Here is a 57,393-nt window from a genome sequence, read left to right on the forward strand (position 1 = left end):
ATCACGCTGGCGCTCGCGCAACTGATGTACTTCATCTTCCTGCGCGCGCCCTTCACCGGCGGCGAGAACGGCCTGCAGGGGGTGCCGCGCGGCACCCTGTTCGGTCTCGACCTGGCCGACGACTACACCCTGTACTACGTCTTCGCCGCACTGTTCGCCGCCGCCTTCTGGCTGATCCGGCGCACCATCCATTCGCCCTTCGGCCAGACCCTGAAGGCGATCCGCGAGAACGAGGCGCGCGCCGTGTCGCTGGGCTACGACGTGGACCGCTACAAGCTGCTCGCCTTCGTGCTCTCGGCCGGTCTGGCGGGGCTGGCCGGCGCGCTGAAGACCCTGCTGTTCGGCTTCGCCACGCTTACCGACGTGCATTGGCACACCTCGGGCGAGGTGGTGCTGATGACCCTGCTCGGCGGCATGGGCACGGTGTTCGGCCCGGTGGTCGGCGCCTCGGTGGTGGTGTTGCTGCAGACCGAACTGGCGGACAAGGCCGGTTCGATGGTGACCGTGATCATGGGGCTGCTGTTCGTCTTCTGCGTGCTGGCCTTCCGCCGCGGCATCGTCGGCGAGGGCATGGCCCTGTACCGCCGCATGATCGGCGTGAAGACGCGCTGAACCGCCATGAACCCGGAAAAAGGACAACACGCATGAGCGCCATCGAGGGTTTTTCCGACGCCGACATCGTCGGCCGGATCATCGCCGGGCGGCGTTCCATCCGCGCCTTCCTGCCGCGCGCGGTGGACGAGTGCGAGCTGGACGCCATCCTGGCAATGGCCGCGCGCGCGCCGTCGGGCAACAACATCCAGCCGTGGCGCGTGCATGTGCTGCGCGGCGACACGCTGCGGCGGCTGACGGCGGCGGTGTGCGCCGCCTTCGACGCCGCCGACGGCAGCCACCGGCCGGAATACGACTACTACCCGGCCGAATTCTTCGAACCCTACCTGGGCCGCCGCCGCAAGGTGGGCTGGGATCTGTACCGCCTGCTCGGCATCGAGCGCGGCGACACGGCGCGCATGCGGGCGCAGGTGCGGCGCAACTTCACCTTCTTCGGCGCGCCGGTGGGCCTGATGTTCACCATCGACCGCCGGCTGGCGCAGGGAAGCTGGCTGGACTACGGCATGTTCCTGCAGACCCTGATGCTGGCCGCCGAGGCGCGCGGGCTGGCGACCTGCGCCCAGGCGGCGTGGATCGACTACCACCGCGTCATCGAAGAGACGCTCGCGCTGCCGCCCCACGAGCAGGTGGTGTGCGGCATCGCGCTGGGCCATGCGGACCCGGCTGCGCCGGAGAACACCCTGGTCAGCGAACGCGCGGCGCTGGCCGAATTCGTGGTGAAACACTCATAAAACCAGCGGAGACGCAGACATGAAGATACTGGTGCCCGTCAAACGGGTGATCGACTACAACGTGAAGGCCCGCGTGAAGGCGGACGGCAGCGGGGTCGACCTGGCGAACGTGAAGATGTCGATGAATCCGTTCGACGAGATTGCGCTGGAAGAAGCGGTGCGGCTGAAGGAAGCCGGCGCGGCCACCGAGGTGGTGGCGGTGAGCTGCGGCGTGGGGGCCTGCCAGGAAACCCTGCGCGCGGCGCTGGCCATCGGCGCCGACCGCGGCATCCTGGTGGAGACCGATGCCGACCTGCAGCCCCTGGCCGTGGCCAAGCTGCTCAAGGCGCTGTGCGAGCGCGAGGCGCCGCAGGTGGTGATCTGCGGCAAGCAGGCGATCGACGACGATGCCAACCAGACCGGCCAGATGCTGGCCGCCCTGCTGGGCTGGCCGCAGGCGACCTTCGCATCCAAGGTGGCGCTGGCGGATGGCAAGGCCGCGGTGACCCGGGAAATCGACGGCGGCCTGGAAACCCTGGAGCTGCGCCTGCCGGCGGTGATCAGCACCGACCTGCGCCTGAACGAGCCGCGCTACGCGACCCTGCCCAACATCATGAAGGCCAAGAAGAAGCCGCTCGACACCGTCAAGCCGGACGAACTCGGCGTGGATGTCGCCCCCCGCCTGGCCACCGTCAAGGTCGAGGAGCCGCCCAAGCGCAGCGCCGGCGTGCGCGTGCCGGACGTGGCGCAACTGGTGGACAAGCTCAAGAACGAAGCAAAGGTGATCTGAGATGGCAACTCTGGTTATTGCTGAACACGACAACGCCAGCCTGAAGGCGGCCACCCTCAACACCGTCACGGCCGCTGCCGCGCTGGGTGGGGAGGTCCATGTACTGGTCGCCGGCAACGGCAACGAGGCCGCCGCCGCGGCCGCCGCGAAACTGGTGGGTGTGGCCAAGGTGCTGAGCGTTTCCGCTCCCCACTACGAAGCCCAACTGGCCGAAAACCTGGCCGCCCTGGTGGTGGCAATTGTGGCAAATGAGGCAGGCGGCTACAGCCACATCCTGGCGCCGGCCACTTCCTTCGGCAAGAACGTCGCGCCGCGCGTGGCCGCGCTGCTGGACGTGGCGCAGATCTCCGACATCGTCGCGGTGGAGTCGGCCGATACCTTCGTGCGCCCGATCTACGCCGGCAACGCGCTGGCCACGGTGAAGAGCGCCGATGCGGTGAAGGTGATCACGGTGCGCACCACGGCCTTCGAGGCGGCCGGCGAGGGCGGGGCCGCCCCGGTCGAAACCCTGGCCCCGGCGGCCGACCTGGGGCTGACGAAGCTGGTCGGGCGCGAGCTGACCAGGTCCGAGCGCCCGGAGCTGGGCGCGGCCAAGGTCATCGTCTCCGGCGGCCGTGGCCTGGGCAACGGCGAGCAATACCACGCCCTGCTCGAACCGCTGGCCGACAGGCTCGGCGCGGCGCTGGGCGCCAGCCGCGCGGCGGTGGATGCCGGCTATGTGCCCAACGATTATCAGGTCGGCCAGACCGGCAAGATCGTCGCGCCGCAGCTCTACATCGCGGTGGGCATCTCCGGGGCCATCCAGCATCTGGCCGGCATGAAGGACTCCAAGGTGATCGTGGCGATCAACAAGGATCCGGAAGCGCCGATCTTCCAGGTGGCCGACTACGGCCTGGTCGGCGATCTGTTCGAGGTGGTGCCGGCGCTGACCGGCGCACTCGGCGGATGAGAGGTTCCGCCAGCCGGGCCGCGGCCCGGTTGCGTGTGATCCCGGCGATGGCTTTCTCCCTGCTCTCCTCTTGGTTGTCGCCGGAGCTTTCCCGGCGCGATGCGCAAGCATTGCGCCGGTCTTTTCAGTAGGGGAACCGCAATGCAGGAAGTCATCATCGAACGCCCGACCCCGCACGTGGCGGTGGTCCGGCTCAACCGCCCGGAGGCGCGCAACGCGCTCGGGCAGGCGCTGCGCGCGCAGCTCGCGGCGCATTTTCTCGCGCTGGGTCAGGACGACGGGGTGCGCTGCATCGTGCTGACCGGTGGGGAGCAGGTCTTCGCCGCTGGCGCGGATCTGCGCGCGCTGGCCGACAGCGGGCCGATCGAGGTTCTGCTGCTCAACAACCAGCGCATGTGGCAGGCCATCGCCGCCTGCCCCAAGCCGGTGATCGCCGCGGTCAACGGCCATGCGCTGGGCGGCGGCTGCGAACTCGCCATGCACGCGGACATCATCGTTGCCGGCGAAGGCGCGAAGTTCGGCCAGCCGGAAATCCGCGTGGGCATCATGCCCGGCGCCGGCGGCACCCAGCGCCTGGTGCGCGCGGTGGGCAAGTTCAAGGCCATGCGGATGCTGCTCACCGGCCAGCCGGTGAGCGGACGGGAAGCCTTCGACATGGGGCTGGCCAGCGAGGTGGTGGCCGACGAGCGGGTGCAGGCGCGCGCGCTGGAACTGGCCGCCGAGATCGCCGCCATGCCGCCGCTGGCCGCGGCGCAGATCAAGGAAGTGCTGCTCGCCGGCCAGGATGCGCCGCTGGAGGCCGCGCTGATGCTGGAACGCAAGGCCTTCCAGTTGCTGCTGGCGAGCGAGGACAAGCAGGAAGGCATGCGGGCTTTCCTCGACAAGCGCGCAGCGGTCTTCAAGGGAGCCTGAACATGCCGGACATGAATCGTGGCGACCTGGTGATGGGCATCGTCGGCGCCGGGCTGATGGGGCGCGGCATCGCCCAGGTGGCGATCCTGGGCGGACTGCGGGTGCGCCTGTGCGACGCGCGCCCCGGCGCCGCCGCCGAGGCCGGCGCGGAGATCGGCGCCACGCTGTCGATGCTGGTGGGCAAGGGCCGTCTGGCGCGCGAGGCAGCGGATGCCGCGCTGGCGCGTCTTGCTGCGGTGGAGGGGCTGGCGCAACTGGCGGGCTGCCACGTGGTGGTCGAGGCCATCGTGGAGAACCTGGAGGCCAAGCGCGCGCTGTTCGAACGGCTCGAAGCGGTGGTGGGCGACGGCTGCCTGCTCGCCACCAACACCTCGTCGCTGCCGGTCACCGCCATCGCCGCCGCCTGCCGCGTGCCGCAGCGGGTGGCGGGTCTGCACTTCTTCAGCCCGGTGCCGCTGATGAAAGTGGTCGAAGTCATCGACGGCGCGCTCACCGACCCCGCCGTGGGGGATGCGCTGGCGGCGCTGGCGCGGCGCCTCGGCCACACCCCGGTGCGCGCGCAGGATACCCCGGGCTTCATCGTCAACCACGCCGGGCGGGGCTATCTCACCGAGGCGCTGCGCGTGCTCGGCGAGGGTATCGCGGAGCCTGCGCAGATCGACCGCATCCTGCGCGCGTCGGCGAGTTTTCGCCTCGGCCCCTTCGAACTGCTCGACCTCACCGGGCTGGACGTGTCCTGCCCGGTGATGGAAACCATCTACCACCAGTATTACGAAGAACCGCGCTACCGGCCGTCGCCGCTGCTGCGCCAGCGCCTGGCCGCCGGCCTGCTCGGGCGCAAGAGCGGGCGCGGCTTCTATGCCTACGCCGATGGCCGCGCGCAGCTTCCCGAGGCGCCGCCGGTGCCGCCGGCCAGCCCGCTGCCGCTGTGGGTCGGCTCGCCGGAATGCGGTGCGCGCGAGAATCTGCTGCGCCGCCTGCAGGCCGGCGGTGCGCATCTGGATAGCGGGGCGCGGCCGTCGCCCGAATCGGTATGCATCGTGCTGCCCATCGGCCGCGATGCGAGCAGCACGGCCGTCGACGAGGGGCTCGATCCCGCGCGCACGGTGGCGGTCGACCCGCTGTTCCTCGACCTGCACGCCACGCTGATGTGCACGCCGCTGACCGCCCCGGCGGCACGCGACGCGGTCTGGGCCGCACTGGCGGCGGATGGTACGGCGGTCAGCGCGATCCGCGACAGCGCCGGCTTCGTCGCCCAGCGCGTGGTGGCGATGATCGTCAACATCGGCTGCGACATCGCCCAGCAGCGCATCGCCACGCCGCAGGACATCGACCGCGCGGTGACGCTGGGCCTGGGCTATCCGCTCGGGCCGCTGGCGCTGGGCGACGCGCTGGGCGGCGCCACCGTGCTGGCCATCCTCGACGCGCTGCAGGCGTTCTACCGCGACCCGCGCTACCGCCCCAGCCCCTGGCTGACCCGCCGCGCCCGCCTGGGCGTGTCGCTGCTGACCCCCGAGCCCTGAGCGGGCCGGATCACTGATTGGAGACCCTTACATCATGTTGGACGCCTATATCTACGCCGGCCTGCGCACGCCCTTCGGCCGCCACGGCGGCGCCCTCGCCGGGGTGCGCCCCGATGATCTGGCTGCGGCGGTGATCCGCGAACTGGTGAGCCGTTCGGGTTTCGACGCCGGGCAGGTCGAGGACGTGATCCTCGGCTGCGCGTCCCAATCCGGCGAGGACAGCCGCAACGTCGGGCGCCACGCGGCCCTGCTCGCTGGCCTGCCTCCCACCGTACCGGGGCAGACGGTCAATCGCTTGTGCGGTAGCGGGCTGGCGGCGGTGCTCGACAGCGCCCGTGCGATCAGCGCGGGAGAAGGTGAACTCTACGTCGCGGGCGGGGTCGAGAGCATGACGCGGGCGCCCTTCGTCGTCGGCAAGTCGGACGCGGCCTGGGGGCGCGACTTCAAGGCGTTCGACGCCACGATAGGCGTGCGCTTCCCCAATCCCCGCCTGATCGAACGCTACGGCAACGACTCGATGCCGGAGACCGCCGACAACGTGGCGGCCGAACTGGGCATCAGCCGGGAAGAGGCGGATCGCTACGCGGCGGCTTCCCAGGCGCGCTACGCGGCCGCACGCGCGACGGCGTCCTTCGAGGGCGAAATCCTGCCGATCGAGGTGTCCTCCGGCCGCAAGGCGCCACCACGCCTCATCTCCGAGGACGAGCATCCCCGTCCGGAAACGACCTATGAATCGCTCGCGGCACTGAAGCCGCTGTTCGGCGGCGTGGTGACTGCGGGCAATGCCTCAGGCATCAACGATGGCGCGGCAGCGGTCATCGTCGGCAGCGCCGCCGCCGGACGGCGAGCCGGCGCCGAACCGCTCGTCCGCATCCTTGCCGGTGCGGTGTCCGGGGTCGAGCCGCGCATCATGGGGATCGGCCCCGCGCGGGCCATCCCGAAGGCACTGGAGCGTGCCGGGTTGACGTTGGCGCAGATGGACGTGGTCGAAATCAACGAGGCGTTTGCGTCCCAGGTGCTGGGCTGCCTCAAGCTGTTGGAACTGGACGCCCGTGACGAACGGGTGAACCCGAATGGCGGTGCGATCGCCCTCGGCCATCCGCTGGGCGCTTCCGGTGCCCGCCTGGCCCTGAGTGCAACGCGCGAGCTGCAGCGCCGCAACGGGCGCTACGCGGTGGTCAGCCTGTGCGTCGGCGTGGGGCAGGGCATTGCGCTGGTCATCGAACGCTGCTGAACGTTGGTCGAACACATTTCTTAAGGGCGACGGAGTATGGAGCGCGAGTCGATGGAATTCGACGTGCTGATCGTCGGCGGCGGCCCCGCAGGGCTCGCGGCAGCGATCCGCTTGAAGCAGGTGGCCGAGGCCAAGGGTCAGGACATCTCGGTATGCCTGATTGAGAAAGGCGCCGAGATCGGTGCCCACATCCTGTCGGGCGCGGTGATGGACCCGTGCGCGCTCACCGAGCTCTTCCCCGACTGGAGGGAGCGCGGCGCGCCGCTCAACACCGCGGTGACCGAAGACCGGGTGATCTTCCTCGACGAGACCGGCGGCCGCCAGATCCCCAACGGCCTCCTGCCCGACTGCTTCCTCAACCACGGCAACTACATCGTCCGCCTGGGCAACGTCGCCAAGTGGCTGGGCGAACAGGCCGAGGCGCTCGGCGTCGAAGTCTATCCGGGCTTCGCCGGTGCCGAAATCCTCTTCGACGAGGCGGGCGCGGTAAAGGGCGTGGCCACCGGCGACATGGGCCTGCTGCGCGACGGCACGCCTGGCCCCAACCACCAGCCGGGCATGGCGCTGCATGCCAAGTACACCCTCTTCGCCGAAGGCTGCCGCGGCCATCTCGGCAAGCAGTTCGAAGCGAAGTACCAGTTGCGCGACGGCGTCGATCCCCAGACCTACGGCATCGGCCTCAAGGAGCTGTGGGAAGTGCCGGTGGAACGCCACCGCCCCGGCCTGGTGGTGCATACCGCCGGCTGGCCGCTGCCGGCCGATACCTACGGCGGCGGCTTCGTCTATCACCTCGAGGACAACCTGGTCGCGGTCGGCTACGTGGTCGGGCTCAACTACGCCAACCCGCACCTGTCGCCGTTCGAGGAATTCCAGCGCTACAAGACGCATCCGAAAATCCGCAAGTACCTCGAAGGCGGCAAGCGGCTGGCCTACGGCGCGCGGGCGATCGCGGCCGGCGGCCTGCAGAGCCAGCCGCGGCTGGTGTTCCCGGGTGGCGCGCTGATCGGCGACGACGCCGGCTTCCTCAACGCCGCGCGCATCAAGGGCAGCCATGCGGCGATCAAGAGCGGCATGCTGGCAGCCGAAGCCGCGTTCGAGGCGCTGGCACAGCAGCGTCAGCGCGATACGCTGACCGCCTACCCGGCGGCCTTCCGCGAGTCCTGGCTGTACGCCGAACTGCACAAGACGCGCAACTTCAAGCCCTACATGAAGAAGGGCCTGTGGCTGGGCTCCTGCCTGTTCGGCGCGGAACAGAAGCTGTTCAAGGGCAAGGTGCCGTGGACGCTGCACAACAGCGCCGACCACACCGCGCTCAAGCCCGCGTCCCAGTGCCCGAAGATCGACTATCCCAAGCCGGATGGCAAGCTCAGCTTCGACCGCCTGTCCTCGGTGTTCCTGTCGAACACCAACCATGAGGAAGACCAGCCCTGTCACCTGCAGTTGAAGGACGCCGGCGTGACGATCACGGTGAATCTGGCGATATACGACGCGCCCGAGCAGCGCTACTGCCCGGCAGGTGTCTATGAAATCGTCGGGGATGGAGAAAACAACGCCCCGCGGCTGCAGATCAACGCGCAGAACTGCGTGCACTGCAAGACCTGCGACATCAAGGACCCCACCCAGAACATCAACTGGGTGGTGCCCCAGGGCAGCGAAGGACCGATCTACCAGGGCATGTGAGCGATGCATGCCTGGAAATCGCTGATTTACAAGGGGATGTCATAAGCGTCAAGGGTGTCTTTTCGTCTCCCTCTCCTCCTTCCCTTTACGTGACATCCCCTTTTTTCTGCAACCTCGTCAGTGCAAGGCTGAACCGTGCCACTCTCGATTGGTATCACAAACGCAACAACCCCAGAGGAACGGCGGCTGCCGGTGGTGCCTGCTGGCGGCCTACTGGGTAAGACGATGGGCAATGCAAGTCCGGAAACTTGTGTTGGTGGACGCTGCGGTACCTGATGGACATGCAGGATGGAACTGCGCCATCTACGCTGCTTCGTTGCAGTTGCTGAGGAGCTGCATTTCACACGAGCAGCCGAACGTCTGCACATTGAGCAATCGCCTCTTTCCCGCACCATCAAGGAACTGGAGGACGATTTGGGTGCCTTGCTCTTCGAAAGAAACCGTCGAGGAACCCGTCTCACTCAGGCGGGAGTTGTCTTCCTGGAGGGCGTGCGGCGGCTGCTCACGATGCTGGAGCAGGCCCGCGAGAACGTAAAGGCCATCTCCGCAGGCTATCGAGGCAGCTTGCGCATTGCGGTATCCGATGGTGCCGTAGATCCCCGGCTATCCTCCTTTCTTGCCCGCTGCCGCGAAGAAGAGCCTGAAGTCGAAATTCGTCTGACCGAAGTCCCGCTCGCCGAGCAACTGCGCGGACTGCGAACGGGCATCTTCGAGATCGGCTTTGCACACACAGCCGATCTCGGCGAAGACATCATTGCCGAACCCGTCTGGCAGGATCCGATCGTTCTGGCCATACCAACGCACCATCCTCTGCTTGCTCTCAAGGAAGTTCCGCTTGAAGAACTGGCCCGCTATCCGTTGGTCATGTGCGATCCGCAGGTGTGCGAGGGCTACTGCCGGGAGCTGACCCGGCTGCTGCGCACACTGGAACGGGAGCCGACCATCGTGGAGCATGTCGCCTCGGCGGACATGATGTTGACGCTTGTCGGGGCGGGCTATGGCATCGGATTCACCAGCGCAGCGAGGGTGGCAATATGCCACCACCCCGACGTGGTGGTCCGCCCGCTGGCCATCGCCGATGCGGTACTGACGACTTACTTGCTGCGATTGGACAACACGAGTCCTTCGATGTCCTTGGATCGCTTCACTGCACGCTTGCATGCCCATCCAGCAGAGTAGGCAGGTGGAACGCCCGTTGGCTACTCCTTGAGGCCCGAACGCTGATTGACTTCTGCCGCGGCCATCGGGTCGGCAGAGCTTCGGGGCAAGGCAACCGCGATCCTGAGAATCAATGCCAGCGTAGGCATGTGCTCGCTGCACATGGTGATGGACGTGGGCTCTTCCCCTGGATGAGGGCTTGGGATCAATGTGCGGGCCGATTCTTGGTGGAAGCCTGTTCGAGGCGTACGTAGGCATTGACGCGCTGGGCGAATGCCTCGGACTGAGCCGGGGTCAGTCCGGTTTTCAGCGCATCAAGGTAGTCCGCATACCACTGCATCATGACTCTGCGCTGCGGCAGGTAGATTGCGTGGTTGTAGTCGCCTGCAGTCCCTTTCTCCTTGTGGGATAGTTGGGCATCCACAAACTGCTTGTCCCAATCATGTTCCCGGAGCAGCGTGCTGGCGGTGTGGCGGCTGCCGTGGCCCACCATGCGGCCTTTGTAGCCGATGAGCTGGAACACCTTATTGATGGTGTTCTCGCTGATCATCGGATTCTTGGTACCAATCCCGGGAAAGAGGTATTGGTGCTGGCCGGTGATCTCGTGGAGCACTTTGAGCTGGGCGACCAACTGGGTTGGCAGTGGTGTGACGTGCTGGCGGCGCATCTTCATCTTCTCTGCCGAGACGGTCCAGGTTCCGTGAGCCAAGTCGATCTCCGACCACTCCGCAAAGCGAATCATGCCCGGCCGGCAGGCGGTCCAGATCTCCATCCAGGCCGCGATGCGGTTGATCGGGCGACTGGTCGACGCATCCAGCGCCCGCAGAAAATCCGGAAGCTCAGGTTCGAGCAGATGAGGGTAGCTCTTGGCCTTGGGGGTGGGTTCGGCAATGTAGCTCAGCTCGGAAGCCGGGTTGTGCTCGCACCGTTCTTTTGCGATCGCCCGGCTGAAGATCTCCCGCAGCCAGCCTCGTACCTTTTTGGAAACGTTCAGGGCGCCACGCTTCTCGATGCGGGTCTGTACGGCGGTGCAGTCCGTCCGTGATACACTTGGCAGGTACTTATCACCGAGTACCGGGAGAATGTCCTTGTCAAGATAGGTCCGCATCTTGTTCAGGGTTTCCTCTGAACGGCCGGCCTTGATCTTGCCCTGATACCAGTCCTCGGCAGCAACCTTGAACAGGTTGGTCTGTGTCTCCACGGTTTCGCGTTTTTCTGCCTTGCGCTGCTGCCCGGGGTCGATGCCGCGCGCAACGAGCGCGCGTGCCTCGGCGGCCTTCTCACGAGCCAACTGAAGGGAGACGGTGGGGTAACCCCCGAGCGAGATGCGAGGCTGCTTGTCGTTGAGGCGGTAGCGGAAGTGCCAGTACTTCTGCTCCAACGGCGTGATCCAGAGGGTCAGGCCGCCGCCATCAGCGAGGCCATAAGGCTTGTCCTTGGCCTTTGCGGCCTGGACTTCTCGTGCGGTGAGGAGCATGGTGAGTACACTTTTGATCTCGAACTTTCAATGTACTCAAAAATGTACTCGTTTGCATGTCGCTTCCCGCAGAACACGCTGGTATCCGCTGGAATGAAAAAGCCCGCTTTCGCGGGCCTTTTCAACAACTTAGAGACTTCAGTAGATGTCTCTGGAACTTAAGATGGTGCCCAGAAGAGGACTCGAACCTCCACGCCTCGCAGCGCTAGTACCTGAAACTAGTGCGTCTACCAATTCCGCCATCTGGGCAGGGAGGCGCATAATAGCAAAGGCTTCGGCATTTGCAAAGGTTTTCCCCCATTTTTCTTTTTTCCGCAAGCTGTCGCCGAAGGGCATCCGCTCGAAAGGAAAGCAGAAGAATACGCGGCAGAAAAACAAAAAAGCCGCTCCGAAGAGCGGCTTTCCTGTGAAACTGGTGCCCAGAAGAGGACTCGAACCTCCACGCCTCGCGGCGCTAGTACCTGAAACTAGTGCGTCTACCAATTCCGCCATCTGGGCAAGAAGACGCGCATTATAAGCACTCGAAGAAAACTGTCAATGACTCGCAGAACAAAAAACACCACAAGAAACACTCAAGCACGCGCGACGGCCCCGGCAGGCTCGCGCTCCCGCAACACTTCAGCCCAGGGACCGGCGACCGCCAGGCCGCAAGCGGGCGGCCATGCTGCCGCACCGACGGCCGGCCGCAGCCGTGCCGCGCGCAAGAGCGCAGCCCGGCAGAACGCTGCCCGGCAGAGCCCCATCCGCCTGGCCGATCCTTTCCATGAGCGCGAAGCGCAGAAATACGAACAGCCGCTGCCCAGCCGCGAATACGTGCTGCAGGTACTGGCCGAGCGCGGCGTACCGATGCCTTTCGACGAACTGGCGACGGCGCTCGACATCCAGGCTTTCGAGCGCGAGCACTTCGACCGCCGCCTGCGTGCGATGGAGCGCGAGGGCCAGGTCGTGCGCAATCGCCGCGACGCCTATCTGCTGCCCGACAAGGCCGAACTGATCAAGGGCCGCGTCGAAGGCCACCCCGATGGCTTCGGCTTCCTGCGCCGCGACGACGGCGGGCCGGACGTCTTCCTCGGCCCGAAGGAAATGCGCGAACTGCTGCACGGCGACCGCATCCTGGCGCGCATCGCCGGCCAGGATCGCCGCGGCCGCCCCGAAGGCCGGCTGGTCGAAGTGCTGGAGCGCGCCAACAGCCGCGTCGTCGGCCGCATCATCAACGAGCATGGCGTGATGATCGTGGTGCCCGAGAACCGCCGCCTGGCGCAGGACATCCTGATCGCACCCGGCGGGCGCAAGAAGCCGGAGCCCGGCCAGATCGTCACCGTCGAACTGGTCGAGCAGCCGACCAAGTTCGCCCAGCCGATCGGCCGCATCGTCGAAGTGCTCGGCAACTACGCCGACCCCGGCATGGAGATCGAGATCGCGCTGCGCAAGCACGACCTGCCGTTCGAGTTCTCCGCCGAAGCCAAGGCGGAGACGCGCAAGCTGCCGGCCGTCGTGCGCAAGAAAGACTGGGCGGGCCGCGAGGACCTGACCAGGCTGCCGCTGGTGACGATCGACGGCGAGACCGCCAAGGACTTCGACGACGCGGTGTATTGCGAGCGCCAGGGCAAGGGCTATCGCCTGATCGTGGCGATCGCCGACGTGTCGCACTACGTCGAGGCCGGCAACGGGCTGGACAAGGATGCCTACGATCGCGGCAACTCGGTCTATTTCCCGCGTCGGGTGATCCCGATGCTGCCGGAGAAGCTCTCCAACGGCCTGTGCTCGCTGAATCCGGAAGTCGAGCGCCTGGCGATGGTGGCGGACATGAACATCTCCGCCACCGGCGAGATCAAGACCTACCGCTTCTATCCGGCGGTGATCTGGTCGCATGCGCGCCTGACCTACACCCGGGTGGCGGCGACGCTGTACGAGCAGGATGCCGCGGAGCGCAAGGCGCTCGGCAAGCTGCTGCCGCATCTCGAGAACCTCGACGAACTCTTCCGCGTGCTGCTGAAAGCGCGTGCCAAGCGCGGCGCGATCGACTTCGAGACCACCGAGACGCGCATGATCTTCGACGACAACGGCAAGATCGCGCAGATCGTGCCCGAGGTGCGCAACGACGCCCACCGCCTGATCGAGGAGTGCATGCTGGCGGCCAACGTCTGCGCATCGGATTTCCTCGCCAAGCACGAACATCCGACGCTGTACCGCGTGCATGACTCGCCGTCCGAGGAGAAGCTGGCCAAGCTGCGCGAGTTCCTGAAAGAGTTCGGCCTGGGCATCGGCGGCGGCGACGAGCCGCGCGCCGGCGATTACGCGGCGCTGCTCGCACAGGTCAAGGACCGCCCGGACGCCCAGTTGCTGCAGACCGTGATGTTGCGCTCGCTGAAGCAGGCGATGTACAGCCCCGACAACGTCGGCCACTTCGGCCTGGCCTACGAAAGCTATACCCACTTCACGTCGCCGATCCGGCGCTACCCCGATCTGCTGGTCCACCGCGCGATCAAGGCGGTGCTGGCGGGCGCGCAGTACAAGCCGGGCGACTGGGAGCAGATCGGCCTGCACTGCTCGGCGACCGAGCGTCGTGCCGACGAGGCCACGCGCGACGTCGTCGCCTTCCTGAAGTGCTACTTCATGCAGGATCGCGTCGGCGAAACCTTCATCGGCAGCGTATCGGCGGTCGTGCCTTTCGGCCTGTTCGTCGCCCTCGACGACATCTTCATCGAAGGCCTGCTGCATGTCTCGGAGCTCGGCACCGACTACTTCCATTACGACGAGACCCGCCATGCAATGCTCGGCGAGCGCAGCGGCAAGCAGTTCCGCCTGTCCGACCGGGTCAAGGTGCAACTGGTGCGCGTCGACATGGCGACCAACAAGATCGATTTCCGTCTGATCGAAGGCCCGCTGCCCGTCGAAAAACCCCAGCCTGCTGCCGTCGTTGCACCTGCCGAGGCCGTCGTGGCGGCTCTGGTTGCCGAGCCGGCGGCAGCCGACGCTGCGGTGGACGAAGTCGCGGCACCTCCGGAGAAGGTGAGACGCACCCGCACGCGCAAGGCGAAGCCCGTGGCCGAAGCTGCGGCAGCCGGCGCTGCCGAGCCGGCCGTTGCCGAGGCATCGCAGGCAGCCGAAACCTCCGCTGTGGCTGAAGTCGCTGCTGCGCCCGAACTGAAGCCTGCTGCTGCACCGAAGCGGCGTTCCCGCACCAGCGCTTCCGCTACCCCGAAAACAGCGACGCTTCCTGCAGCCGAGGAGGGTGCCCGCCCGGCGCCGGCCAAGGCCACCCGCGCCGGCGCCAGCGTGCTCGACGACATCTGGCAGAAGGCGGTCGACCAGGAGGCCGCGGCGATCAAGTTGGCTGCCGAAGAGGCTGCGGCCACCAAGGCGCGCAAGACTGCCGCCGGCAAGGGTGGCAAGGCGGAGAAGAAGGAGAAGGCCGGCAAGAAGGACAAGGATGCTGCGGACAAGGGCAAGAAAGCCAAGACCGTGAAGGCGAAGACCAAGGCCGGCAAGGCCAAATCGACCGAGAAGGCAGAGAAGAAGGCGAAGAAGACCGGCAAGAAGGACAAGGCGGAAAAGGCCGGAAAAGCGAAATCGGCCAAGCCAGCGAAGACCGCCAAAGCCGCGGTTGCTGCCGAGCCGGTAGAATCGCGCGCCTCGAAACCGGCCGCGCGTTCTGGCGGCAAGACCTCCGCGAAGGAAAAACGCCGTGCCTAAGACGACCGCAAACACGAACACCAGCGCCGCCAGCCGGCTGATCTACGGTTTCCATGCCGTGTCCGCCAAGCTGCGGCATGCGCCGGACTCGGTGCTGGAAGTCCATCTGTCGGCCGACCGCAAGGACGCGCGGGTGAAGAAGTTCGTCGCCCAGGCCGAGGCGTCCGGCGTCCGCATGCTGTATTGCGAAGGCGACAAGCTCGATGCCATGGTCGGCACCCGCCGGCACCAGGGCGTGGTGGCGAAGGTCGATGCGACGCGGCGCGACATCAAGCTCGCCGACGTGCTCGACAGCCTGGAGGAGAACGCGCTGATCCTGGTGCTGGACGGCGTGCAGGACCCGCACAACCTCGGCGCCTGCCTGCGCGTCGCCGATGCGGCCGGCGCGCACGCGGTGGTCGCGCCCAGGGACCGCGCCGTCGGCCTCAACGCCACCGCGGTCAAGGTCGCCAGCGGTGCGGCCGACACCGTGCCCTACATCACCGTCACCAATCTGGCGCGCGCGCTGCGCGAGATGCAGGAGGCCGGCGTGTGGGTGGTCGGTGCCGCCGGCGAGGCGGAGAAGTCGCTGTACGACATCGACCAGAAAGGACCCGTGGCCTGGGTGCTGGGCGCCGAGGGCGACGGCTTGCGCCGCCTGACGCGCGAGACCTGCGACGAACTGGCGCGCATTCCGATGCACGGCAGCGTCGACAGCCTGAACGTGTCGGTGGCGAGCGGCATCTGCCTGTTCGAGGCGCGCCGCCAGCGCGGATGAGCGGTGGCGGCCGAGGGAGTCTGCGCTGCGGGAAGGTGGAACGGGCTGCGCGGAGCCGAGGGCGAAACTCATCACCCCCGGCGTGTGCCGCCGTCGATGGGTTTCGCCACCTTCCACATCCGGCTCGCCGAGCGGTGGCGGCGTACCTTGCCGGCCGCAGCTTGCCAGCCGCAGCGCGATTCAATACGCTTCACGTCTTTCGAGCTTCGGGGTGCCCGCGCCTGCGCGGGAGAATCGGGAAAGCGGTGCAAATCCGCTGCGTGCCCAGCGCCGTGAAGGGGACTGTCCGGGCAAGGTTTGCCCAGCCACTGGCCTGCAAGGGCCGGGAAGGCGCCCGGACGGGATGATCCTCAGCCGGAAGACCGGCCCCGAAGCGTCCAAGCAGCCGTCTGGTCGGCGGCTGCCCACTGCTTCACGCCAAGGGGACGACTCCGTGAGCAGCCATGCACAAACCATCCAGACCGATTCATCCTTCAGCGTCGCCGAGCGCGCCGCCGTTTACCGCGCGATCCATACCCGGCGCGACGTGCGCGGGCAGTTCCTGCCCGATCCCATTGCCGACGAGGTACTGGCGCGCGTCCTGATCGCCGCCCACCACGCGCCCTCGGTCGGCTTCATGCAGCCCTGGGACTTCGTCATCGTGCGTTCGCGCGAGGTGCGCGAGCGGATCCACCGCGATTTCCTCGCCGCCCATGCCGAAGCCGAACAGATGTTCGAGACCGGCAAGCGGGGCACGTATCGCAAGCTGAAGCTCGAGGGCATCCTGGAAGCGCCGCTCAACCTCTGCATCACCTGCGATCGCAGCCGCAACGGCCCGGTGGTGGTCGGCCGCACCCACATGCCGGAGATGGACATCTACAGCGCGGTCTGCGCGGTGCAGAACCTGTGGCTGGCGGCGCGTGCCGAAGGGCTGGGCGTGGGCTGGGTCAGCATCCTGCACCCGCAGGCGCTGCGCGAGACGCTCGGCATTCCCGACGGGATCGTGCCGATCGCCTACCTCTGCATCGGCCATGTCAGCCATTTCCATGAGCGCCCGGAGCTGGAATCGGCCGGCTGGCTCAAGCGCATGCCGCTGACCGAGCTGCTGCACTTCGATCGCTGGCAGGGCGAGGCGGACGAAGCGGGCGAGCGTTTCGCCGACGCCGTCTCCCGCGCCATGCCGACATAGCCGGGCCACCATTCCGCTTCTTCGGCCTTCGCGCAGCCGCCGCCCGGTATGGCGTGCACAGGCTTGCACGGCAATTGCTTGTCGTTGTCGCCATGGCCATTCCGGCTGCGGCGACGGCAACGAGGATTGCGGAGAGAGGATGAAGACGGCGCTCGCATTTCTGCTCGCAGCGCGCCGCTGCGAAATCGACGATCTCGAACGGCTTGCGCTCAGCTGCGAACTGGTGCAGGCGGTCAGTGAACTCGTCCACCAGCTCCAGCGGGAACGCGGCGCTTCCAACGTCTTTCTCGGCTCGGAAGGCGCCCGTTTCGGCCCCCAGCGCGAAGCGCAACTGCTTGCCAGCCGGGCTGCGGAGGCCGGGGTCCGGAGTTGGCTCAAGCGCCCGGAACTGGGCGGCGAGAAGTCGGGCGGCGCGGTGCATGGCGGTGCGCGCCTGCTGACGCGCATCGCGCTTGCACTGCATGCGCTGGATGGCTTGCCCGGGCTGCGCGGCGACATCGCCGCCCGGCGCTGCCGGCCCGATGCGTCGACCGCGCGCTACGGCGAGATCATCGCGGCCTTGCTCGCGCTGGTGTTCGAGGCCGCCGACGTGGCGGTCGATCCCGGGGTTTCGCGGCTGCTGGTGGCGCTGTTCAACCTGATGCAGGGCAAGGAGTTCGCCGGCCAGGAGCGCGCCCTGGGCGCGGCGCTGTTCGCTGCGGGCCATCCGGCGCCCGAGCGCGTGCAGGCCATCCTGCACCTGATCGATGCGCAGGCGCAGTGCTTTCGGCGCTTCGAAGGTTTCTGCGGCGACGAGGTGCTGCGTCAGTGGCGGGCGCTGCAGTCCGTCATGCCGCTGGCCGAACACGAGCGCCTGCGCCGGATGCTGCTGGCGTCGACGCTGGGTTCGGCGCTCGATCCCGCGCTGGCCGAGGCCTGGTTCGACTGCTGCTCGCAGCGCCTCGACCAGATGCACGAAGCCGAAGTGGCGCTCGCCCGCGGGTTGGGCGAATCCTGTGCGCGGCGGATCGCCTCGGCACGGACCGAGGCGCAGGACCAGGCTGCTTTGCTGGAGGCCTTGTCCACCGCAGCGGAGATCCGGGCGCCGCTCGACATGCTGATCGGTACCGAGATGGCCGGGGAGGGCGCGCCGGCAGAGCCTGCCCAGGGCGATGGGCCCTTCGGTCCGCAACTGCGGCGTTCGATCGTCGATCTGCTCCATGCCCAGTCGCAGCGCCTGCAGGCGATGAGCGACGAACTCGACGCGGCGCGTGCGGCGCTGGACGAGCGCAAGCTGATCGAGCGCGCGAAAGGCCTGCTGATGGCCTGCCGCGGCTTGTCCGAGGACGAGGCCTATCGCCTGCTGCGCCAGACCGCGATGAGCCAGGGGCGGCGCCTGGCCGAGGTCGCCGCGGCGACGCTGGCGCTGGCTCCGGTGCTGGGCAGGCACTAGGCGGGACGGCGCACCAGGGATGTGCAGGCAACTGTCGATGCTGCACTGCAGCAGTGCATCCGGCCTCGCCGCGTCGCCATGCAGCCAGCTGGCAAACCGATGAAATGCAAGGGAAACGAATCGATCCTGAAAACTGGCACGCTTGCTGCATAGGCTAGGGCAAGACTGGGCCAACGGCGGCCCTGCATTCGATCTTCCGACTCGAACACAGGACAACGGCGTCCATTCCCCTTCGCGCTGCGCGAAGCGGGGGATGGGCGCCTTTTCGTTTTTTCCATGCTTTCCAAGGAGCACATCATGAAGACGCTCAAGACCGGAACCACGGTGCTGTCGCGCCGCGGCTTCATCAAGGCGGGGGCCGCGGCCGGCACGGCCGCGCTGCTGCCGGGCCTGTTTCCCGGCGGCGCCTGGGCCGCCGGTTCGGATGCGCCGGAAAAGAAGGAGATCAGGGTCGGCTTCATCCCGCTGACCGACTGTGCCTCGGTAGTGATGGCGGCGGTGAAGAAGTTCGACGAGAAGTACGGCATCAGGGTCGTGCCGAGCAAGGAAGCGAACTGGGCCTCGGTGCGCGACAAGCTGCTGTCGGGCGAGTTGGATGCCGCGCACGTGCTGTACGGCCTCGTCTATGGCGTGCATATGGGCGTCGGCGGGCCGAAGCGGGACATGGCGGTGCTGATGACGCTGAACAACAACGGCCAGGCCATCACGCTCGCATCCCAGTTGAAGGAGAAGGGCGTGGCCGATGGCGCGTCGCTGAAGAAGCTGGTGGCGGCGAACGAACCGGGCAGCTACACCTTCGCCCAGACCTTCCCGACCGGCACCCATGCGATGTGGCTGTACTACTGGCTGGCGGCGCACGACATTCATCCGTTCAAGGACGTCAAGAGCATCGTCGTGCCGCCGCCGCAGATGGTGGCCAACGCCCGCGTCGGCAACATGCACGGCTACTGCGTCGGCGAGCCCTGGAACCAGCGCGCGGTCATCGACGGCATCGGTTTCACCGCGGTCACCACCCAGGACATCTGGACCGACCATCCGGAGAAGGTGCTCGGCACGAGCGCCGCCTGGGTCGACAAGCATCCCAACGCGGCGCGGGCACTGACCGCCGCGGTGCTCGACGCCTCGCGCTGGATCGACGCCTCGGAGGCCAACCGCAAGGAGACGGCCAAGGTCATCGCCGCGCGCTCCTACGTCAATACCGACGTCGACGTCATCGAAGGCCGGGTCCTCGGCCACTACGACAACGGCCTCGGCCGCAAGTGGCAGGACGCCAACGCGATGAAGTTCTTCCGCGACGGCGCCGCGACCTTCCCCTGGCTCTCCGACGGCATGTGGTTCCTGACCCAGCACCGGCGCTGGGGCCTGCTCGACAGGGACGTCGATTACCTGGCGACCGCCCGCGCGATCAATCGCCTCGACATCTACCGCCAGGCGGCGACCGCGGCCGGCGTCGCCCTGCCCGCGGGCGAGATGCGCAGCAGCACGCTGATCGACGGCGTGGTGTGGGACGGCACGGAGCCGGCGAAGTATGCCGGCAGCTTCAAGCTCAAGGCCTGAACCGGAGGACGGAAACATGACTGCAGCAATGATCGCGGCGCGGCCGGGAAACATGACCGGAACCGACGCCACCGAAGCCGATGCCGGCAGGACGGCGGTGCCGATCGACGAGACAGGGAATGAGCTGCCGGCGACGGCGAGCGCAGCCAAGGTGGAAGGCGGTGTGAAAGAAAAGGCGGGAAAAAGCGTCAGCCCGCCAACCGAACCGCTGGCCGGCCGGATCGGCGAGTGGGCCAGGGCCGCACTGCGCACGGTGCTGCCGCCGCTGGCCGGGCTGGCGCTGCTGATCGGCATCTGGCATCTCGCCACCTTCGGCGGTGGCGGCATTCCCGGCCCGGGCCAGACCTGGGATGCGGCGGTGGCGCTGTTCTCCGATCCTTTCTACATCGACGGGCCGAACGACCAGGGCATCGGCTGGAACGTGCTCGCCTCGCTCGAACGGGTCGGCATCGGCTTCGGCATCGCCGCATTGGTCGGCATTCCGGCGGGCTTCCTGCTTGGCCGCTTCGCGCTGCTGTCGCAGATGCTGAACCCGATCATCAGCCTGCTGCGGCCGGTGTCGCCGCTGGCCTGGCTGCCGATCGGCCTGCTGGTGTTCCAGCGTGCCGATCCGGCGGCGACCTGGACCATCTTCATCTGCTCGATCTGGCCGATGATCCTCAACACCGCCCAGGGTGTCACCCGCGTGCCGCAGGACTATCTCAACGTCGCCCGCGTGCTGAACCTGTCGGAGTGGAAGGTCTTCACCAGGATCCTGTTCCCGGCGGTGCTGCCCTACATGCTGACCGGCATCCGCCTGTCGATCGGCACAGCCTGGCTGGTCATCGTCGCCGCGGAGATGCTCACCGGTGGCGTCGGCATCGGCTTCTGGGTGTGGGACGAATGGAACAACCTCAAGGTCGAGCACATCATCATCGCGATCTTCGTCATCGGCATCGTCGGCCTGATCCTCGAGCAGATGCTGATGCTGGTCGCCCGCCGTTTCAGTTACGAGAACCGTTGAGGAGACCCATCATGACGAAGAAGATCGTCCAGATCGAGAATGTCGGCCAGAGTTTCGACACCAAGAAGGGCAGGTTCGTCGCCCTGCGCGACATCGATCTCGACATCCACGAAGGCGAGAGCATCGCGCTGATCGGCCATTCCGGCTGCGGCAAGTCGACGCTGCTGAACCTGATCGCCGGGCTGACCCGGCCGAGCAGCGGCGTGATGCTGTGCGGCGGGCGCGAGATCGCCGGCCCGGGGCCGGAACGCGCGGTGGTGTTCCAGAACCACTCGCTGCTGCCCTGGCTGACCTGCTTCGACAACGTCTATCTCGCCGTCGAGCGCGTGTTCGCGGCCAAGGAGGGCAAGGCCAGCCTGAAGCGGCGCACCCACGAGGCGCTCGAACTGGTCGGCCTGGCCCATGCCGAGACCAAGTTCCCGCACGAGATCTCGGGTGGCATGAAGCAGCGCGTCGGCATCGCCCGGGCGTTGTCGATGCAGCCGCGCATCCTGCTGATGGACGAGCCTTTCGGCGCCCTCGACGCGCTGACCCGGGCCAACCTGCAGGACGAGCTGATGAAGATCCTCGCCGCGACCAAGGCGACGATGGTGATGGTCACCCACGACGTCGACGAGGCGGTGCTGCTGTCGGATCGCGTGGTGATGCTGACCAACGGCCCGGCGGCAACCATCGGCGAGATCCTCGAGGTCGGCATCGAGCGGCCGCGCGACCGGCTGGCCCTGGCGCATGACGCCCATTTCGGCGAATGCCGCGCGGCGATCATGGAATTCCTCTACCACAAGCAGTTGAAGCGCGCCGCCTAGGCGCCGCAGACAGCCACGGCTTGCACGGCTGCCGCGACGCGGCAGGCTGCTGCATCGCCGTGCCCATGGCCTGAAGGAGAACCTCATGCATCAGCAAAGACTCGTGGTGGTCGGCAACGGCATGGTCGGCCACCGCTTCGTGCAGGAACTGCTCGCACTGCACCCCGACCTGCCGGCCGCCGGCCTGGCCGTCACCGTGCTCGGCGAGGAGCCGCGCCCGGCCTACGACCGCGTGCATCTGTCCAGCTTCTTTTCCGGCACCCGCGCCGAGGAACTGTCGCTGGTCGAGCCCGGCTTCTATGAGCGGCCGGGACTGACGCTACGCCTGGACGCGCGCGTCGCCAGCATCGAACGGCGTAACAACACCTTGCAACTGGCCGACGGCGAAGTGCTGGCCTACGACAAGCTGGTGCTGGCCACCGGTTCCTACCCCTTCGTGCCGCCGGTGCCGGGCCGCGACCGCGACGCCTGCCACGTCTATCGCACCATCGAGGACCTGGAAGCGATGCAGGCCAGCGGTGCCCGTTCCAGCAGCGGCGTGGTAGTCGGCGGCGGCCTGCTCGGGCTGGAATGCGCCAAGGCGCTGCGCGACATGGGACTGCGCACGCACGTGGTCGAATTCGCCCCACGGCTGATGGTGGTGCAGGTCGACGACGGCGGCGGGCGCGTCCTGCGCAGCCGGATCGAGGATCTGGGCGTGCAGGTGCATACCGAGCGCAACACGGTGGAGATCATCGACGGTCGCCAGGCGCGCCACCGCATGGTGTTCGCCGACGGCAGCTGGCTGGAGACCGACATGATCGTGTTCTCCGCCGGCATCCGTGCCCGTGACGAACTGGCGCGTCAGTGCCTGCTCGCGGTCGGTCCGCGCGGCGGCGTGGTGATCGACGACCACTGCCGCAGCAGCGATCCGGACATCTACGCGATCGGCGAGTGCGCGTCGTGGAACGAGCAGGTCTTTGGCCTGGTCGCGCCCGGCTACGACATGGCGCGGGTGGCGGCCCGGCACCTCGGCGGCGTGGCCGATGCCGTCTTCGCCGGCGCCGACATGAGTACCAAGCTCAAGCTCATGGGCGTGGATGTCGCCAGCATCGGCGATGCCCAGGGCAGGACGCGGGGCGCGCTGTCCTGCGTGTTCACCGACGAGCTCAAGCAGATCTACAAGAAGCTGGTGGTCAGCGCCGACCGCAAGCGGCTGCTGGGCGCGGTACTGGTGGGCGACGCGGCCGAATACGGCACGCTGCTGCAGATGATGCTCAACGGCATTGCCCTGCCCGAAGCGCCCGAGCAGATGATCCTGCCCGCCGCCGACGGCACGGCCAAAGCCGGCCTTGGCGTGGATGCGCTGCCCGAGGGTGCGGTGCTGTGCTCGTGCAACGGCGTCACCAAGGGCCAGCTGTGCGCGGCGGTGGCCGACGGCGCGCACAGCATCGGTGAACTGAAGTCCGCGACCCGCGCCGGCACCTCCTGCGGCGGCTGCGTGCCGCTGGTGACCCAGGTGCTCAACGCCGAGCTGAAGCGCCAGGGCGTGGAAGTCAGCAAGCACCTGTGCGAGCACTTCGCCTGGTCGCGCCAGGAGCTGTACCACCTGGTGCGCGTGGGCGGGATCCGTAGTTTCGCCGAACTGCTGCAGCGCCACGGCAAGGGCCGCGGCTGCGACATCTGCAAGCCGGTCGCGGCCAGCATCCTGGCAAGCTGCTGGAACGACTTCATCCTGAACCGGGACCAGGCACGGCTGCAGGATTCGAACGACTACTTCCTCGGCAACATCCAGAAGGACGGCAGCTACTCCGTGGTGCCGCGCGTGGCCGCCGGCGAGATCACGCCGGAGCAGTTGATCGCGATCGGCCGCATCGCCAGCAAGTACGGGCTGTACACCAAGATCACCGGCGGCCAGCGCATCGACATGTTCGGCGCGCAGGTGCACGAGCTGCCGCTGATCTGGCGCGAACTGGTCGATGCCGGCTTCGAGAGCGGCCATGCCTACGGCAAGTCGCTGCGCACGGTGAAGAGCTGTGTCGGCTCGACCTGGTGCCGCTACGGCGTGCAGGATTCGGTGGGCATGGCGATCCGGCTCGAGAACCGCTACAAGGGCTTGCGCGCGCCGCACAAGATCAAGTTCGGCGTCTCCGGCTGCACCCGCGAATGCGCCGAGGCGCAGGGCAAGGACGTCGGCGTGATCGCCACCGAGCGCGGCTGGAACCTCTACGTCTGCGGCAACGGCGGCATGAAGCCGCGCCACGCCGAGCTGATCGCCAGCGACCTCGACGAGGCCACGCTGGTGCGCATGATCGACCGCTTCCTGATGTTCTACATCCGCACTGCCGACCGCCTGCAGCGCACCAGCACCTGGCGCGACAACCTCGAAGGCGGGCTGGACTACCTCAAGGCGGTGATCCTCGAGGACAGCCTCGGGCTGGCTGCCGAACTGGAAGCCGAAATGGCCCAGGTGGTCGGCAGCTACGCCTGCGAATGGAAGAAGGCCATCGAGGACCCGGCGGTGCTGCGGCGCATGCGCACTTTCGTCAACAGCGACGCGGCCGACGACAACATCGTCTTCGTGCGCGAACGCGGCCAGATCCGTCCGGCCACCGAGGCCGAGAAGCGCGAGCGCTTCAAGGGCATTCCGGTCGTCGCCGAAACCGTCTGAAGGAGCCTGCCATGACCGTCATGACCGCCCCCGCCGCCGCCGTGGCGGCACACGTTCCCGCGGCAGCGCCTGCCGTTGCCGCCACCGCCGGACCGGTGTGGCAGCCGGTCTGCGCGCTGGACGACATCTGGCCCGACACCGGCGTGTGCGCGCTGCTGGGCGGCCGCCAGATCGCCATCTTCCGCCTCGCCGACGACAGCCTCTACGCCATCGACAACCACGACCCCAACAGCGGTGCCAACGTGCTGTGGCGCGGCATCGTCGGAGACCTCGGCGGCGAGCCGGTGGTGGCTTCGCCGATCTACAAGCAGCACTACCGGCTGCGCGACGGCGGCTGCATCGAGAATCCGGACACGCCGCTCGCCACCTGGGCCGTCGAACTGCGCGGCGGCACGGTATGGGTCGAAGCCTGAGGTTGCTGCGATGACGACGGCGGCCAGCGTGGTGAAATCCGTCTGCCCCTACTGCGGCGTCGGCTGCGGCCTGCGCATGGAGGTGGCGGACGGCAAGGTGGTGAAGGTCAGCGGCGACAAGTCGCACCCGAGCAACTTCGGCCGCCTGTGCACCAAGGGCAGCACCTGCGCCCAGCCGATCGGCGATCCGGGGCGGCTGACCCACGCCTACCTGCGCAGCCGGCGCGAGCAGGACCCGGTGCCGGCCGCGATCGACCAGGCCATCGCCGAAACCGCCGGCCGCCTGCGCCGCATCCTGGAGCGCGACGGGCCGGACGCCATCGCGCTCTACGTCTCCGGCCAGATGTCGCTGGAAGCGCAGTACCTCGCCAACAAGCTCGCCAAGGGCTGGATCGGCACCCGCAACATCGAGTCGAACTCGCGCCTGTGCATGGCCGGCGCCGGCAGCGGCTACAAGCTCTCGCTGGGTTCGGACGGTCCGCCCGGCTCCTACCAGGACTTCGACCGCGCCGAGCTGTTCTTCGTCATCGGCGCCAACATGGCCGACTGCCATCCGATCCTGTTCCTGCGCATGATGGACAGGGTCAAGGCCGGTGCGCGGCTGATCGTCGTCGATCCGCGGCGCAGTACCACGGCGGAGAAGGCCGACCTGTTCCTGCAGATCCGGCCGGGCACCGACCTGGCCCTGCTCAACGGCCTGCTGCACCTGCTGGTTGGCAACGGCCGCATCGACGAAGCCTTCATCGCCGAATTCACCGAGGGCTGGGAGGCGATGCCCGGCTTCCTCGCAGACTATCCGCCGGCGACCGTCGCCCGCATCACTGGGCTTGCCGAGGACGACATCCGCAAGGCCGCCGACTGGATCGGTCAGACGCCCGAGTGGATGAGCTGCTGGACCATGGGCCTGAACCAGAGCACGCGCGGCACCTGGCACACCAATGCCCTCTGCAACCTGCACCTGGCCACCGGCGCGATCTGCCGCCCGGGCAGCGGACCGTTCTCGCTGACCGGCCAGCCCAATGCGATGGGCGGGCGCGAGATGGGCTACATGGGGCCGGGCCTGCCGGGCCAGCGCTCGGCGCTGTCGGCGCCCGACCGCGCTTTCGTCGAGCAGGCGTGGGGTTTGCCGGCCGGCGCGCTGCGCGCGGAAGCGGGCGGCGGCACGGTGGCGATGTTCGAGGACATGGCTGTCGGCCGGATCAAGGCTTGCTGGATCATCTGCACCAACCCGGTGGCCACCGTGCCCGACCGCGGCAAGGTGATCGCCGGCCTGCAGGCGGCCGAACTGGTGATCACCCAGGACGCCTTCCTCGACACCGAGACCAACCGCTACGCCGACATCCTGCTGCCGGGCGCGCTGTGGGCCGAAGCCGACGGCGTGATGATCAACTCCGAACGCAACATGACGCTGGCGCAGCAGGCCGTGGCGCCGCCAGGCGAAGCCCTGCCGGACTGGCAGATCATCGCCCGCGTGGCCTGTGCGATGGGCTACGGCGACGGCTTCGACTACGCCTCGGCAGCCGAAGTGTTCGAGGAGATCAAAGGCTTCTGGAACCCCAAGACGGGCTACGACATCCGCGGCGCCAGCCACGAGCGCCTGCGCCGGGGCCCGCTGCAATGGCCTTGCCCGCCGGACGGCGAACGGGACCGCCAGCCGCTGCGCTACCTCAACGACGGTGTGAGCCAGGCGCTGAGGCAGGCGCCGGATGGCCGGCGGCCGCGGCTGGCCTTCGCCACCGACAGCGGCAGGGGCGTCTTCTTCGCCCGGCCGTGGCTGCCACCTGCCGAACTCCCGGACGAGGATTTTCCCTTCGTGCTCAATACTGGCCGCCTGCAGCACCAGTGGCACACGCTGACCAAGACCGGCAGGATCGCCACGCTGAACAAGCTCAATCCCGGCCCCTTCATCGAGCTTCATCCCGAAGACGCGAAGCGGCTCGGCATCGCGGCCGGAGACCGGGTGGAAGTGCGTTCGCGCCGCGGGCGCGCGGTGCTGCCGGCCAGCATCTCCGACCGGGTGCGTGCGGGCAACTGCTTCGCTCCCTTCCACTGGAACGACGTGTTCGGAGAGAACCTGGCGATCAACGCGGTCACCAGCGATGCGGTGGATGAGGCATCGCTGCAGCCCGAATTGAAGTTCTGCGCCGTCACGTTGATGCGAGTGATGGGGGAAGCGGTGGCTGCGCCGGAAGCAGGCGCTGCCGGCAGCCGGCGCGAGGCCCGGGCCATGCCGCATGCGGCGGCAACTGCAACTGTGCTTGCAGGCATGGACGCGCAGGGCCAAGACATCGAGGAACTGGACATGCAGCACATCGACGCCCTGGCCGGCTTGCTCGGTCTCGACGACACGCCGCCGCTCACGCTGGACGCCCATGAGCGCCTGTATCTGCAAGGCTATCTCGCTGCGCTGCGCACCGAGGCTGCGCGCAGCGGCGGCGGTGTGCCGGTACTGCCGCCCAGCGCTCCTCTTGAGACGTCGAAACGCCTGTTTCTCGACGGCATGCTGGCTGGGCTCTTCGCCCGCAGCCGGATCGGCGAAGCCTTGCCGGCGGCCGCGGGCAGCGGTGCCGGCGATATTGCTGCACGCCAGCCGGTGCTGGTCCTGTGGGCATCGCAGACCGGCAATGCCGAGGCCTGGGCAGCGCGCTGCGCCGGGCGTCTGGAGCAGGCAGGCCACGCCGTCACCGTGCTGGGCATGGACGCTGCCAGCCCGGACCGGTTGGCTGCGGCGCCGCGTGTGCTGCTGCTGGCCAGCACCTTCGGCGACGGCGATCCGCCCGACAACGGCAGCAGCTTGTGGGAGAAGCTGCAGACCGATGCCGTACCCCGGCTCGATGGCACCGCCTTCGCCGTGCTCGCATTCGGCGACTCTAGCTACGACCAGTTCTGCGGCTTCGGCCGCAAGCTCGATGCCCGCCTGGAGGCGCTCGGCGCGCGCCGGCTGCTGCCGCGCGTCGACTGCGAGCCGGACGACGAGGACAAGGCAAGGGCATGGCTGGAAGCTGTCGTCGAGGCCTGGGCCGAGGCGGCTGAGCCGGTAGCCGAACCTGCCGCTGCATTCGCCGGAGCGGCGGATGCCGGCGAGTCGGCGTCCTTGCCGGCTGTGCCCCAGCCGGCAGCCGTGCCTGCCCCGCAGACCGATCGCATCGCGTCAGATCGTGCCGCACCCGGCCTGTCGCGGCCCGGCCGGGCCTCACCGCAGCCCGTCCGCCTGAAGCTCGACCGCCTGCTCAGCGGCGCCGGTGCGGGCAAGGAGGTGCGGCAGTTCGTGTTCGATCTGTCCGGCACCGGCCTGGCTTACGAGGCCGGGGACGCGCTGGGTGTGTGGCCGGGCAACTGCCCGGAATTGGTGGCGGAACTGCTGGCTGTGCTGAATCTGCCCGCGTCGGCCCTGGTGAGCGTCGACGGCCACGGCGAAATGACACTGGCCGACGCGCTGGTGCGCCACTTCGACATCACGCGCATCACGCCGGATCTGCTGCGCTTCGTCTGCGAGCGTTCGGCCAGTGCGGAACTCGCCCGCCTGTTCGGCGACGATCGCCGGGAGGCGCTGAAGGAGTGGCTGTGGGGCCGGCAGATCACCGATCTGCTGCTGCAGTTCCCGATCGAGGTCGAGACCGGCGAATGGCTGTCGCTGCTGAAGCGGCTGCAGCCGCGGCTGTATTCGATTTCGTCCAGCCCCAAGGCCTGCCCCGACGAGGTGCATCTGACGGTCTCGACCGTGCGCTACGCCTGCGAGGGCCGGCCGCGCGGCGGCGTGTGCTCGACCTTCCTCGCCGACCGTGCGCAGCACGCCGAGGTGCCGGTCTTCGTGCAGCGCTCGGCCCATTTCCGCCCGCCGCAGGATCCCGCCGCGCCGATGATCATGGTCGGTCCCGGCACCGGCATCGCGCCCTTCCGCGCCTTTCTGCAGGAGCGCCGCGCCACCGGTGCAGGCGGGCGCAACTGGCTGTTGTTCGGCGAGCGGCATGCGGCCACCGGTTTCTACTACCGCGACGAACTGGAAGGCATGCTGCGCGACGGCAGCCTGCATCGGCTCGATACCGCTTTCTCGCGCGACCAGGCGGAAAAGGTCTACGTCCAGCAGCGCATGATCGAACACGGAGCCCGGCTGTGGGCATGGCTGCAGGAGGGCGCCCATTTCTACGTCTGCGGCGATGCGGCACGCATGGCGCGCGACGTCGATGCGGCGCTGAAACAGGTGGTGGCCATCCACGGCGGCATGAGCGCCGAGCGCGCCGCCGAATGGGTGGCGGCGCTGGGCCGCGACCGGCGCTACCTGCGCGATGTGTATTGAGCGCCACCGGCGCGGACCGCGCGATCCATCATGCCGCCCGCTGCGCCCGAGCCGCGGTGCAGGCCGTGCTCACACCATCGCCAGGAAATCCTGCCACTCCTCGATCGGCAGGGGCTTGCCGAACAGGTAGCCCTGGAAGAGTTCGCAGCCGCGCAGGCGCAGGAACTCGCGCTGGATCGGCGTCTCGACGCCTTCGGCAACCACTTCCAGGCTCAGGGCGTGGCTCATCGACAGGATGGCGATCACGATGGCCTCGCTGCCTTCGTCCTCTGCCATGTCGTGGATGAAGGAGCGGTCGATCTTCAACTGGGCGAAGGGCAGGCGCTTGAGGTAGGACAGCGAGGAATAGCCGGTGCCGAAGTCGTCCAGCGCGAACTGGATGCCGAGTTTGCGCAGCTGGTTCATGCGGGTGACGCTTTGGTCGAGATCGTCGAGAATCGCGCTCTCGGTCAATTCGAGCTTCAGCCGGGACGGATCGGCGCCCGCGCGCTCGATCGCGCTGCGCACGAGGCTGACGAAATCTGCCTGGCGGAACTGCCGTGCGCTGACGTTGACCGCGATCGACAGGTGGCGGGTCGCCGCCGACTGCTGCCATCGTGCGAGCTGCGCGCAGGCGGTGTCGAGCACCCACTGTCCGATCTGCACGATCAGCCCGGTGTCCTCGGCGAGCGGAATGAATTCGGCTGGCGAGATGGTCGTTCCGTCCGGGCCGGACCAGCGGATCAGGGCTTCGGCGCCGGCGGGCCGGCCCTGGCGATCGACCTGGGGCTGGTAGAGCAGGTGGAAACCGCCGTTGTCGAGCGCCGCGCGCAAGCCGATCTCCATGCGCGTGTGCGCATCGACCACGGCCTGCATCGCCGGGTTGAAGAAGCGGATGGCGTTGCGGCCGTCCTCCTTTGCCGAGTAGAGCGCGACTTCGGCCTGCTTCAGCAGTGTTTCGGGTGAGGAGGCGTGGCCGCGGAAGAGGCTGATGCCGACGCTCAGTGTCGCGTAGTAGGGGCCTTTCTGCGCGCCGCCCAACTGGTAGGGGATGTCCAGTTCCTTGTGCAGCTTCTTGGCGATCAGCTCGGCACGGGCAATGGCGTCGGCCTCGCCGGCGCCGATGTTCTCGATGATGATGGCGAAGTCGTCGTCGCCGTGGCGGGCGACGGTGTCGTCCTCGCGCACGGCTGCCTGCAGCCGCTCGCTGAGCACCTTCAGCAACTGGTCGCCGCTGCTGTGGCCGAGGGAGTCGTTGAGCTTGCGGAAGCGGTCGATGTCCAGCAACAGCAGCATGCCCCAGACTTCGTTGCGGCTGCTGACGCGGATCGCCTGCTCGAGGCGGTCGCGCAGCAGGGCGCGGTTGGGCAGCCCGGTCAGCGCGTCGTAGTAGGCGAGGCGATGCAGCAGGGCTTCGGACTGCTTGCGCTGGGTGATGTCTTCCTTGACGGCGACGTAGTGCGTGATCGTGCCGTCGGCCTGCTTGATCGGCGCGATCGTGGCCAACTCGAGATAGCCTGAGCCGTCCTTGCGGGAGTTGTGGAATTCGCCGCGCCAGACTTCGCCGCGGGTCAGCGTGTCCCACAGATCCATGTAGGTTTCTTTCGGTGTTCTGCCGGTGTTCAGGATGCGCGGATTCCGGCCGATGATTTCCTCGCGGCTGTAGCCGGTGATGCGCAGGAAGGCGTCGTTGACGTATTCGATGCAGGCGTTGGTGTCGGTGATGACGACGCACTCCGGGCTTTGTTCGATCGCCATCGACAGCCGGCGCAGTTCGGCGTCGCGCCGCTGGATTTCCGCGGCCATGTGGTCGATGCCGGCGCTGACCTCGTCCAGCTCCTCGACTTTCGCACCGTGGCCGGCACGGGTGTCCAGCTCGCCGGCGGCAATCCGTGCCACCGCGTTGCGGATGCGCGAGGTCCATACCTCGATCGACTGATAGATGTACAGGCGGGCCACCAGTGCCGACAGCAGGGCCACGGCGGCGAAGATCGCCAGGTGGATCTGGAAGCGCCGGTCGACTGCGCTGAGCGAGCGTTCGAGCGGGGAGCCGATCGCGATGAGATCGTTTGCCGAGGTGAAACCCGGGGAGGTGACGCCGTACAGCCGCCGTTTGCCGTCGGGGCCGGCCAGTTCGGCGATGCCGCCTGCCGCCGTCAGCGTGTGGCGCAGTTGAGCCAGTTCATCCGGAGCGAGGACGTGGTTCTGCCACTGCTCGGGATTGGGGTAGTGCGCCAGGACATGGCCGCGCTGGTCGACCAGGCTGGCCTCCCAGCCCGGCGGAAGCTTGAAATCTTCGATCAGGCTGTTGAGCCAGTCCAGTGACAGCGTTGCGAATACGAGGCCATTCGTCTTGCCTTCGGGGCTACTCAGCGGATAGCCGAACGTCAGTACGGGTTTGTTCGATATGCGGCCGATGTAGGACTCGCCGTGGGAGATGCCGTTTCCGTCGAGGGTGGCCTGGAACCAGGCGCGGTCGGCGATGTTGGCGGTTTTGCGTCCGGGCAGCGCGCTGCAGAAAATCTCGCCGTCCGAGCGGGCCGCGCCGATATTCATGACGTCCTCCATCGACGCGAGCACGCGCCGGGCGATGTCTTCGCAGGCGGTGCTGTCGTTCGAGCGCAAGTCGTTCGAACGGGCCATCAACCGCAGTGCGAGGCCCACGTTCTGGTGGGCTTTGTCCGCCTCCCTGCGGGCGGCGGACAGATACTGACGGATTTCCTCGTGCGCGCGCTCGATGGTTAGCGTGCGCTGCTGGCGGTAGTCCGCCAGTGCGAACATCAGCACTGGTGCCAGGGCGAGGCCGATCGTCAGCCACAGCCGCAGGCGCAGCGAATTGCGGATCATCTTGCCTCTTGGGAAACGTTGGTCGGCAGGCCGGGGGCTGGCCCGTCGCGGATGTGCGCAATATGCCCCAAAATGGGTAATCCTGTCTTGCCGGGACTACCCTGGGCTGTCGAGTGCATCACGGTCTGCGGCCACTCGCTGTGCCTGCCTCCCGCCTCGTATCCCTACTTGAGCTGGAAGCCGCGTGCACGCAGCGCCTCGACCAGGCGGTCGCGGCCGGACAGGGTCTGCGGGCCGGCGATGCGCTTGGCCGAATGCACGGCCCAGGTGCCGCGCACGTTCATGCGCTGCTCGTCGTAGAAGCGGGCCATCGCGGCGTTGTAGGCTTCGATGCCGCTCTCCTGCGCTGCCAGCGAGTATTTTTCGTGGTGCAGTACGACCGATTGCGGCGGCCGCGGCTTGACTGCCGCGTAATGTGCGGGGTCGGGGTGGCCGACACACATGCCGAACACCGCGACCACGCGCTGGGGCAGCGCCAGCAGCTCCGCGACCTTCTCTGGCTGGTTGCGCATGCCGCCGATATAGACCATGCCCAGCCCCAGCGACTCGGCCGCGGCGGCGGCATTCTGTGCCGCGAGCGCGGCATCGATGACGCCGACGAGGAACATCTCGGTGTAGTCGAGCGCTTCAGCCGGGCGCCCGGTGGTTTCGGCGACATGGGCCAGGCGGGCGAGGTCGGCGAGCCAGACCAGCTGCAGTGGCGCGTCCCTGACGTGGGCCTGGCCGCCGGCGCATTCGGCGAGGGCAGCGCGCGTGGCCGGGTCGCGCACGGCGATGACGCTCCAGGCCTGCAGGTTGGACGAGCTGGCCGCCGACTGCGCGGCAGCAATGATGGCTGCCAGCATGTCGTCGCTGACGGGATCGGGCAGGTAGCCGCGCACCGAGCGGTGGTCGAGAAGCTGTTCGATCAGCGGGGTGCAGGCGATCTCGAGGGGGCCGCCCGCGTCGTTGCCATAGCGGGCGTGAAGGCGTTGCTGGACGAGGGACATCTTTACTCCGGTCGTTGTCGCAAGGCCGCAAGTATGGCGCTGCGGTTGCGCTTCGGCGAGCCGTTCGGCAAGTCCTTCGGCAGGCATCTTCGAAAGTGCGGGGCAGGGATGCCGGCCGCCGTACTCCCCGCCCTGGTGCCGGCGAGTGCTATCGTTTGATTTCAGGCGTTTATTACGTTAACGTCAACGTAATAAACGATAAGAGCAGGCATGCAGCAACATGCCTGTCGACAGCTTTCGACGACAACCAGGAGGAGAGGCACCATGAGTGCTGCTGAATTCATCGCCGCGCGCGATTTCCTGCTGCAACACCGCAGCGACTACGCCACCGCCTACGCCGGCTTCAAGTGGCCGGAACTGACGGAGTTCAATTGGGCGCTGGATCACTTCGACGCCCTCGCGCAGGGCAACGACGATCCGGCGCTGTGGATCGTCGAAGAGGACGGCCGCGAGTCGAAGCTGAGCTTCGCCGAGATGTCGGCGCGTTCGAACCGTGTCGCCAACTGGCTGCGCAGCCAGGGCGTCGAGCGCGGCGACCGCATCCTGATCATGCTCGGCAACGAAGTGCCGCTGTGGGAAACCATGCTGGCGGCGATCAAGCTCGGTGCGGTGGTGATTCCCGCCACCACGCTGCTGACGCCGGACGACCTGGTCGACCGGGTGGAACGCGGCCAGGTCAGGCACGTGGTCATCGGTTCGGCCCATACCGGCAAGTTCGAGAGCCTGCCGGGCGAGTTCACCCGCATCGCCGTGGGCGGCGCGCCGGCCGGCTGGAAGGCCTTCGAGGATGCCGCCGCCGAATCCGACGCCTTCACCCCGGAAGGCGTCACCCGCGCGGACGACCCGCTGCTGCTGTACTTCACTTCGGGCACCACCTCCAAGCCCAAGCTCGTGCTGCACACCCACCAGTCCTACCCGGTCGGCCATCTGTCGACGATGTACTGGATCGGCCTGAAGCCCGGCGACCGCCACATGAACATCTCCTCGCCGGGCTGGGCGAAGCATGCCTGGAGCTGCTTCTTCGCACCCTGGAACGCCGGGGCCTGCGTGTTCCTGTACAACTACGGCCGCTTCGACGCCAGGGCGCTGCTCGACGTGCTGGTGAAATACGAAGTCTCCACGATGTGCGCACCGCCGACCGTGTGGCGCATGCTGATCCAGCAGGATCTCGCCGCGGTGAAGACCCGCCTGCGCGAGCTGATCGGTGCCGGCGAGCCGCTGAACCCCGAAGTCATCGAGCAAGTGAAGAAGGCCTGGGGCATCACCATCCGCGACGGCTACGGCCAGACCGAGACGACCGCGCAGATCGGCAATACGCCCGACCAGCCGCTCAAGCCCGGCTCGATGGGCAGGCCGCTGCCCGGCTACAGGATTGCGCTGCTCGACGCCGACAGCAACCCCGTCGATGAGGGCGAGATTTCGCTGGTGACGGGTGAGCACCGCCCGACCGGGCTGATGGTCGGCTATGCGGGCGACGAGGCCAAGACCGCCGAAGTGATGCGTGACGGCCACTACCGCACCGGCGACGTCGCCAGCATCGATGCCGATGGCTACATCACCTATGTCGGCCGTGCCGACGACGTGTTCAAGGCTTCGGACTACCGGATCAGCCCGTTCGAACTGGAAAGCGTGCTGATCGAGCACCCGGCGGTGGCCGAGGCCGCGGTGGTGCCCAGCCCCGATCCGGTGCGCCTGGCCGTGCCCAAGGCCTTCGTGATCCTGGTCGCCGGGCAGCAGCCGAGCAGGGAACTGGCCAGGGACATCTTCGCCTTCACCCGCGAACGGCTGGCACCGTACAAGCGCATCCGCCGCCTGTCCTTCGCCGACCTGCCCAAGACGATCTCGGGCAAGATCCGCCGTGTCGAGCTGCGCAAGGCCGAAGAGCTCCGCGCCCAGGAGGCGCGTGGCGAACTCGAGTTCTTCGAGGAGGACTTCCCCGAACTGAAAGGCTGAGCCTCGGGCCCCACACGGCCGGCATGCTGCTACAATGCCGGCCGTGGCGGGTCTCCCCGCATTGCAGCGCGGTGAATCTGGTCAGGGCCGGAAGGCAGCAGCCACAGCCGTTTCCTGCAAGTGCCGGGGGTCGGGCTCGCCACCCCGAATCTGGAAAGCCGAGGATGCTCCGTTGCGGAGCGCCTCGGCTTTTTCACTTTCTGAACCGGGAAGCCTGCGAATTTCTCCCTGGCGCCGCCGTGAGGGCCCGGTTTTCAGCCGAGCAGGCCGTCCAGCAGCATCATCGTGACGAAACCGAGGATCAGCCCGCCGGTTGCGAGGGTTTCGCGGCCCCGGCGATGCGATTCCGGAATGATTTCGTGGCTGACGACGAACAGCATCGCCCCTGCTGCCATTGCCAGTCCCCATGGCAGGATCTCCGCGGAAGCGGAAACCGCCATCGAACCGGTGATCGCGGCAATCGGCTCGATCAGGCCGGACGCGGTGGCGACGACGAAGGCGAACATGCGGCTGTAGCCGGCCGTGGCGAGAGCGATGGCGACGATCAGGCCTTCGGGCACGTTCTGCAGCGAGATGCCGGTGGCGACGGCGCTGCCGCTGCCGGCCTGCAGTTCGCCGAGCCCGGATGCCACGCCGATCGCCAGGCCTTCGGGAATGTTGTGCACCGCGATCGCGAACACGAACAGCCACGCCGAGGTGCCGTTGCGCACGTCGCTGGATCCTGCCCGGGCGGGCGTGTGCGAATGGGGCAGCAGGCGGTCCATTGCCAGCAACAGCAGGGCGCCGCTCAGGAATCCGGTTGCCACCAGCATGCCGGCGCCGGATGGCCCCCGACCTTGAGCCTGCGCCGCCTCGAATGCCGGCAGCAGCAACGAGAACAGACTGGCGGCCAGCATCACGCCGGCACCGAAACCGAGCAGCATGGCTTGCATGCCGGCGCCGATCCGGCGCAGCGTCAGCACCGGCAGCGCCCCCAGTGCAGTGGCGCCCGCCGCCATCGCACCGCCGGACAGCGCAGCGGCGAGCGGCAGCTCGAAACCGTCGATGCCGCGCAGCGCCTGGGCCGCCAGGACGGCAAGGCCGGTGAGCGTGATCATCCAGCCGGCGAGCGCACGTGCGACGCCGGAGGGGCTGGCGGGCTGGAGGTGCAGACGGGCGACTTCGGCAACCATGGATGGATTCCTTCTGATCGATGCTTCGGGTGGAAACCGCACGGCCGATCAAGTGCGGCCGGCCGTGCATGGCGCTAGAGCGTCTGCGCGAACTCGGCGCACACCTGGCAGAACAGTTCGAACAAGGCGCCGATGTCGGAGCGGGATGGGTTCATGTCCGGTTCCTCCTGGATTCCTTGGGTTCGATACAAGGATAGGTTCGGGAGATTGATAGCTCAAATTGATAAGAAAAATAACGTCAATTCTTTTTTGCTATCGATCGGCATTTCGGCCGCTCGCGCGATCGGCACCGGACGGGGCCTCCCGCTCTGCTAGAATCGGGCGCCATGAGCTATCAGGTCCTTGCGCGCAAGTGGCGGCCGAAGTCCTTCGGTACGCTGGTCGGTCAGGAGCACGTCGTGCGGGCGCTGACGCATGCGCTCGCCACCGGCAGGCTGCACCATGCCTGGCTGTTCACCGGCACCCGCGGCGTCGGCAAGACCACCATCAGCCGCATCCTGGCCAAGGCGCTGAACTGCGAGACCGGCGTCACCGCCGAGCCCTGCGGCGAATGCGAGGCCTGCCGGGCGATCGACGCCGACCGCTTCCCGGACTACGTCGAGATGGACGCTGCCTCCAACCGCGGCGTCGACGACATGGCGGCGCTGCTGGACAAGGCGGTGTATGCGCCGGTGCAGGGCCGCTACAAGGTCTACATGATCGACGAAGTGCACATGCTGACCGGCCACGCCTTCAACGCCATGCTGAAGACGCTGGAAGAGCCGCCCGAGCACGTCAAGTTCATCCTCGCCACCACCGATCCGCAAAAGATTCCGGTCACGGTGCTGTCGCGCTGCCTGCAGTTCAACCTCAAGCAGATGCCGCCCGGCCACATCGTCGACCACCTCACGCGCATCCTGCAGGCCGAGGCGGTGCCGTTCGAACCGGGCGCGCTGCGCCACCTCGCCAAGGCCGCCAGCGGCTCGATGCGCGATGCGCTGTCGCTGCTGGACCAGTCGATCGCGCATGGCGCCGGCAAGGTCGAGGAGGAGCAGGTCACGCACATGCTCGGCACGGTCGGCGACGACCACCTGTATGCGGTGCTCGATGCGCTGGCGGCCGGCAGCGTGGCCGGCCTGGTGGCGGTGGCGGACGGCATGGAGGCGCGCAGCCTGTCCTTCGATGCGGCGCTGCAGTCGCTGGCGAGCCTGTTCCATCGCATCGCGCTTGCGCAGCATGCGCCGGAAGCCATCACGGACGAAGTGGAACGTGCCCGCATCGTCGCCTACGTTGCCGCTTTCGACGCCGAGTTCCTGCAATTGGCCTACCAGATCGCCATCCACGGCCGCGACGAGCTGCCCTTGGCACCGGACGAATACACCGGCTTCGCGATGACGCTGCTGCGCCTGCATGCCTTCCGCCCGGAGCAGCCGGCCGCGCTCGGCAGCCCTGGCGTGGCGCCTGCCGGCAGCGGCCAGGCCCGGGGCCCGGTGGTGCCGGCTGCCGTCCAGCCGCCGGCGGCATCGCCCCGGGCACCGGCCGGCGAGGCGCCCGAACCGGCGAAGCCGTCGGCGGGGCCGGTTCCGGCAAGCGCGGCCACCGAACCCGGGAAAGCGGGCGGCGCAGCGCCGCTGCGCGTTGCCGAACTCCGCGTTCCGCGTGCGGCGCAGGCTGCTGCCCCGATCGCCCCTTCCGCGCCGCCTGCGGCCGGCTCCCGGCCTGCCGAGCCGCCCCCGCCGTCCGCGGACATGCCCCGGTGTGCGGAGCTCGGTGCCGTGCCCGTGCCCGCGCCGGCGCCGTCGGGCGGCGACCATGACGTGCCGCCGTGGGAAGAACTGCCGCCCGAGGCCTATGCCGGGGACTATCCCGCCTCTGCGCTTGTGCCGCCGGCCGTGCCGGTCGGTGCCGTGGTGGCGGGCGCGCGCGAAGCCGGGCCTGCGTCTGCCGTGGCGGCGGTGCAGCCGGGCGAGCCTGTCGCGACCGCGGAGCCGGAAGTGCCGCTGACCGCCGGGGCCGCAGTGCCGACGGCAACCGGCGGCGACGTGGCCGCCCTGCTGGCGATGGGCGACTGGCGCGGCCTGATCAGGGCGCTCGGCTTGAGCGGCCTGATGCGCGAACTCGCGCAGCATTGCGAATGGCTCGATTTCGACGATGGCGAGCTGCGTCTGCGGCTGTCGAATGCGCATCGCCACCTGTTCGACATGAACCGCGCGGCGGCTGAGCGGCTGCAGGACATGCTCGGCAATGCGGCCGGGCGGGCGCTGCGGGTGCGCATCGAAGTCGGCGACATCGCCGGCGAGACGCCGGCCCAGCGCGACGAGATCGAGCGCCGGGCACGCCATGCCGAGGCGGTCGCGGCGCTCGAGGCCGACCCTTTCGTGCGCGAGCTGATCGAGCGCTTCGATGCGACGCTGGTCGAGAACAGCGTGAAACCCTTGTGAATGGCGGTGGCTTGCCGCCTTCCTTCCCCCAGTTTGAACGATCAATTCCAGTGGAGTAGCCAGCATGATGAAAGGCGGAATCGCCGGGCTGATGAAGCAGGCCCAGCAGATGCAGGAAAACATGAAGAAGATGCAGGAGCAACTCGCTTCGGTCGAAGTCGAGGGCCAGTCCGGCGCCGGCATGGTCAAGGTGCTGATGACCTGCAAGTACGACGTGCGCCGCGTGTCGATCGACGATTCGGTGATGGACGACAAGGAAATGCTGGAAGATCTGGTCGCCGCCGCGCTGAACGATGCGGTGCGCAAGGTTGAAACCACCACCCAGGAAAAGATGTCGGGCTTCACCGCCGGCCTGAACCTGCCGCCGGGCATGAAGCTGCCGTTCTGACGGGAGCGGGTGGATGTCGCCTTCCAGCCTCGACGAGCTGATCGAAGCTCTGCGCTGCCTGCCCGGCGTCGGGCCGAAGTCGGCGCAGCGCATGGCCTACCACCTGCTGCAGCGCGATCAGCGCGGTGCCGCACGGCTGGCCGGTGCGCTCGCCCATGCGCTCGACGTGCTGCGCCACTGCGAGCGCTGCAACACCTTCAGCGAGGAGGCGGTCTGTGCACGCTGCGCCAACCCGCGCCGCGACGCTTCCTTGCTGTGCGTGGTCGAGATGCCGGCCGATCTGGCGATGATCGAGCAGACGCAGTCATACAGCGGGATGTACTACGTGCTGATGGGGCGCCTGTCGCCGCTCGACGGCATCGGGCCGAGGGAGCTGCGGCTCGACAAGCTGATCGCGCGCGCGAGCGACGGCAAGGTCGGGGAGGTCATCCTCGCCACCAACTTCACCAACGAAGGCGAGGCGACTGCCCACACCGTCGCCAGCCTGCTGTCGGCCCGCGGGCTGAAAGTCAGCCGCCTGTCGCGCGGCGTGCCGGTTGGCGGCGAGCTCGAGCATACCGACACCGGCACGATCGCGCAGGCGCTGATCGAGCGGCGCTCGGTCTGAGGCAAGTGGATCGAACGGGTTTTGCGATGCAGCAAAAATGCCGCCGGCGATGGCGCCGCGTCGCATGGATGCCACGCGGAAAGCCTTGTTCCCATTGGCGATCCGGCCTTCGTGCTTTCTCTGCTGCGGCGACTTCGCTATAATCCCGAAGTTATTTGTATCCAGGTCTTTCGTTTTCCTTTCAGGGAAGAGGGTCATGAGCGTTGATCAAAAGATGGACAGCAGCCGCCGCACCCTGCTGCTGGCGACATCCGCCGCGGGCGGTGCCGCCGCTGTGGCAACAGCGGTGCCGTTCGTTGCCAGCCTGACGCCGTCCGAGCGTGCCAAGGCAGCCGGTGCGCCGGTCGAAGTGGATGTGGGCAAGCTCGCTCCGGGCGAGATGATGACGGTGGAGTGGCGTGGCAAGCCGGTGTGGATCCTGCGCCGCACGCCCGAGATGCTGGCGTCGCTCGACAAGACCGACGAGAAGGTCAGCGATCCCGCGTCCGACAAGCCGATGCAGCCGGAGTATGCCAAGAACAAGTACCGCTCGATCAAGCCCGAGTATCTGGTCGCGGTCGGCATCTGTACTCACCTGGGCTGTTCTCCGTCCGAGAAGTTCAAGATGGGTGCCGAGAGTGGCATGGGCGCGGATTGGCCCGGTGGCTTCCTGTGCCCCTGCCACGGTTCGCTTTTCGACTTGGCCGGCCGCGTCTATAGCAGCATGCCGGCGCCGGACAACCTCGAGATTCCGCCGCACCAGTACCTCGCGGATACCACCATTCTTGTTGGCGAAGACGGGAAGGCATAAGCGATGACGACCAAATCCCAGGCTGTGCTGAACTGGATCGACGAGCGTTTCCCGCTGACGTCGTCCATCAAGGGGCACCTCACCGAATACTACGCCCCGAAAAACTTCAACTTCTGGTACTTCTTCGGTTCGCTGGCGCTGCTGGTGCTGGTGATCCAGATCCTGACCGGCATCTTCCTGGTCATGCACTACAAGCCGGATGCGTCGCTGAACGCCGCCGGCGTGCCGGTGGCCTTCGCCAGCGTCGAGTACATCATGCGCGAGGTGCCGGGCGGCTGGCTGATCCGCTACCTGCACTCGACCGGCGCCTCGGCCTTCTTCATCGTCGTGTACCTGCACATGTTCCGCGGCCTGCTCTACGGTTCCTACCGCAAGCCGCGCGAGTTGATCTGGATCTTCGGCACGCTGATCTTCCTGGTGCTGATGGCCGAAGCCTTCATGGGCTATCTGCTGCCCTGGGGCCAGATGTCCTTCTGGGGCGCGCAGGTCATCGTCAACCTGTTCTCGGCGATTCCCGTCATCGGTCCGGACCTGTCGCTGGTCATCCGCGGCGACTACGTCGTTTCCGACGCCACGCTGAACCGCTTCTTCTCCTTCCACGTCATCGCCGTGCCGCTGGTGCTGATCGGCCTCGTCGTCGCGCACATCATCGCGCTGCACGAAGTCGGCTCGAACAACCCCGACGGCGTCGAGATCAAGAAGAAGAAGGATGCCAACGGCATCCCGCTGGACGGCATCCCGTTCCACCCGTACTACACCGTCAAGGACATCGTCGGCGTCGTCGCCTTCCTGTTCTTCTTCAGCGCGGTGGTGTTCTTCGCGCCCGAAGGCGGCGGCTACTTCCTGGAGTTCAACAACTTCATTCCGGCCGACCCGCTGAAGACGCCGCCGCACATCGCGCCGGTGTGGTACTTCACGCCGTTCTACTCGATCCTGCGCGCGGTCACCTACCCGCTGTTCGGGCTCGACGCCAAGTTCTGGGGCGTGGTGGCGATGGGCGCGTCGGTGGTGATCATCGCCTTCCTGCCCTGGCTGGACCGCAGCCCGGTGAAGTCGATCCGCTACAAGGGGCCGATCTTCAAGATCGCCGTGGCGATCTTCGTGGTGTGCTTCTTCATCCTGGGCTACCTGGGCGTGCTGCCCCCGACCCCGGGCCGTACCCTGGTGTCGCAGATCTGCTCGGTGCTGTATTTCGCGTTCTTCCTGCTGATGCCGTGGTACAGCAAGCTCGACAAGTGCAAGGCCGAACCGGAAAGGGTGAACTTCAAATGAAAATGCGCGTGATCAATTTCGTCAAGCGTGCAGCAGCCGTGCTGCTGTTCGCCCCGGCGCTTACGCTGGCGGCCGACGTCTCGGTGAACCTCGACAAGGCGCCGGTGAGCACCGAGCCGGCTGCACTGCAGCATGGCGCCAAGCTGTTCGTCAATTACTGTCTGAACTGTCATGGCGCGTCCTACGTGCGCTACAACCAGCTGGAGAACATCGGCCTGTCCGAGCAGATGATCCGCGACAACCTGTTGTTCACCGGCGAGAAGGTCGGCGATCTGATGAAGATCAGCATGAGCCGCGCCGATGGCACGACCTGGTTCGGCGCAGCGCCGCCGGATCTGTCGGTGATCGCGCGTTCGCGCGCTTCCGGCGACGGCAGCGGTGCGGACTGGCTCTACACCTATCTGCGCCAGTTCTACCGCGACGCCGAGCGTCCGACCGGCTGGAACAACGTGATCTTCGAGAACGTCGGCATGCCGCACGTGCTGTGGGAACTGCAGGGCGAGCAGGTGGCCAAGGTCACCGAGAACGCCGACGGTTCCAAGCATGTCGAGCTGACGCTGGCCAAGCCCGGCAAGCTGTCGGTCGAGGAGTACGACAAGGCTGTGGCCGATCTGGTCTCCTTCCTCGTCTGGATGGGCGAGCCGGTGGCCGAGAAGCGCAAGGCGATCGGTACCGTCGTGCTGATCTTCCTGGCAGGTTTCTTCGTGCTGGCCTATGCCCTGAAGAAGAACTACTGGAAGGACATTCATTGATCGGAACCGCAGCCGGCCGCGAGGCCTGTTGATCTAGTCCCATCCCAGACGCACCACGCGATCTCGCGTGGTGCGCTTTTGCTTCTGCATCCCCGGAGTGGCAACACCATGATGAATCTGTATTCCGGCACGACCGATCCTTTCAGCCATCGCTGCAGGATCGTCCTGTTCGAGAAGGGCATGGACTTCGAAGTCATCGACGTCGATCTCTACAACAAGCCTGAAGACATCGCCGTCATCAATCCCTACAACCGCGTGCCGGTACTGGTCGACCGCGACCTCGTGCTGTACGAGTCGAACATCATCAACGAATACATCGACGAGCGCTTTCCGCACCCGCAACTGATGCCGCCCGACCCGATCATGCGCGCACGTGCCCGCCAGCTGCTGCACACTTTCGAGCACGAGCTGTTCTCGCACCTCGAAGCGCTCGAGGCCAACCAGAAGGGTGTGGACAAGGTGCGTGCCCACGTCCGCGACCATCTCACCCAGCTGGCGCCGATCTTCACCAAGCAGAAGTTCATGCTCGGCGAGGAGTTCTCGATGCTGGACGTTGCCATCGCGCCGCTGCTGTGGCGCCTGGAACATTACGGCATCGAGCTGCCCAAGGCGGCAGCGCCGCTGATGAAGTACGCCGAGCGCATCTTCAGCCGCCAGGGCTTCATCGATGCGCTGACGCCTTCCGAGAAGGTCATGCGCCGCTGACCGTTCGACCCGCGATGCCCCGTTTCCGGCGCGGGCATCGCCTGATGGAAAGACCATGAGCACAATATCGACCAAACCCTATCTGCTGCGTGCCATCTGGGAATGGTGCGTCGACCAGGGGTTCACGCCCTATCTCGCCGCCATCGTCGATGGTCAGACGCGCGTGCCGCCCGGCTATGCCCGCGACGGCCAGATCGTGCTCAATCTGTCGTCCGAGGCCACCGGCCATCTGCAGATGGCCAACGACTACATCAGCTTCCAGGCCCGTTTCGGCGGTGTCGCCCATTCGCTGGTGATTCCGGTCGCCAACGTGATCGCGATCTATGCCCGTGAGAACGGGCAGGGCATGGCTTTCGAGCCCGAACTCGAGGAAGGGGACGAGAGCGCACCAGCGCTGGCATCCCTGGACGGCGACGCCCAGGAGCCGGAAGCCGCCGAAGACATGGGCGAAGCGGCGGCAAAGGCACGCGAGGAAGCGGCGAAACCCGGCGATGGCTCACCGCGGCGCCCGCGGCCTTCGCACCTGACCGTCGTCAAGTAAGGAGACACGATGTCCAGCCTGGAATGGAGCGAAAAGCTCGAGAATGGTCTTGCGCGCATGGACGACACCCATCGCGAGTTCGTCGAGCTGTATACGGCCGTGGCGAGCGCCGCGCCGGAGAACTTCCTCGCCGCCTACGACGCTTTCGTCGCGCATACCGAAGCGCACTTCGCCCAGGAGAACCGCTGGATGGAAGCGGTGGATTTCCCGGGCTGCCACCGTGCCGAGCATGAGCGCGTGCTCGCCGTGCTGCACGACATCCGCAAGCGCGTGGCCAATGGCGACATGTTCTTCGCCAGGCGCCTGATCCAGGAGCTGCCGGCGTGGTTCGAGAACCACACCAACGGCATGGATGCGGCGCTTGCCTTCCATCTCGACAGCGTCGGCTACGATGTCGAGGCGGAACGTTTCGTGCCGGGCGAAGACGGCGGCGAAAAGTCTGCCGCGGGCTGCGCCTGTGCCACGCTGACGGCCGAGAACAAGACCGCCTGCGCCTGAAGCGGCAGGGATTTCCCTGCCAGAGCTTTCCCGGTGCTGCCGGGCGATCAACCGAGGAAAGGGTAGGCGACCGGGGCTTGTTCGCCGCGCATCAAGGCCACGAGCGCACTGGCCGAGCCGCAGGCGAGCGTCCAGCCCAGCGTGCCATGACCGGTGTTCAGCCACAGATTCGTGTTCGTGCTGCTGCCGATCAGCGGCAGATTGCCCGGCGTGGCCGGCCGCAGGCCTGCCCAGGGCTCGATGCTGGCCTCGTCGATGAGGCCGGGGAGGTTCTGCCGGGTCCAGTCCAGCAGCGGGCGGATGCGCTCGGGCCGGATGCGGGTATCGAACCCCGCCAGCTCGGCCGTGCCGGCGACGCGCAGGCGATCTCCCAGGCGGGAGCAGACGATCCGCCGCGACTCGTCGGTCAGGCTGACTTCCGGCGCCCTGGCGGGCTTCGTCAATGCTGCGGTGATCGAATACCCCTTCACCGGATAGATCGGCAGCCGCATGCCGGTCGGCGCCAGCAGTGCCGCGCTGTGGCTGCCGAGGCAGACCACGTATGCATCGGCGATCAGCGCACCTCTGCGGCCGGCCCCGTCCGCGATGTCGATGCTGTTGATCGTGCCGTTGCCGTGATTCAGCTGCAGTACCTGGGTGTTCCAGTGGAAGCGCACGCCCGCTTGCGCCAGCCGTTCGGCCAATGCCCGGGTGAACAGGTGCGCATTGCCCGATTCGTCTCCCGGTGCATGGATGCCGCCGGCCAGCGGGCTTTGCCGGGCCGCCAGTGCTGGCTCGATGGCGATGCAATCGGCTGGCTGGCAGACACGCGCCTCGATGCCGAAATGCGCCAGTTCCGCCACTCGACGAGATGCCTGGGCGAATTCCCGGGGCGTATTGAACAGGTGCAGGATGCCGCGCCTGCGCTGTTCGTATTCCAGCCCGGTTTCGTCCCGCAGCCGGCCCAGGCAATGCCCGCTCCAGACGGCGAGCGCGGCGATCGCCGCCGTGTTGCGGCGTGTGCGCCAGGGCAGGCACTCGCGCAGGAAGGCGAGCACCCAGCGCCACTGGGCCGGGTCGGCGGCCGGGCGGATCTTCAGCGGCGCGTCGGCGCGGCCGAGCCAGCGCAGGGCGAGCCAGGGCGCCGAGGGATTGGCCCAGGGCTCGGGATGGCTGATGGAAATCTGGCCGCCGTTGGCGAAGCTCGTTTCCATGCCTGCGCCCGCTTGACGGTCGACGAGGCTGACTTCGAATCCCGCCTGTCGCAGATACCAGGCGGTGGTGACGCCGGTGACGCCGGCGCCGAGAACCATGACGTGCATAAAGATGGAGGTGCTGATGGACGGTGGCGCGGAGCGGGGATTCGAACCTCCGTGCTTGGGCCGAGGCAGGGATGATAGCCATCCATCCGGAGAGCGGTGAAACTTTTTTTGCCGTGCGCTGAGTGCAAGGAACCGGGATAATCCGTTGCTGTCAGCATCAATCGCATTCACGGAGTCCCTTCATGCGTCGCGTCACCCTTACCCAGTTCCTGATCGAGCAGCAGCGTGCTGGTCGCATCACCGCCGACCTGCGCTTGTTGATCGAGGTCGTTGCCCGCGCCGTCAAGGCCATCAGCGTCAATGTCTCCAAGGGGGCGCTTGCGGGAGTGCTGGGTGAGGCAGGCACCGACAATGTCCAGGGCGAAGCGCAGAAGAAGCTCGATGTCATCGCCAACGAGATCCTGCTGCAGGCCAACGAATGGGGCGGCCACCTGGCGGCGATGGCCTCGGAAGAGGTCGAGACCGTGCACCAGATCCCCTTCGATTATCCGAAGGGCGGTTTCCTGCTGTTGTTCGATCCGCTGGATGGTTCGTCGAACATCGACGTCAATGTGTCGGTGGGTACCATTTTCTCGGTGCTGCGCATGCCGCCGGGTGGGGCACCGGCGACGGAAGAAAGCTTCATGCAGCCCGGGCGGGAGCAGGCTGCCGCAGGCTACGCGATCTACGGCCCGTCGACCCAACTGGTGCTGACCGTCGGCAACGGCGTGCATGGCTTCACGCTCGACCGCGAGATGGGCAGCTTCATCTACACCCATCCGTTCATGACGATTCCCGAGGAAACGCGTGAATACGCCATCAATGCCTCGAATGCGCGCTTCTGGGAGCCGCCGGTCCAGCGCTACGTCGAGGAACTGCAGCGCGGAGCGGATGGCCCGCGCGGCGTGGATTTCAACATGCGCTGGGTGGCGTCGATGGTGTCGGACGTGCATCGCGTCATGACGCGCGGCGGCATCTTCATGTATCCGATGGACGAGAAATGCCGCGCCAGGGGCGGCAAGCTGCGCCTGATGTACGAGGCGAACCCGATGGCGATGCTGGTCGAACAGGCCGGCGGCGCAGCAAGCACCGGACGGGAGCGGATTCTCGACGTGCTGCCGACCGAATTGCATCAGCGCGTGCCGGTGATCCTCGGTTCGAAGGCCGAGGTGGAGCGCGTCGTCGAGTACCACCGGGCGCACTGATCGTCTCGCATGCGGGTCTGTCGGCGTTTCACCGCTTCGCTGCTGCTGGGCGTGTTCTTGTCGCTGGCCCTGCCTGCTGCTGCCCAGCAGGCGCTGGATGTGAGCCTGGAGGCGCCGGGCGAGGTGCGCGAACTGCTCGAGCGCCATGTCCGCCTGCTCAAGGGTGAGCAGGTGCTGCCCGCCGCCGCGGCCGATCGCATCGCCATGTCGCGCCGTGCGCGGCGCGAGGTGGAACAGTTGCTGGCGACCGAAGGCTATTTTTCGCCATCGGTCCGCACCGACCGCAGTGAAGCGGGCCGCTGGCTGCTGAAGGTCGAGCCGGGGCCGCGGACGACCGTCGGGCAGGTATCGATCGTTTTCGAAGGCGAGGTCGCGACGGCGCAGGGCGGCCCGGAGGCGGGGGGGGCGGCTTATCTCGAAGCCTTGCGCAGCCGCTGGAGCCTGCCACAGGGCGCGCCTTTCCGTCAGGCCGACTGGGATGCCGCCAAGCAGGCGCTGCTCGATGCCGTGGCCGCCCGCCGCTATGCGGCCGCCCGCATCGTCACCAGCCGCGCCGAGATCGATCCCGACACGGCGTCGGCGCGTCTGAGCGTGACGCTCGACAGCGGTCCCGCGTTCTACCTCGGCGCCCTCGAAGTCAGCGGCCTGCAGGCACTGCCTGCCGATCTGGTGCAGCGCTACAGCCGCCTGGAAGCGGGGAAGCCCTACGATCGCGAAGCCTTGCTGGCATTCCAGACCGGTTTGCAGAACACGCCGCATTTTGCTTCGGTGATCGTTGCCATCGACCGCGACCCGGCCCTGGCAAAGGCCGTTCCGGTCAGGGTGCAGGTGACCGAGGCCAATCCCAAGTACCTCGGCTTCGGCGCCGGGGTGTCGAGCAATACGGGCTTCCGCGTCGAGGCCAGCTATCGCGATTCCAATCTGCTGCGCCGCGCCTGGGAATTGTCGACGGGGCTGCGCATCGAGCAGCGCCGCCAGTCGGCCTACGCCGACATCTTCCTGCCGCCTTCGGGGCGGCATCGCGACAGTTTCGGCGCGCTGATCGATCGCAGCGATCTCGAAGGACTCAAGATCAGTTCGCAGGCCGTGGGCGCGACGCGCAGCACGGTGCGGGGCGACATCGAGACTCAGCTCGCGCTGCGGCTGCAGCACGAGCGCATCCAGCCCAGCGGCGCGGACGAGAGTTCGCAGAATACGCTGACCCTCAACTGGACCTGGCTCCGGCGGGCCGTCGATGATCTGCTCGACCCGACGCGCGGTTACGTGCTGGAGTTCCAGGTCGGCGGCGGTACGGCGGTGGCGCTGGCCGACCAGGATTTCGTCCGCCTGTATGGCCGCGCGGTGCGCTACCAGCCGGTCGGCGAACGCGACGTCTTCATCCTGCGCGGCGAGGCCGGCGTGACGCTGGCCGATTCGCGCGAAGGCATTCCGCAGGACTTCCTGTTCCGGACCGGGGGTGCGCAATCGGTGCGCGGCTACGCCTACCAGAGCCTCGGTGTCAGCGAAGGCAGGGCGACCGTCGGCGGACGCTACCTCGGCACCATGAGCGCGGAATACGTGCGCTGGTTCGAGCCGCAGTGGGGAGCGGCGGTGTTCGTCGATGCGGGCGACGCGGCCGATACGCGCGGCGATTTCGATCCGCACACGGGCTATGGCGTCGGCGCTCGCTGGCGCAGCCCGGCCGGGCCGCTGGCAGTCGATCTCGCCTGGGGGCACGACGAACGCAAGCTGCGGCTGCACTTCGGCGTGGCGATCGCCTTCTGATCCGGCTGCCGGGCCCGGTGCTCCGGCCTCAGGCTTCGCGCCGGAAGATCAGGCTGAAGTTGTTGGCCGGCATTTCGATGACTTCGTCGAGCCGGAAGCCATGCTCACGGGCTTCGGCCTCCACCGCTTCCAGGTCGCGCACGCCGAAGCCGGGATCGACGTCGTGCAGCCATTCGTCGAATGCGGCATTGGACGGCGCCGTATGCGCGCCGTCGCGACGGTAGGGGCCGTAGCAATAGACGATGCCGCCTTTCGGCAGCACACGGGCTGCGCCACGAAACAGCGCCGCCGTGCTCGACCACGGCGAGTAGTGCAGCACGTTGATCGCCACCACCGCATCGGCGTGCCGGACCGGCCAGGTTTCGCTGTTCAATTCCAGTTCGAGCGGCGTCTCGATGTTGGGCAGGCCGGAATGCGAGATCCAGGCGGTGATGGAGTCGATCGCGGCCGGATCGCCTTCGGTCGGCTGCCAGTGAAGCCAGGGCATGTGGGCGCAGAAATACACGGCATGCTCGCCGGTTCCGCTGCCCACCTCCAGTACCGAGGCCGCGTCGGGCAGGATGCGCTGCAGGACCGGCAGGATGTGGCCGCGGTTGCGTTCAGTGGAAGGGGAGAACATGCGTCGATCGTTGGGCATGGGGCGGGGAGAGGCTGATGTATCGGGTCGTTGGACTGTCGAGCGCGGAGTGTGATCCAGACCGCCATGCCGGGCGAGCACCGACAGTCGTCGACCGTGAATTTTTCCCCGCTCCATGTGTATGTCCTGATTGTTGGCCGAGCCCATGCCGGAGAACGGGGGCGTCCGGCAACGGGAAGCTTCAGCGCACCAGGAAAGGAAGGTTGGCTGTTGCCGCTTTGCCGTGGCGGTCGCGCGCGGTGATGAACAGGCGATAGGCCCCCGGCTCGGCAGGTGCCAGCAGGCGCACGCTGGCGGCATCGGCGTGCAGGATGCGCGTGGCGATGCGAGCGGGCGGGGATTCGTGGTCACCGCCTTTGCGCAGATCGGTGGCTTCGGCAAGGATCTTCCATTCCGTCTCCAGCGCCGTGCCATCGGCATTGACGGCATCGATTCCGGCCGAAATCTCCGCCCCGGGGGCGAACGCGTCGGCGGCGATGCCGATGCCGCGTACGACCGGCGCGGGCCTCTCCACCGGCCGGCCCCAGAACGAGGCCAGTGCATCGCTCATCGCGGTGCCGCTGCCGTCGGCCAGCAGCAGGCCGTGCCAGGTTTCGGTCTGTTCCTGCTTGGCGCCCCACAGGAAGGGGAATACGCCGCGAATCTGCGGCTGGCGCGCGAGATAGCCGAGGGCTTCGGTGAAGAAGCGGGCTTTCTCGCTGCTGGTCGGTTCCACCGGCGCTCCCCAGGGTTTGCGGCCGGCCTGCCACTGGCCGAGCGGCCCCAGCTCGGTGATGACGACCGGCTTGCCGATGCCGGCGTCGCGCAGCCGCCGAGGCAGATCGAATACCGCGCCGGCATAGACGTTGATGCCCAGCAGGTCGACGTTCGGGCAGCAGTCCGCCAGGCTGCGGAAAGCGTCCATGCCGGTATCGGCGACGACCATCAGCGTCGGGTGGACCGGATCGATCCGCTTGATCGCCGCAGCGAGGCGATCGACCTCGCGCCATAGCGGCAGCGGGTTTTCCACCGCGGTCTCGATTTCGTTGCCGATGCCCCAGGCGAGCAGGGCGGGGTGTCCCCGGTGGTGCCTGACGAATTCGAGGATGGCCCGCTCCTGCGCCTGCACGGCCTGCTCGTCGTCATAGCTGAAGCCGTGGCGCGGATGCTCCAGCCATAGACCCATGACCACCTTCAAGCCGAGCCGTTGCGCTTCGTCCAGCACCCAGGCATCGGTCTGCCGATAGACGCGTACCGCCTGGGCGCCGGCGGCGGCCAAGCGGGCGAGGCCGGCTGCATCGCCTTCGAAGGCGGCGCCCTGCCACTGTGTTCCCGGCGTTGCCTGGCCGGCAGCGGAGCACAGGCCGCTGACGCAGACGGAGAGAGCGAAAAGGGTGTGCCGGAAGGCTGCCGCAAGAATGTTCATGTCGATCCACTGTTCGGAGCGGTGCCTGTGCCCCGTGCTCCATTCCCCAAGGGTCTGTCCTGCCTTGGGGCGGCCCGGCGGCAGAAAAGTTCAGCATCCGATGGCGCTTTGGGCGGCAGAGCAGAAATCACGTGGGCTGCACTTGAAATCCCGGAACCCCGTCCCTATTATTAGCACTCGTTGGCAGTGAGTGCTAACAAGCCCGGAGCGGCGCAGTTGCTGCATTCGGGCCACTGCGAATTTTCCGCGGGGCAACCCGCAAGCCATCAACCCAAACAGTCGAACCGAAGATAGGAGTGAACTCGATGAAGATTCGTCCCCTGCACGATCGCGTGATCGTCAAGCGTCTGGAAGCCGAGCGCAAGACCGCCAGCGGCATCGTGATCCCGGACAGCGCAGGCGAGAAGCCCGATCAGGGCGAAGTCCTGGCCGTCGGTAACGGCAAGATCCTCGACGACGGCAACGTGCGTCCGATGGCCGTCAAGGTGGGCGACAAGGTGCTGTTCGGCAAGTACGCCGGCCAGGCCGTCAAGGTCGAAGGCGAAGAGCTCCTCGTGATGCGCGAGGAAGACATCATGGGCGTGGTCGAAGGCTGAGCCTTCTCCCGTTCCTGAAGCGCTAATCCTTAAAAAATTCCGGAGTTCTGAAGAATGGCAGCTAAAGAAGTCAAGTTTGGTGATTCCGCCCGCGAACGCATGGTCGCCGGCATCAACATCCTCGCCAACGCGGTCAAGGTGACCCTGGGCCCGAAGGGCCGCAACGTGGTGCTGGAGCGTTCGTTCGGCGCCCCGACCGTGACCAAGGACGGCGTGTCGGTCGCCAAGGAAATCGAACTGAAGGACAAGTTCGAGAACATGGGTGCGCAGATGGTCAAGGAAGTCGCTTCCAAGACCTCGGACATCGCCGGCGACGGCACCACCACCGCCACCGTGCTGGCGCAGTCGATCGTGCGCGAAGGCATGAAGTACGTCGCCGCCGGCATGAACCCGATGGACCTGAAGCGCGGCATCGACAAGGCCGTCGCCGCCACCATCGAAGAGCTGAAGAAGCTGTCCAAGCCCTGCTCGACCAACAAGGAAATCGCCCAGGTCGGCTCGATCTCGGCCAACTCCGACAGCGACATCGGCGACATCATCGCCAATGCGATGGACAAGGTCGGCAAGGAAGGCGTGATCACCGTCGAAGACGGCAAGTCGCTGAACAACGAGCTGGACGTCGTCGAAGGCATGCAGTTCGACCGCGGCTACCTGTCGCCCTACTTCATCAACAACCCGGACAAGCAGGTCGCGATCCTCGACAACCCGTTCGTGCTGCTGTTCGACAAGAAGATCTCCAACATCCGCGACCTGCTGCCGGTGCTGGAGCAAGTCGCCAAGGCCGGCCGTCCGTTGCTGATCATTGCCGAGGACGTCGAGGGCGAAGCCCTGGCCACGCTGGTGGTGAACAACATCCGTGGCATCCTGAAGACCTGCGCGGTCAAGGCTCCGGGCTTCGGCGACCGCCGCAAGGCCATGCTGGAAGACATCGCCATCCTGACCGGCGGCCAAGTCATCGCCGAAGAAGTCGGCCTGACGCTGGAAAAGGCCACGCTGGAAGACCTGGGCCAGGCCAAGCGCATCGAGATCGGCAAGGAAAACACCATCATCATCGACGGTGATGGCCAGGCCGATCGCATCGAAGCCCGCGTCAAGCAGATCCGCGTGCAGATCGAGGAAGCGACCTCCGACTACGACCGCGAAAAGCTGCAGGAACGTGTGGCCAAGCTGGCCGGCGGCGTTGCCGTGATCAAGGTCGGCGCCGCGACCGAAGTCGAAATGAAGGAGAAGAAGGCTCGCGTCGAGGATGCCCTGCACGCTACCCGCGCTGCGGTGGAAGAAGGCATCGTGCCGGGCGGCGGCGTTGCGCTGCTGCGCGCCCGCGCCAACCTGGGCGGCCTGAAGGGCGACAACCACGACCAGGACGCCGGCATCAAGATCGTGCTGCGCGCGATGGAGCAGCCGCTGCGCGAGATCGTCGCCAACGCCGGCGACGAGCCGAGCGTGGTGGTGAACAAGGTCGTCGAAGGTTCGGGCAACTACGGCTTCAATGCGGCCACCGGCGAGTACGGCGACATGGTCGAGATGGGCGTGCTGGATCCGACCAAGGTGACCCGCACCGCGCTGCAGAACGCCGCTTCGGTCGCCGGTCTGATGCTGACCACCGACTGCATGGTCGGTGAGCTGGCCGAAGACAAGCCGGCCGGCGGCATGCCCGACATGAGCGGTATGGGTGGCATGGGCGGTATGGGCGGCATGATGTGATGCCCGCCTGCGGCAAGCCTGTTTCGGCAGGTTTGCCGCTTGCCGTCTGACCAGGAAGGCCTCGCGCAAGCGGGGCCTTTTCAGTTTGCGGCAGGCGCTGCACAGGCTCTTTCGCCCTTGCTGCCAGTGTAGTCAGAATCCGTGGGATAATTGGTTGCTTCCGCTGCATCCAGCGACCGAGCAAAGGAAGTGCATTCCAGTAAATGCTAGGTGCATTCGCTTACGCACAACTTACATCCCGGAATTCCATGCGTATTCTGCTGGCAGAAGATGATCCCGTGATTGCCGACGGCATCGGCCGCGCCTTGAAGCGCAATGGGTATGCCGTCGATCATGTCGACAACGGCATCGACGCCGACGCGGCGCTGGCGTCCCAGTCCTACGATCTGCTCATTCTCGATCTCGGCTTGCCGCGGTTGCCGGGCATCGAGGTGCTCAAGCGCCTGAGAGCGCGCAAGTCGGCGCTGCCGGTGCTGATCCTGACGGCGCAGGACGGCGTCGATGACCGTGTGCGCGGGCTCGATGCAGGGGCGGACGACTACATGGCCAAACCGTTCGCCTTGCCCGAACTGGAGGCGCGTGTGCGTGCCCTGACGCGCCGCGGCACCGGTCAGGCGCGCTGCCTCGAACTGGGGCGCCTGTCCTACGACCAGGCCGACCGTGTCGTCAAGGTGGACGGCCAGGTACTCGAGCTGTCGGCGCGCGAGATCGGCTTGCTGGAAGTCTTTCTGCTGCGCGTCGGGCGGCTGGTGAGCAAGGATCAACTGGTGGATCACCTCTGCGGCTGGGGGGAGGAAGTCTCCAGCAATGCCATCGAAGTCTACGTACACCGTCTGCGCAAGAAGCTGGAGGACAGCGGCGTGCGCATCGTGACCGCTCGCGGGCTGGGCTATTGCCTGGAGAACTCGGATGCGGCGCCGACGGCGAAACCTTGACAGGGCCGTATCGAGTACGAAGCGCCCGGGGCCGCCGAATTCCCTGTTCGGCGAAATCCTCGACTGGTTGCTTGCGCCCTTGCTGTTCCTGTGGCCGATCTCGATCATCATCACGCACAACGTCGCCGACAACATCGCCAATCAGCCCTATGACCTCGCGCTGGCCGATGGTGTCAGGATGCTGTCCCGCATGGTGGCGTTCGATGAAGGGCAGGTCGTCGTGCGCTTTCCCGCGCCGCCCCGTGCCCTGTTCCGTGCGGACCAGGATGACGTGCTGTATTTCCAGGTGGCGGATGAGCATGGGGTGATCGTGGCCGGTGATGCGGACATTCCCAGGCCCCAGGGGCTGCAGCCGCCTGCGGGTGAGGAAGTGCTGTTTCGCGACGAAACCATCCATGGCGAGGAGACGCGGGTCGCCTACCGGCTGCTGAAGGCGGGTGAGGGCGAGGATGCGCCATTGGTCTGGGTGCAACTGGCCGAAACTCGCAACAAGCGCGGCGACCTCGCTTCGCGCGTCGTCACCGGCGTGCTGCTGCCGCAGTTCGCCATCATTCCGCTGGCGGTGCTGCTCGTCTGGGTCGGCCTGTCGCGCGGCATCACGCCGCTCAACCGCCTGCAGAGTCTGATCCGCCGCCGGCGGCCGACCGATCTTTCTCCCGTCCAGCCGGCGAGCGTGCCGGAGGAGGTGAGGCCGCTGATCGTCGCCTTCAACGACATGATGGCGCGCCTCGAAGAAAATCTGCAGGCCCAGCAGCGCTTCATCGCCGATGCAGCCCATCAGATGCGCACGCCGCTGACCGGGCTGAAGATGCAGACCGACCTCGCCCTGCACGAGAGCGACCCCGAGCAGCTGCGCCAGTCGCTTGCCCACATCGCCGAAAGCACCGATCGCGCGTCCCACCTGATCAACCAGTTGCTGTCGCTGGCGCGGGCCGAGGCGAGTTTCGAGAAGCTGTATGCGGTCGAACCGGTGAACCTGGCCCTGGTCGTGCGCGAAGTGGCGCTGGAACTGTTCCCGCGCGCGCAGGTGAAGGAGATCGACCTCGGTGCGGAGGGCGGCGACGGGGAGCTGCTGGTCGAGGGCAACCCGGTGCTGCTGCGCGAAATGGTCAAGAACCTGGTCGATAACGCGGTCAAGTACACGCCCCGTGGCGGGCGCGTGACCGTGCGGACGCGCTTTGCCGGCTCGCCGATTCTCGAAGTCGAGGATACCGGCCCGGGCATTCCCGAGACGGACCGGGAGCGTGTGTTCGAGCGCTTCTATCGCGTGCTGGGAAGCGGCGCCGACGGCTCCGGCCTGGGGCTGCCGATCGTGCGTGAAATTGCCGAACTGCACCGTGCCATCGTGACGCTGGATGCCAATCCGGCAGGGCAGGGGACGCTGGCGCGCGTGGTTTTTCCGCGCAGCCATCTGCATGCTCCGCCTCCGGTGCAGGGCGACGTCTACCCCCTTGGTTGAGTGCCGCCGCACACCGTCCTGCCATGGTTCGCTGTCCGGATCGTTTGATGGCGATCAATAGATATTCGAAAATTCGCCATAAGAGAAACTTTTTGACGACATGTAAGCACACCGTAAGTGTCATCGCATACTTTTGAGCTCAACCGGTGGATGCCCGGTTTGTTCAAACAAGTAGGAGGGAGACATGGAAAGCAATACGGTGGCGAAAATCGTCGCCAACCCCAAGTATCAGAAGCTGGTCAGTACGCGTACACGCTTCGGCTGGACGCTGACGATCATCATGCTGCTCGTGTACTACGGCTACACCGCGATCATCGCCTTCGACAAGGAGCTGTTCCATCAGCGCCTGGGCGAAGGCGTGATGACGCTCGGCGTGCCGGTCGGCTTCGGCGTGATCCTCTTCACCATCATCATCACCGGCATTTATGTGCGTCGTGCCAACTCGGAGTTCGACGCCCTGACCGAGGAAATCGTCAAGGAGACCAGCAAATGATGAGTCCTTATGCACGCCTGGGCGGCGGACTCGCCCTTGCACTCCTGTCGGCGGCGGCGCTGGCGGCCGGCGGTGATCTCGGCCAGGCCGAAAAGCAGGCCACGAACTGGACCGCGATCATCATGTTCGGCGCCTTCGTCGCCGGCACGCTGTACATCACCAAGTGGGCGGCGGCCAAGACCAAGTCGGCAGCCGATTTCTACACCGCCGGCGGCGGCATCACCGGCTTCCAGAACGGTCTGGCCATCGCCGGCGACTACATGTCGGCGGCATCCTTTCTCGGTATTTCCGCCGCGGTCATGGTCAGCGGCTACGACGGCCTGATCTACTCGATCGGCTTCCTCGTCGGCTGGCCGATCATCACCTTCCTGATGGCGGAAAAGCTGCGCAACCTCGGCAAGTTCACCTTCGCCGACGTGGCCGCCTACCGTTTCGAGCAGACCCCGATCCGCGCCTTCGCGGCCTCGGGTACGCTGGTCGTGGTGGCGTTCTACCTGATCGCCCAGATGGTCGGCGCCGGCCAGCTGATCAAGCTGCTGTTCGGCCTCGAGTACTGGATGGCAGTGGTCATCGTCGGTGCGCTGATGATGGTCTACGTGCTGTTCGGCGGCATGACGGCAACCACCTGGGTGCAGATCATCAAGGCGGTGCTGCTGCTGTCAGGTGCGTCCTTCATGGCCTTCATGGTGATGCTGAACTACGGCTTCTCGCCCGAGCAGCTGTTCGCCGCCTCGGTGAAGGTCAAGGCCGATGCCGCGATCGCGGTCGGCAAGTCGCCGGAAGAAGCCAGCGTGCTCGCCCAGGCGATCATGGGGCCGGGCTCCTTCATCAAGGATCCGATCTCGGCGATCTCCTTCGGCATGGCGCTGATGTTCGGTACCGCGGGTCTGCCGCACATCCTGATGCGCTTCTTCACCGTGCCGGATGCCAAGGAAGCACGCAAATCGGTGTTCTGGGCCACGACCTGGATCGGCTATTTCTACATCCTCACTTTCATCATCGGTTTCGGTGCGATCGTGCTGGTGTCGAACAATCCGGAGTTCCTGGAGCCGAACGGCGTACTGAAGGGCGGCGGCAACATGGCGGCGATCCACCTCGCCAATGCTGTCGGCGGCAACGTCTTCCTCGGCTTCATGTCGGCGGTGGCCTTCGCGACCATTCTCGCGGTAGTGGCAGGCCTGACGCTGTCGGGCGCCTCGGCGGTGTCGCACGACCTGTACGCCACGGTGTTCAAGAAGGGTAACGTCGATTCCGCCTCCGAACTGCGCGTGTCGCGCATCACCACCATCGCGCTGGGCGTCGTCGCGGTGATACTGGGTATTGCGTTCGAGAAGCAGAACATCGCCTTCATGGTGTCGCTGGCCTTCGCCATCGCCGCGTCGGCCAACTTCCCGGTGCTGTTCATGTCGGTGCTGTGGAAGGATTGCACCACCCGCGGTGCAACCATCGGCGGCTTCCTCGGCCTGATCACCGCAGTGGGCCTCACCGTGGTGTCGCCGTCGGTGTGGGAAGCGACGCTCGGCAACCCGGCGGGTTCGGCGCTGTTCCCCTACACCTCGCCCGCGCTGTTCTCGATGAGCGCCGGCTTCCTCGGCATCTGGCTGTTCTCGATTCTCGACAACAGCGCCCGTGCCAAGGCGGACCGCGCCGGCTACCTGGCTCAGCGCGTGCGCTCCGAGACCGGTATCGGTGCTGCGGCGGCTTCGAGCCACTAAACCCCGAAACCCTGGTCCATGCCCCTCCTTCACCGAGGAGGGGCTGGCGGAAGGCAATACGACAGGCGGTGGGCTCGGGCTCGCCGCCTGTCGGTTTTTGAACGGCCTGATTCAGGCGCAGGAAAAAAGAGGGGTGGCTAACAGGTAATGCTTGACCTCGGGTGGATTCAGGCTATAATGCACACCTCTTCGGCCAGGTAGCTCAGTTGGTAGAGCAGCGGATTGAAAATCCGCGTGTCGGCGGTTCGATTCCGTCCCTGGCCACCAGAATTCAAGCCGGTTCCCGCTAAATTGCGCGAACCGGCTTTTCTACAAATACGCGGCCCGTTTCTACAATTCCGATTTCCGTAGTGCAGCGCGGCGCGATAAATGGCGCCGTTTTGCGTGATAAATGGCATCGCGATCGTTTGCGCTATGCTCAAGAAATTTGAGCAGGGCAAGAAACCTAGATAAATGTCGTCGG

Annotated in this window: 45 protein-coding genes, 3 tRNA genes, 1 other RNA gene, 1 pseudogene and 1 riboswitch (2 of these 51 only partly in view); of the genes and pseudogenes, 39 read left to right on the forward strand and 11 right to left on the reverse strand. The window is 66.8% G+C overall.

Annotated features, from left to right (window positions below; translation table 11 throughout):
* From ACNQFN_RS06425 to ACNQFN_RS06465, 9 genes are all read left to right on the forward strand, one after another.
* Positions 1 to 612 carry the 3' portion of a branched-chain amino acid ABC transporter permease gene (locus ACNQFN_RS06425; RefSeq protein WP_418648322.1) on the forward strand. 330 nt of this gene lie to the left of the window's left edge, so only the last 612 of its 942 coding nucleotides appear in the window; its start codon lies beyond the left edge, outside the window; it ends in the stop codon at positions 610 to 612.
* A 32-nt stretch (positions 613 to 644) separates the two neighbouring features.
* On the forward strand, positions 645 to 1,343 hold the full coding sequence (locus tag ACNQFN_RS06430) for a nitroreductase (protein WP_418648323.1): 699 nt from the start codon (positions 645 to 647) through the stop codon (positions 1,341 to 1,343).
* A gap of 19 nt (positions 1,344 to 1,362) precedes the next feature.
* Positions 1,363 to 2,112 carry an electron transfer flavoprotein subunit beta/FixA family protein gene (locus tag ACNQFN_RS06435; RefSeq protein WP_418648324.1) on the forward strand — a complete coding sequence of 250 codons (750 nt, stop codon included), beginning with the start codon at positions 1,363 to 1,365 and terminating at the stop codon, positions 2,110 to 2,112.
* Between the two features lies 1 nt (position 2,113).
* Complete coding sequence (locus ACNQFN_RS06440; protein ID WP_418648325.1) at positions 2,114 to 3,061, forward strand: electron transfer flavoprotein subunit alpha/FixB family protein; 948 nt, start codon at positions 2,114 to 2,116, stop codon at positions 3,059 to 3,061.
* Between the two features lie 141 nt (positions 3,062 to 3,202).
* A complete protein-coding gene (locus ACNQFN_RS06445; RefSeq protein ID WP_418648326.1) occupies positions 3,203 to 3,973 on the forward strand; it encodes an enoyl-CoA hydratase-related protein in 771 nt (256 codons plus the stop codon).
* A 2-nt stretch (positions 3,974 to 3,975) separates the two neighbouring features.
* Positions 3,976 to 5,496 carry a 3-hydroxyacyl-CoA dehydrogenase gene (locus ACNQFN_RS06450; RefSeq protein ID WP_418648327.1) on the forward strand — a complete coding sequence of 507 codons (1,521 nt, stop codon included), beginning with the start codon at positions 3,976 to 3,978 and terminating at the stop codon, positions 5,494 to 5,496.
* 34 nt (positions 5,497 to 5,530) lie between these two features.
* Positions 5,531 to 6,730 (forward strand): 3-oxoadipyl-CoA thiolase, encoded by a 1,200-nt coding sequence (locus tag ACNQFN_RS06455; RefSeq protein WP_418648328.1) that lies wholly within the window; start codon positions 5,531 to 5,533, stop codon positions 6,728 to 6,730.
* 36 nt (positions 6,731 to 6,766) lie between these two features.
* Positions 6,767 to 8,410: an electron transfer flavoprotein-ubiquinone oxidoreductase gene (locus ACNQFN_RS06460; protein ID WP_418648329.1), complete on the forward strand. Its 1,644-nt coding sequence runs from the start codon at positions 6,767 to 6,769 to the stop codon at positions 8,408 to 8,410.
* Between the two features lie 288 nt (positions 8,411 to 8,698).
* The gene (locus tag ACNQFN_RS06465) at positions 8,699 to 9,589 is read left to right on the forward strand and encodes a LysR family transcriptional regulator (protein WP_418648330.1); all 891 of its coding nucleotides are present in this window, start codon (positions 8,699 to 8,701) and stop codon (positions 9,587 to 9,589) included.
* Between the two features lie 20 nt (positions 9,590 to 9,609).
* Here ACNQFN_RS06465 and ACNQFN_RS06470 read toward each other — a convergent pair.
* The 4 genes and pseudogenes from ACNQFN_RS06470 to ACNQFN_RS06485 form a co-directional block, all read right to left on the reverse strand.
* Positions 9,610 to 9,723: pseudogene (locus ACNQFN_RS06470) on the reverse strand (transcriptional regulator); the annotation flags it as partial.
* Between the two features lie 50 nt (positions 9,724 to 9,773).
* A complete protein-coding gene (locus ACNQFN_RS06475; RefSeq protein ID WP_418648331.1) occupies positions 9,774 to 11,045 on the reverse strand; it encodes a tyrosine-type recombinase/integrase in 1,272 nt (423 codons plus the stop codon).
* Between the two features lie 164 nt (positions 11,046 to 11,209).
* Positions 11,210 to 11,294, reverse strand: a tRNA-Leu gene (locus tag ACNQFN_RS06480).
* Positions 11,295 to 11,458: 164 nt separating this feature from the next.
* A tRNA-Leu gene (locus ACNQFN_RS06485) sits at positions 11,459 to 11,543 on the reverse strand.
* Positions 11,544 to 11,582: 39 nt separating this feature from the next.
* Here ACNQFN_RS06485 and rnr point away from each other — a divergent pair.
* The 10 genes from rnr to ACNQFN_RS06535 all read left to right on the forward strand — a co-directional run bounded on the left by rnr (position 11,583) and on the right by ACNQFN_RS06535 (position 28,824).
* Positions 11,583 to 14,741 (forward strand): ribonuclease R, encoded by a 3,159-nt coding sequence (rnr, locus tag ACNQFN_RS06490; RefSeq protein WP_418648332.1) that lies wholly within the window; start codon positions 11,583 to 11,585, stop codon positions 14,739 to 14,741.
* Positions 14,734 to 15,498 carry a 23S rRNA (guanosine(2251)-2'-O)-methyltransferase RlmB gene (gene rlmB / locus ACNQFN_RS06495; RefSeq protein ID WP_068636066.1) on the forward strand — a complete coding sequence of 255 codons (765 nt, stop codon included), beginning with the start codon at positions 14,734 to 14,736 and terminating at the stop codon, positions 15,496 to 15,498. The genes rnr and rlmB overlap by 8 nt, the downstream gene beginning before the upstream one ends.
* A gap of 192 nt (positions 15,499 to 15,690) precedes the next feature.
* Positions 15,691 to 15,884: riboswitch (cobalamin riboswitch) on the forward strand.
* Between the two features lie 47 nt (positions 15,885 to 15,931).
* Complete coding sequence (gene bluB, locus ACNQFN_RS06500; RefSeq protein WP_418648333.1) at positions 15,932 to 16,666, forward strand: 5,6-dimethylbenzimidazole synthase; 735 nt, start codon at positions 15,932 to 15,934, stop codon at positions 16,664 to 16,666.
* 139 nt (positions 16,667 to 16,805) lie between these two features.
* The gene (locus ACNQFN_RS06505) at positions 16,806 to 18,098 is read left to right on the forward strand and encodes a nitrate- and nitrite sensing domain-containing protein (protein ID WP_418648334.1); all 1,293 of its coding nucleotides are present in this window, start codon (positions 16,806 to 16,808) and stop codon (positions 18,096 to 18,098) included.
* Between the two features lie 297 nt (positions 18,099 to 18,395).
* Positions 18,396 to 19,655: a CmpA/NrtA family ABC transporter substrate-binding protein gene (locus ACNQFN_RS06510; protein WP_418648335.1), complete on the forward strand. Its 1,260-nt coding sequence runs from the start codon at positions 18,396 to 18,398 to the stop codon at positions 19,653 to 19,655.
* 16 nt (positions 19,656 to 19,671) lie between these two features.
* Entirely contained in the window at positions 19,672 to 20,658 is a 987-nt protein-coding gene (gene ntrB / locus ACNQFN_RS06515; RefSeq protein WP_418648336.1) for a nitrate ABC transporter permease, read from the forward strand.
* Positions 20,659 to 20,669: 11 nt separating this feature from the next.
* Positions 20,670 to 21,464 (forward strand): ABC transporter ATP-binding protein, encoded by a 795-nt coding sequence (locus ACNQFN_RS06520; protein WP_068636070.1) that lies wholly within the window; start codon positions 20,670 to 20,672, stop codon positions 21,462 to 21,464.
* Between the two features lie 85 nt (positions 21,465 to 21,549).
* A complete protein-coding gene (nirB, locus tag ACNQFN_RS06525; RefSeq protein WP_418648337.1) occupies positions 21,550 to 24,114 on the forward strand; it encodes a nitrite reductase large subunit NirB in 2,565 nt (854 codons plus the stop codon).
* An 11-nt stretch (positions 24,115 to 24,125) separates the two neighbouring features.
* The gene (gene nirD / locus ACNQFN_RS06530) at positions 24,126 to 24,527 is read left to right on the forward strand and encodes a nitrite reductase small subunit NirD (protein ID WP_418648338.1); all 402 of its coding nucleotides are present in this window, start codon (positions 24,126 to 24,128) and stop codon (positions 24,525 to 24,527) included.
* Between the two features lie 10 nt (positions 24,528 to 24,537).
* Positions 24,538 to 28,824, forward strand: coding sequence for a molybdopterin-dependent oxidoreductase (locus ACNQFN_RS06535; RefSeq protein WP_418648339.1), 4,287 nt, complete (start codon positions 24,538 to 24,540; stop codon positions 28,822 to 28,824).
* A 69-nt stretch (positions 28,825 to 28,893) separates the two neighbouring features.
* On the opposite strand, the gene ACNQFN_RS06540 is transcribed toward ACNQFN_RS06535, so the two are convergent.
* Both ACNQFN_RS06540 and ACNQFN_RS06545 read right to left on the reverse strand, forming a co-directional pair.
* Positions 28,894 to 31,650, reverse strand: a complete 2,757-nt coding sequence (locus ACNQFN_RS06540) for an EAL domain-containing protein (RefSeq protein WP_418648340.1) — start codon at positions 31,648 to 31,650, stop codon at positions 28,894 to 28,896.
* Between the two features lie 164 nt (positions 31,651 to 31,814).
* Complete coding sequence (locus tag ACNQFN_RS06545; RefSeq protein WP_418648341.1) at positions 31,815 to 32,639, reverse strand: NADPH-dependent oxidoreductase; 825 nt, start codon at positions 32,637 to 32,639, stop codon at positions 31,815 to 31,817.
* A gap of 264 nt (positions 32,640 to 32,903) precedes the next feature.
* Between ACNQFN_RS06545 and ACNQFN_RS06550 the strand changes: the two genes are divergently transcribed.
* Positions 32,904 to 34,592: an AMP-binding protein gene (locus ACNQFN_RS06550; protein ID WP_068636075.1), complete on the forward strand. Its 1,689-nt coding sequence runs from the start codon at positions 32,904 to 32,906 to the stop codon at positions 34,590 to 34,592.
* Positions 34,593 to 34,637: 45 nt separating this feature from the next.
* An RNA gene (ffs, locus tag ACNQFN_RS06555) (signal recognition particle sRNA small type) lies at positions 34,638 to 34,736 on the forward strand.
* Between the two features lie 110 nt (positions 34,737 to 34,846).
* Here the strand turns inward: ffs and ACNQFN_RS06560 are convergent.
* The gene (locus ACNQFN_RS06560; RefSeq protein WP_068636076.1) at positions 34,847 to 35,764 is read right to left on the reverse strand and encodes a ZIP family metal transporter; all 918 of its coding nucleotides are present in this window, start codon (positions 35,762 to 35,764) and stop codon (positions 34,847 to 34,849) included.
* A gap of 326 nt (positions 35,765 to 36,090) precedes the next feature.
* Here ACNQFN_RS06560 and dnaX point away from each other — a divergent pair, with 326 nt between their 5' ends.
* From dnaX to ACNQFN_RS06605, 9 genes are all read left to right on the forward strand, one after another.
* Complete coding sequence (dnaX, locus tag ACNQFN_RS06565; RefSeq protein ID WP_068636077.1) at positions 36,091 to 38,184, forward strand: DNA polymerase III subunit gamma/tau; 2,094 nt, start codon at positions 36,091 to 36,093, stop codon at positions 38,182 to 38,184.
* A gap of 67 nt (positions 38,185 to 38,251) precedes the next feature.
* A complete protein-coding gene (locus ACNQFN_RS06570) occupies positions 38,252 to 38,572 on the forward strand; it encodes a YbaB/EbfC family nucleoid-associated protein (protein WP_418648895.1) in 321 nt (106 codons plus the stop codon).
* Positions 38,573 to 38,585: 13 nt separating this feature from the next.
* Complete coding sequence (gene recR / locus ACNQFN_RS06575; protein WP_068636079.1) at positions 38,586 to 39,179, forward strand: recombination mediator RecR; 594 nt, start codon at positions 38,586 to 38,588, stop codon at positions 39,177 to 39,179.
* A 196-nt stretch (positions 39,180 to 39,375) separates the two neighbouring features.
* Positions 39,376 to 39,969 (forward strand): ubiquinol-cytochrome c reductase iron-sulfur subunit, encoded by a 594-nt coding sequence (gene petA, locus ACNQFN_RS06580; RefSeq protein WP_068636080.1) that lies wholly within the window; start codon positions 39,376 to 39,378, stop codon positions 39,967 to 39,969.
* A gap of 3 nt (positions 39,970 to 39,972) precedes the next feature.
* Complete coding sequence (locus tag ACNQFN_RS06585; protein ID WP_068636081.1) at positions 39,973 to 41,241, forward strand: cytochrome b; 1,269 nt, start codon at positions 39,973 to 39,975, stop codon at positions 41,239 to 41,241.
* Entirely contained in the window at positions 41,238 to 41,993 is a 756-nt protein-coding gene (locus ACNQFN_RS06590) for a cytochrome c1 (RefSeq protein ID WP_068636082.1), read from the forward strand. The genes ACNQFN_RS06585 and ACNQFN_RS06590 overlap by 4 nt, the downstream gene beginning before the upstream one ends.
* 108 nt (positions 41,994 to 42,101) lie before the next feature.
* Entirely contained in the window at positions 42,102 to 42,698 is a 597-nt protein-coding gene (locus ACNQFN_RS06595; protein WP_068636083.1) for a glutathione S-transferase N-terminal domain-containing protein, read from the forward strand.
* 55 nt (positions 42,699 to 42,753) lie between these two features.
* The gene (locus tag ACNQFN_RS06600; RefSeq protein WP_068636084.1) at positions 42,754 to 43,239 is read left to right on the forward strand and encodes a ClpXP protease specificity-enhancing factor; all 486 of its coding nucleotides are present in this window, start codon (positions 42,754 to 42,756) and stop codon (positions 43,237 to 43,239) included.
* A gap of 9 nt (positions 43,240 to 43,248) precedes the next feature.
* Entirely contained in the window at positions 43,249 to 43,737 is a 489-nt protein-coding gene (locus tag ACNQFN_RS06605; protein WP_418648342.1) for a hemerythrin domain-containing protein, read from the forward strand.
* Between the two features lie 47 nt (positions 43,738 to 43,784).
* Here the strand turns inward: ACNQFN_RS06605 and ACNQFN_RS06610 are convergent, their stop codons facing one another.
* Positions 43,785 to 45,038, reverse strand: a complete 1,254-nt coding sequence (locus ACNQFN_RS06610) for a D-amino acid dehydrogenase (RefSeq protein WP_418648343.1) — start codon at positions 45,036 to 45,038, stop codon at positions 43,785 to 43,787.
* Positions 45,039 to 45,220: 182 nt separating this feature from the next.
* Between ACNQFN_RS06610 and ACNQFN_RS06615 the strand changes: the two genes are divergently transcribed.
* Together ACNQFN_RS06615 and ACNQFN_RS06620 are read left to right on the forward strand one after the other, a co-directional pair.
* Complete coding sequence (locus ACNQFN_RS06615) at positions 45,221 to 46,222, forward strand: class 1 fructose-bisphosphatase (RefSeq protein ID WP_068636087.1); 1,002 nt, start codon at positions 45,221 to 45,223, stop codon at positions 46,220 to 46,222.
* Positions 46,223 to 46,231: 9 nt separating this feature from the next.
* Complete coding sequence (locus ACNQFN_RS06620; protein WP_068636088.1) at positions 46,232 to 47,986, forward strand: autotransporter assembly complex protein TamA; 1,755 nt, start codon at positions 46,232 to 46,234, stop codon at positions 47,984 to 47,986.
* 28 nt (positions 47,987 to 48,014) lie between these two features.
* Here the strand turns inward: ACNQFN_RS06620 and ACNQFN_RS06625 are convergent, their stop codons facing one another.
* Both ACNQFN_RS06625 and ACNQFN_RS06630 read right to left on the reverse strand, forming a co-directional pair.
* Positions 48,015 to 48,605, reverse strand: a complete 591-nt coding sequence (locus tag ACNQFN_RS06625) for a DUF938 domain-containing protein (protein ID WP_245650872.1) — start codon at positions 48,603 to 48,605, stop codon at positions 48,015 to 48,017.
* 199 nt (positions 48,606 to 48,804) lie between these two features.
* The gene (locus ACNQFN_RS06630) at positions 48,805 to 50,028 is read right to left on the reverse strand and encodes a glycoside hydrolase family 2 TIM barrel-domain containing protein (RefSeq protein WP_418648344.1); all 1,224 of its coding nucleotides are present in this window, start codon (positions 50,026 to 50,028) and stop codon (positions 48,805 to 48,807) included.
* A gap of 305 nt (positions 50,029 to 50,333) precedes the next feature.
* On the opposite strand from ACNQFN_RS06630, the gene groES reads away from it, so the two are divergent.
* The 7 genes from groES to ACNQFN_RS06665 all read left to right on the forward strand — a co-directional run bounded on the left by groES (position 50,334) and on the right by ACNQFN_RS06665 (position 57,197).
* Positions 50,334 to 50,624 (forward strand): co-chaperone GroES, encoded by a 291-nt coding sequence (gene groES, locus ACNQFN_RS06635; RefSeq protein WP_004332931.1) that lies wholly within the window; start codon positions 50,334 to 50,336, stop codon positions 50,622 to 50,624.
* Positions 50,625 to 50,678: 54 nt separating this feature from the next.
* Positions 50,679 to 52,328 carry a chaperonin GroEL gene (gene groL, locus ACNQFN_RS06640; protein ID WP_418648345.1) on the forward strand — a complete coding sequence of 550 codons (1,650 nt, stop codon included), beginning with the start codon at positions 50,679 to 50,681 and terminating at the stop codon, positions 52,326 to 52,328.
* Positions 52,329 to 52,576: 248 nt separating this feature from the next.
* On the forward strand, positions 52,577 to 53,263 hold the full coding sequence (locus tag ACNQFN_RS06645) for a response regulator (protein ID WP_418648346.1): 687 nt from the start codon (positions 52,577 to 52,579) through the stop codon (positions 53,261 to 53,263).
* The gene (locus tag ACNQFN_RS06650) at positions 53,238 to 54,722 is read left to right on the forward strand and encodes a sensor histidine kinase (protein WP_418648347.1); all 1,485 of its coding nucleotides are present in this window, start codon (positions 53,238 to 53,240) and stop codon (positions 54,720 to 54,722) included. The genes ACNQFN_RS06645 and ACNQFN_RS06650 overlap by 26 nt, the downstream gene beginning before the upstream one ends.
* Positions 54,723 to 54,906: 184 nt before the next feature.
* The gene (locus ACNQFN_RS06655) at positions 54,907 to 55,215 is read left to right on the forward strand and encodes a DUF485 domain-containing protein (RefSeq protein ID WP_418648348.1); all 309 of its coding nucleotides are present in this window, start codon (positions 54,907 to 54,909) and stop codon (positions 55,213 to 55,215) included.
* Positions 55,212 to 56,930 carry a cation acetate symporter gene (locus tag ACNQFN_RS06660; protein ID WP_418648349.1) on the forward strand — a complete coding sequence of 573 codons (1,719 nt, stop codon included), beginning with the start codon at positions 55,212 to 55,214 and terminating at the stop codon, positions 56,928 to 56,930. Before ACNQFN_RS06655 ends, ACNQFN_RS06660 begins: the two co-directional genes overlap by 4 nt.
* A gap of 191 nt (positions 56,931 to 57,121) precedes the next feature.
* Positions 57,122 to 57,197 (forward strand) — tRNA-Phe (locus ACNQFN_RS06665).
* A gap of 63 nt (positions 57,198 to 57,260) precedes the next feature.
* On the opposite strand, the gene ACNQFN_RS06670 is transcribed toward ACNQFN_RS06665, so the two are convergent.
* Positions 57,261 to 57,393: the 3' end of a type II toxin-antitoxin system VapC family toxin gene (locus ACNQFN_RS06670; protein WP_068635501.1), read on the reverse strand. The gene runs 251 nt beyond the window's last position; the window shows 133 of its 384 coding nt (coding positions 252-384); the start codon falls outside the window, past its right edge; its stop codon occupies positions 57,261 to 57,263.

It is taken from the genome of Thauera butanivorans, from assembly GCF_048398245.1.
Lineage (GTDB): Bacteria > Pseudomonadota > Gammaproteobacteria > Burkholderiales > Rhodocyclaceae > Thauera > Thauera butanivorans.

Coding starts and splice junctions, on each gene's coding strand:
- ACNQFN_RS06430 (WP_418648323.1), top strand. CDS start 645: ATGAGCGCCATCGAGGGTTTTTCCGACGCCGACATCGTCGGCCGGATC.
- ACNQFN_RS06435 (WP_418648324.1), top strand. CDS start 1,363: ATGAAGATACTGGTGCCCGTCAAACGGGTGATCGACTACAACGTGAAG.
- ACNQFN_RS06440 (WP_418648325.1), top strand. CDS start 2,114: ATGGCAACTCTGGTTATTGCTGAACACGACAACGCCAGCCTGAAGGCG.
- ACNQFN_RS06445 (WP_418648326.1), top strand. CDS start 3,203: ATGCAGGAAGTCATCATCGAACGCCCGACCCCGCACGTGGCGGTGGTC.
- ACNQFN_RS06450 (WP_418648327.1), top strand. CDS start 3,976: ATGCCGGACATGAATCGTGGCGACCTGGTGATGGGCATCGTCGGCGCC.
- ACNQFN_RS06455 (WP_418648328.1), top strand. CDS start 5,531: ATGTTGGACGCCTATATCTACGCCGGCCTGCGCACGCCCTTCGGCCGC.
- ACNQFN_RS06460 (WP_418648329.1), top strand. CDS start 6,767: ATGGAGCGCGAGTCGATGGAATTCGACGTGCTGATCGTCGGCGGCGGC.
- ACNQFN_RS06465 (WP_418648330.1), top strand. CDS start 8,699: ATGGAACTGCGCCATCTACGCTGCTTCGTTGCAGTTGCTGAGGAGCTG.
- ACNQFN_RS06475 (WP_418648331.1), bottom strand. CDS start 11,045: ATGCTCCTCACCGCACGAGAAGTCCAGGCCGCAAAGGCCAAGGACAAG.
- rnr (WP_418648332.1), top strand. CDS start 11,583: ATGACTCGCAGAACAAAAAACACCACAAGAAACACTCAAGCACGCGCG.
- ACNQFN_RS06505 (WP_418648334.1), top strand. CDS start 16,806: ATGAAGACGGCGCTCGCATTTCTGCTCGCAGCGCGCCGCTGCGAAATC.
- ACNQFN_RS06510 (WP_418648335.1), top strand. CDS start 18,396: ATGAAGACGCTCAAGACCGGAACCACGGTGCTGTCGCGCCGCGGCTTC.
- ntrB (WP_418648336.1), top strand. CDS start 19,672: ATGACTGCAGCAATGATCGCGGCGCGGCCGGGAAACATGACCGGAACC.
- ACNQFN_RS06520 (WP_068636070.1), top strand. CDS start 20,670: ATGACGAAGAAGATCGTCCAGATCGAGAATGTCGGCCAGAGTTTCGAC.
- nirB (WP_418648337.1), top strand. CDS start 21,550: ATGCATCAGCAAAGACTCGTGGTGGTCGGCAACGGCATGGTCGGCCAC.
- nirD (WP_418648338.1), top strand. CDS start 24,126: ATGACCGTCATGACCGCCCCCGCCGCCGCCGTGGCGGCACACGTTCCC.
- ACNQFN_RS06535 (WP_418648339.1), top strand. CDS start 24,538: ATGACGACGGCGGCCAGCGTGGTGAAATCCGTCTGCCCCTACTGCGGC.
- ACNQFN_RS06540 (WP_418648340.1), bottom strand. CDS start 31,650: ATGATCCGCAATTCGCTGCGCCTGCGGCTGTGGCTGACGATCGGCCTC.
- ACNQFN_RS06545 (WP_418648341.1), bottom strand. CDS start 32,639: ATGTCCCTCGTCCAGCAACGCCTTCACGCCCGCTATGGCAACGACGCG.
- ACNQFN_RS06550 (WP_068636075.1), top strand. CDS start 32,904: ATGAGTGCTGCTGAATTCATCGCCGCGCGCGATTTCCTGCTGCAACAC.
- ACNQFN_RS06560 (WP_068636076.1), bottom strand. CDS start 35,764: ATGGTTGCCGAAGTCGCCCGTCTGCACCTCCAGCCCGCCAGCCCCTCC.
- dnaX (WP_068636077.1), top strand. CDS start 36,091: ATGAGCTATCAGGTCCTTGCGCGCAAGTGGCGGCCGAAGTCCTTCGGT.
- ACNQFN_RS06570 (WP_418648895.1), top strand. CDS start 38,252: ATGAAAGGCGGAATCGCCGGGCTGATGAAGCAGGCCCAGCAGATGCAG.
- recR (WP_068636079.1), top strand. CDS start 38,586: ATGTCGCCTTCCAGCCTCGACGAGCTGATCGAAGCTCTGCGCTGCCTG.
- petA (WP_068636080.1), top strand. CDS start 39,376: ATGAGCGTTGATCAAAAGATGGACAGCAGCCGCCGCACCCTGCTGCTG.
- ACNQFN_RS06585 (WP_068636081.1), top strand. CDS start 39,973: ATGACGACCAAATCCCAGGCTGTGCTGAACTGGATCGACGAGCGTTTC.
- ACNQFN_RS06590 (WP_068636082.1), top strand. CDS start 41,238: ATGAAAATGCGCGTGATCAATTTCGTCAAGCGTGCAGCAGCCGTGCTG.
- ACNQFN_RS06595 (WP_068636083.1), top strand. CDS start 42,102: ATGATGAATCTGTATTCCGGCACGACCGATCCTTTCAGCCATCGCTGC.
- ACNQFN_RS06600 (WP_068636084.1), top strand. CDS start 42,754: ATGAGCACAATATCGACCAAACCCTATCTGCTGCGTGCCATCTGGGAA.
- ACNQFN_RS06605 (WP_418648342.1), top strand. CDS start 43,249: ATGTCCAGCCTGGAATGGAGCGAAAAGCTCGAGAATGGTCTTGCGCGC.
- ACNQFN_RS06610 (WP_418648343.1), bottom strand. CDS start 45,038: ATGCACGTCATGGTTCTCGGCGCCGGCGTCACCGGCGTCACCACCGCC.
- ACNQFN_RS06615 (WP_068636087.1), top strand. CDS start 45,221: ATGCGTCGCGTCACCCTTACCCAGTTCCTGATCGAGCAGCAGCGTGCT.
- ACNQFN_RS06620 (WP_068636088.1), top strand. CDS start 46,232: ATGCGGGTCTGTCGGCGTTTCACCGCTTCGCTGCTGCTGGGCGTGTTC.
- ACNQFN_RS06625 (WP_245650872.1), bottom strand. CDS start 48,605: ATGTTCTCCCCTTCCACTGAACGCAACCGCGGCCACATCCTGCCGGTC.
- ACNQFN_RS06630 (WP_418648344.1), bottom strand. CDS start 50,028: ATGAACATTCTTGCGGCAGCCTTCCGGCACACCCTTTTCGCTCTCTCC.
- groES (WP_004332931.1), top strand. CDS start 50,334: ATGAAGATTCGTCCCCTGCACGATCGCGTGATCGTCAAGCGTCTGGAA.
- groL (WP_418648345.1), top strand. CDS start 50,679: ATGGCAGCTAAAGAAGTCAAGTTTGGTGATTCCGCCCGCGAACGCATG.
- ACNQFN_RS06645 (WP_418648346.1), top strand. CDS start 52,577: ATGCGTATTCTGCTGGCAGAAGATGATCCCGTGATTGCCGACGGCATC.
- ACNQFN_RS06650 (WP_418648347.1), top strand. CDS start 53,238: ATGCGGCGCCGACGGCGAAACCTTGACAGGGCCGTATCGAGTACGAAG.
- ACNQFN_RS06655 (WP_418648348.1), top strand. CDS start 54,907: ATGGAAAGCAATACGGTGGCGAAAATCGTCGCCAACCCCAAGTATCAG.
- ACNQFN_RS06660 (WP_418648349.1), top strand. CDS start 55,212: ATGATGAGTCCTTATGCACGCCTGGGCGGCGGACTCGCCCTTGCACTC.